This window comes from Streptomyces sp. NPDC004752, assembly GCF_053601275.1.
Genome location: NZ_JBSGBN010000083.1, coordinates 1 through 43,398, shown reverse-complemented (window position 1 = coordinate 43,398; position 43,398 = coordinate 1). Strand labels below are relative to the sequence as shown.

At 71.4% G+C, this 43,398-nt stretch carries 40 protein-coding genes; 19 read left to right on the top strand and 21 right to left on the bottom strand.

The annotated features are described in order from the left end of the window. On the top strand, nt 1–379 hold a 379-nt coding region (locus tag ACWEKM_RS29730), incomplete at its 5' end, for an alpha amylase C-terminal domain-containing protein (RefSeq protein WP_451624341.1). On the opposite strand, the gene ACWEKM_RS29725 is transcribed toward ACWEKM_RS29730, so the two are convergent. The 4 genes from ACWEKM_RS29725 to ACWEKM_RS29710 all read right to left on the bottom strand — a co-directional run bounded on the left by ACWEKM_RS29725 (nt 354) and on the right by ACWEKM_RS29710 (nt 5,004). Then, complete coding sequence (locus tag ACWEKM_RS29725) at nt 354–2,642, bottom strand: HelD family protein (protein WP_451624340.1); 2,289 nt, start codon at nt 2,640–2,642, stop codon at nt 354–356. The genes ACWEKM_RS29730 and ACWEKM_RS29725 overlap by 26 nt on opposite strands. Before the next feature lie 138 nt (nt 2,643–2,780). Further along, nucleotides 2,781–3,113, bottom strand: a complete 333-nt coding sequence (locus ACWEKM_RS29720; protein ID WP_451624339.1) for a thioredoxin family protein — start codon at nt 3,111–3,113, stop codon at nt 2,781–2,783. Beyond that, nucleotides 3,110–3,538 (bottom strand): MerR family transcriptional regulator, encoded by a 429-nt coding sequence (locus tag ACWEKM_RS29715; protein WP_451624338.1) that lies wholly within the window; start codon nt 3,536–3,538, stop codon nt 3,110–3,112. The genes ACWEKM_RS29720 and ACWEKM_RS29715 overlap by 4 nt, the downstream gene beginning before the upstream one ends. A gap of 68 nt (nt 3,539–3,606) precedes the next feature. Beyond that, nucleotides 3,607–5,004 (bottom strand): cation:dicarboxylate symporter family transporter, encoded by a 1,398-nt coding sequence (locus ACWEKM_RS29710; RefSeq protein WP_451624337.1) that lies wholly within the window; start codon nt 5,002–5,004, stop codon nt 3,607–3,609. 171 nt (nt 5,005–5,175) lie between these two features. Here ACWEKM_RS29710 and ACWEKM_RS29705 point away from each other — a divergent pair, with 171 nt between their 5' ends. Both ACWEKM_RS29705 and ACWEKM_RS29700 read left to right on the top strand, forming a co-directional pair. Continuing rightward, nucleotides 5,176–6,855, top strand: a complete 1,680-nt coding sequence (locus tag ACWEKM_RS29705) for a sensor histidine kinase (protein ID WP_451624336.1) — start codon at nt 5,176–5,178, stop codon at nt 6,853–6,855. After that, nucleotides 6,852–7,538: a response regulator gene (locus ACWEKM_RS29700; RefSeq protein WP_451624335.1), complete on the top strand. Its 687-nt coding sequence runs from the start codon at nt 6,852–6,854 to the stop codon at nt 7,536–7,538. The genes ACWEKM_RS29705 and ACWEKM_RS29700 overlap by 4 nt, the downstream gene beginning before the upstream one ends. 9 nt (nt 7,539–7,547) lie before the next feature. Here the strand turns inward: ACWEKM_RS29700 and ACWEKM_RS29695 are convergent, their stop codons facing one another. Then, entirely contained in the window at nt 7,548–8,105 is a 558-nt protein-coding gene (locus tag ACWEKM_RS29695; RefSeq protein ID WP_451624334.1) for a hypothetical protein, read from the bottom strand. A gap of 31 nt (nt 8,106–8,136) precedes the next feature. Here ACWEKM_RS29695 and ACWEKM_RS29690 point away from each other — a divergent pair, with 31 nt between their 5' ends. Next, entirely contained in the window at nt 8,137–9,003 is an 867-nt protein-coding gene (locus tag ACWEKM_RS29690; protein ID WP_451624333.1) for a 5'-methylthioadenosine/S-adenosylhomocysteine nucleosidase, read from the top strand. 118 nt (nt 9,004–9,121) lie between these two features. On the opposite strand, the gene ACWEKM_RS29685 is transcribed toward ACWEKM_RS29690, so the two are convergent. Further along, nucleotides 9,122–10,147: an ATP-dependent 6-phosphofructokinase gene (locus ACWEKM_RS29685; RefSeq protein ID WP_451624332.1), complete on the bottom strand. Its 1,026-nt coding sequence runs from the start codon at nt 10,145–10,147 to the stop codon at nt 9,122–9,124. A gap of 195 nt (nt 10,148–10,342) precedes the next feature. Between ACWEKM_RS29685 and pta the strand changes: the two genes are divergently transcribed. From pta to pyk, 3 genes are all read left to right on the top strand, one after another. Further along, the gene (gene pta, locus ACWEKM_RS29680) at nt 10,343–12,445 is read left to right on the top strand and encodes a phosphate acetyltransferase (RefSeq protein ID WP_451624331.1); all 2,103 of its coding nucleotides are present in this window, start codon (nt 10,343–10,345) and stop codon (nt 12,443–12,445) included. After that, nucleotides 12,442–13,704 (top strand): acetate kinase, encoded by a 1,263-nt coding sequence (locus ACWEKM_RS29675; RefSeq protein ID WP_451624330.1) that lies wholly within the window; start codon nt 12,442–12,444, stop codon nt 13,702–13,704. The genes pta and ACWEKM_RS29675 overlap by 4 nt, the downstream gene beginning before the upstream one ends. Before the next feature lie 97 nt (nt 13,705–13,801). After that, nucleotides 13,802–15,232 carry a pyruvate kinase gene (pyk, locus tag ACWEKM_RS29670; RefSeq protein ID WP_451624329.1) on the top strand — a complete coding sequence of 477 codons (1,431 nt, stop codon included), beginning with the start codon at nt 13,802–13,804 and terminating at the stop codon, nt 15,230–15,232. A gap of 96 nt (nt 15,233–15,328) precedes the next feature. Here the strand turns inward: pyk and ACWEKM_RS29665 are convergent, their stop codons facing one another. The 5 genes from ACWEKM_RS29665 to ACWEKM_RS29645 all read right to left on the bottom strand — a co-directional run bounded on the left by ACWEKM_RS29665 (nt 15,329) and on the right by ACWEKM_RS29645 (nt 20,218). Beyond that, complete coding sequence (locus ACWEKM_RS29665; protein WP_451624328.1) at nt 15,329–15,742, bottom strand: hypothetical protein; 414 nt, start codon at nt 15,740–15,742, stop codon at nt 15,329–15,331. A 144-nt stretch (nt 15,743–15,886) separates the two neighbouring features. Beyond that, nucleotides 15,887–17,293: a hypothetical protein gene (locus ACWEKM_RS29660; RefSeq protein ID WP_451624327.1), complete on the bottom strand. Its 1,407-nt coding sequence runs from the start codon at nt 17,291–17,293 to the stop codon at nt 15,887–15,889. Beyond that, a complete protein-coding gene (locus ACWEKM_RS29655) occupies nt 17,283–17,831 on the bottom strand; it encodes a DUF6114 domain-containing protein (protein ID WP_451624326.1) in 549 nt (182 codons plus the stop codon). Before ACWEKM_RS29655 ends, ACWEKM_RS29660 begins: the two co-directional genes overlap by 11 nt. 118 nt (nt 17,832–17,949) lie before the next feature. Continuing rightward, complete coding sequence (locus tag ACWEKM_RS29650) at nt 17,950–18,582, bottom strand: DUF6230 family protein (RefSeq protein WP_451624325.1); 633 nt, start codon at nt 18,580–18,582, stop codon at nt 17,950–17,952. 658 nt (nt 18,583–19,240) lie between these two features. Beyond that, nucleotides 19,241–20,218 (bottom strand): tetratricopeptide repeat protein, encoded by a 978-nt coding sequence (locus tag ACWEKM_RS29645; RefSeq protein ID WP_451624324.1) that lies wholly within the window; start codon nt 20,216–20,218, stop codon nt 19,241–19,243. Between the two features lie 226 nt (nt 20,219–20,444). Between ACWEKM_RS29645 and ACWEKM_RS29640 the strand changes: the two genes are divergently transcribed. Further along, nucleotides 20,445–21,080, top strand: a complete 636-nt coding sequence (locus ACWEKM_RS29640; protein WP_451624323.1) for a TetR/AcrR family transcriptional regulator — start codon at nt 20,445–20,447, stop codon at nt 21,078–21,080. A 69-nt stretch (nt 21,081–21,149) separates the two neighbouring features. Here ACWEKM_RS29640 and ACWEKM_RS29635 read toward each other — a convergent pair whose 3' ends face one another. The 4 genes from ACWEKM_RS29635 to ACWEKM_RS29620 form a co-directional block, all read right to left on the bottom strand. Next, complete coding sequence (locus ACWEKM_RS29635) at nt 21,150–22,850, bottom strand: acyl-CoA mutase large subunit family protein (protein ID WP_451624322.1); 1,701 nt, start codon at nt 22,848–22,850, stop codon at nt 21,150–21,152. Nucleotides 22,851–22,925: 75 nt separating this feature from the next. Then, complete coding sequence (locus ACWEKM_RS29630; protein WP_451624321.1) at nt 22,926–23,264, bottom strand: DUF3817 domain-containing protein; 339 nt, start codon at nt 23,262–23,264, stop codon at nt 22,926–22,928. Nucleotides 23,265–23,307: 43 nt separating this feature from the next. Beyond that, nucleotides 23,308–23,814, bottom strand: a complete 507-nt coding sequence (locus ACWEKM_RS29625; RefSeq protein WP_451624320.1) for a MarR family winged helix-turn-helix transcriptional regulator — start codon at nt 23,812–23,814, stop codon at nt 23,308–23,310. Nucleotides 23,815–23,824: 10 nt separating this feature from the next. Next, entirely contained in the window at nt 23,825–25,078 is a 1,254-nt protein-coding gene (locus ACWEKM_RS29620; RefSeq protein WP_451624319.1) for an MFS transporter, read from the bottom strand. Nucleotides 25,079–25,266: 188 nt separating this feature from the next. On the opposite strand from ACWEKM_RS29620, the gene ACWEKM_RS29615 reads away from it, so the two are divergent. Next, entirely contained in the window at nt 25,267–26,253 is a 987-nt protein-coding gene (locus ACWEKM_RS29615) for a DUF5937 family protein (RefSeq protein WP_451624318.1), read from the top strand. 225 nt (nt 26,254–26,478) lie between these two features. Here the strand turns inward: ACWEKM_RS29615 and ACWEKM_RS29610 are convergent, their stop codons facing one another. The 4 genes from ACWEKM_RS29610 to ACWEKM_RS29595 all read right to left on the bottom strand — a co-directional run bounded on the left by ACWEKM_RS29610 (nt 26,479) and on the right by ACWEKM_RS29595 (nt 28,675). Then, a complete protein-coding gene (locus tag ACWEKM_RS29610; protein ID WP_451624317.1) occupies nt 26,479–27,114 on the bottom strand; it encodes a TetR/AcrR family transcriptional regulator in 636 nt (211 codons plus the stop codon). Continuing rightward, nucleotides 27,111–27,863 carry a hypothetical protein gene (locus tag ACWEKM_RS29605; RefSeq protein WP_451624316.1) on the bottom strand — a complete coding sequence of 251 codons (753 nt, stop codon included), beginning with the start codon at nt 27,861–27,863 and terminating at the stop codon, nt 27,111–27,113. Before ACWEKM_RS29605 ends, ACWEKM_RS29610 begins: the two co-directional genes overlap by 4 nt. A gap of 177 nt (nt 27,864–28,040) precedes the next feature. Continuing rightward, nucleotides 28,041–28,334, bottom strand: coding sequence for an MTH1187 family thiamine-binding protein (locus ACWEKM_RS29600; RefSeq protein WP_451624315.1), 294 nt, complete (start codon nt 28,332–28,334; stop codon nt 28,041–28,043). Then, nucleotides 28,331–28,675, bottom strand: a complete 345-nt coding sequence (locus tag ACWEKM_RS29595; protein ID WP_451624314.1) for a DUF3817 domain-containing protein — start codon at nt 28,673–28,675, stop codon at nt 28,331–28,333. The genes ACWEKM_RS29600 and ACWEKM_RS29595 overlap by 4 nt, the downstream gene beginning before the upstream one ends. Before the next feature lie 230 nt (nt 28,676–28,905). On the opposite strand from ACWEKM_RS29595, the gene ACWEKM_RS29590 reads away from it, so the two are divergent. The 4 genes from ACWEKM_RS29590 (at nt 28,906) to ACWEKM_RS29575 (ending at nt 31,556) form a co-directional block, all read left to right on the top strand. After that, the gene (locus ACWEKM_RS29590; RefSeq protein ID WP_451624344.1) at nt 28,906–29,538 is read left to right on the top strand and encodes an AIM24 family protein; all 633 of its coding nucleotides are present in this window, start codon (nt 28,906–28,908) and stop codon (nt 29,536–29,538) included. A gap of 1 nt (nt 29,539) precedes the next feature. Further along, nucleotides 29,540–30,190 (top strand): AIM24 family protein, encoded by a 651-nt coding sequence (locus ACWEKM_RS29585; protein WP_451624343.1) that lies wholly within the window; start codon nt 29,540–29,542, stop codon nt 30,188–30,190. Nucleotides 30,191–30,234: 44 nt separating this feature from the next. Next, nucleotides 30,235–30,987, top strand: a complete 753-nt coding sequence (locus ACWEKM_RS29580) for an AIM24 family protein (RefSeq protein ID WP_451624342.1) — start codon at nt 30,235–30,237, stop codon at nt 30,985–30,987. Between the two features lie 92 nt (nt 30,988–31,079). After that, complete coding sequence (locus ACWEKM_RS29575) at nt 31,080–31,556, top strand: MarR family winged helix-turn-helix transcriptional regulator (protein ID WP_451624313.1); 477 nt, start codon at nt 31,080–31,082, stop codon at nt 31,554–31,556. 650 nt (nt 31,557–32,206) lie between these two features. Here the strand turns inward: ACWEKM_RS29575 and meaB are convergent. Further along, nucleotides 32,207–33,163, bottom strand: coding sequence for a methylmalonyl Co-A mutase-associated GTPase MeaB (gene meaB / locus ACWEKM_RS29570; RefSeq protein ID WP_451624312.1), 957 nt, complete (start codon nt 33,161–33,163; stop codon nt 32,207–32,209). Between the two features lie 54 nt (nt 33,164–33,217). Next, nucleotides 33,218–34,420: an acetyl-CoA C-acetyltransferase gene (locus ACWEKM_RS29565; protein WP_451624311.1), complete on the bottom strand. Its 1,203-nt coding sequence runs from the start codon at nt 34,418–34,420 to the stop codon at nt 33,218–33,220. Between the two features lie 159 nt (nt 34,421–34,579). On the opposite strand from ACWEKM_RS29565, the gene mce reads away from it, so the two are divergent. The 6 genes from mce to ACWEKM_RS29535 all read left to right on the top strand — a co-directional run. Then, nucleotides 34,580–35,020, top strand: coding sequence for a methylmalonyl-CoA epimerase (gene mce / locus ACWEKM_RS29560; RefSeq protein WP_451624310.1), 441 nt, complete (start codon nt 34,580–34,582; stop codon nt 35,018–35,020). Nucleotides 35,021–35,233: 213 nt separating this feature from the next. Further along, nucleotides 35,234–39,049, top strand: coding sequence for a polarized growth protein Scy (scy, locus tag ACWEKM_RS29555; protein WP_451624309.1), 3,816 nt, complete (start codon nt 35,234–35,236; stop codon nt 39,047–39,049). 183 nt (nt 39,050–39,232) lie between these two features. Next, on the top strand, nt 39,233–40,168 hold the full coding sequence (locus ACWEKM_RS29550; protein ID WP_451624308.1) for a cellulose-binding protein: 936 nt from the start codon (nt 39,233–39,235) through the stop codon (nt 40,166–40,168). A gap of 93 nt (nt 40,169–40,261) precedes the next feature. Beyond that, nucleotides 40,262–41,221 carry an ATP-binding cassette domain-containing protein gene (locus ACWEKM_RS29545; RefSeq protein ID WP_451624307.1) on the top strand — a complete coding sequence of 320 codons (960 nt, stop codon included), beginning with the start codon at nt 40,262–40,264 and terminating at the stop codon, nt 41,219–41,221. A 3-nt stretch (nt 41,222–41,224) separates the two neighbouring features. Next, nucleotides 41,225–41,995 (top strand): ABC transporter permease, encoded by a 771-nt coding sequence (locus ACWEKM_RS29540; protein WP_451624306.1) that lies wholly within the window; start codon nt 41,225–41,227, stop codon nt 41,993–41,995. A gap of 129 nt (nt 41,996–42,124) precedes the next feature. Then, on the top strand, nt 42,125–43,398 hold a 1,274-nt coding region (locus tag ACWEKM_RS29535; protein WP_451624305.1), incomplete at its 3' end, for an ABC transporter ATP-binding protein.

Genomic DNA, 43,398 nt, shown 5'->3' with positions numbered 1-43,398 from the left:
CCTCAACACCCTCTACCGCACCACCCCCGCCCTCTGGCAACGCGACACCCACCCCACCGGCTTCCGATGGATCACCGCCGACACCGCCGCCGCCGCCGACGACAACGTATTCGCATTCCTGAGACTCGACGCGGACGGGGCACCCCTGCTCTCGGTGTCCCACTTCTCCCCCGTCGTCCGCCACCACTACCGGCTCGACGTACCGGACGACATCCCCGCGTGGCGGGAGGCACTCAACACGGACGCGGTCCGCTACGGCGGTGGCGGCGTGGTGCACCCGCACCCGGTCGAACCGGAGCCGCGGGACCGGTCCGGCCGCCCCGCGAGCATCCGGCTGACCCTGCCCCCGCTGGCTACGGTGTGGCTGCGGCCTGCCTGAGCCCTTCGGGCAGGCCGCCCGTGTACAGCACGCCCAGCCGCTGGGTGGCCCGGGTCAGGGCGACGTACAGGTCGCTGGTGCCGTACCGGCCCGGCTCCACCACCAGCACCGAGTCGAACTCGAGCCCCTTGGCCTGGCGCGGGTCCAGCAGGACGACGGTCCGGGTCAGGTCCGGTTCGCCGCCCGCCGTGACCCCGTCCAGCCGGGCGGCGAGCGCCCGGTGCAGATCGCGCGGCGCGATCACCGCGAGGCGGCCCTCGGCGGGGGTCAGTTCGGCGACCGCCTCGGCCACGGCGCCCGGCAGGTCGTCGGCCGCCTGCCGCACCCAGGGCCGTACCCCGGTCGAGCGGACCGAGCGGGGCGGTTCGAAGCCGGGCCGCTCGGCGCGGACCACGGCCCCGGCCAGGTCCATGATCTCGGCCGGGGTGCGGTAGTTGACGCCGAGGCGCGCATGCTCCCAGCGGTCCTCGACGTACGGCGCGAGGATCTTGGACCAGGAGCCCACACCCGCCGCCTCGGCCGTCTGGGCCGGGTCGCCGACCAAGGTCATCGAACGGGTCGGGCTGCGCCGCATCAGCAGCCGCCAGGCCATCGGCGACAGCTCCTGCGCCTCGTCCACGATGATGTGCCCGAACGCCCAGGTACGGTCGGCCGCGGCCCGCTCGGCGGCGCTGCGGAAGTCGGCCTCCTCGTGCCGCTCGGCGAACCGCTCGGCGTCGATGATGTCGTGCGCGGACAGCACCTCGGAGCCGTCGGGATCGCCGTCCTCCTTGTCCTCGAACTCGTAGGTACGGGACGCGTACGACACATCGAGGACGCCCTGCGCGAAGGCGATCTGCGTCTCCCGTTCCCGCTCGGCCAGCGCCTGTCTGACCCGGTCGTCCTCGCCGAGCAGTTCGGCCGCCTCGTCGAGCAGCGGCACGTCCGCCACGGTCCACGCCCGGGTCACCGGGCGGCGGATGGCGGCGGCGTCCTCGTCGCTGACGTAGCCCTCGGGGTCGGCGAGGAAGTCCGCGAGCAGCCGCTGCGGGGTCAGCCTCGGCCACAACTGGTCGATGGCGGACCACACCTCCGGGTTCTCGGCGAGTTCGTCGCGGATCTGGGTGATGTCGCCGGCGTCGAGCAGATTGGTGCCGTCGAACGGGTCGGTGCCGATGCGCTCGGCGACCATGTCGGTGAGGGTGTTGAGGAGGTGGCCCTCGAAGTGCTCGCGGGCCACGTTGTGCGGCAGCCCGGTGGCCCGGGTGCGCTCGCGGGCCACTTTCACCAGGCCGTCGTCGAGCATCAGGACCTCCCGGTCGTGCTCGATCGCGAGCACCGGGTCGGGCAGCGCCTGCCGGTCGGCCACGACGGCGGCGAGGACATCGGCCAGGTCGGCGCGGCCCTTGACCGCCGCCGCCTCCGGGGTGTCGTGGGCCGTCGCCCGCACCCCGGGGAACAGCTCACCGAGCGTGGCGAGCAGCACCCCGGTCTCGCCGAGGGCGGGCAACACCTCGCCGATGTAGCCGAGGAAGGCGGGGTTCGGGCCGACGATCAGGACGGCCCGCCGGGCCAGCGACTCCCGGTGCTCGTACAGCAGATAGGCGGCCCGGTGCAGCGCGACCGCGGTCTTGCCGGTGCCGGGGCCGCCCTCGACCACCAGCACCCCGCGGTACGGCGCCCGGATGATCTCGTCCTGCTCGGCCTGGATGGTCTGCACGATGTCGCTCATGCGTCCGGTGCGCGCGGAGTCGAGCGCGGCCAGCAGCACGGCGTCCCCGGTCGGGTCCTCGTGGCCGGTGCGGGTGGCGTCGCCGAGGTCGAGGATCTCGTCGTGCAGGGAGGTGACCTTTCGGCCGTCGGTGGAGATGTGCCGGCGCCGGCGCAGGCCCATCGGGGTGTGGCCGGTGGCCAGGTAGAAGGGGCGGGCGACATCGGCGCGCCAGTCGATGAGGACCGGTGTGCGCTCGGCGTCGCCGGTGCGCAGCCCGATGCGGCCGATGTGATGGCCGGTGCCCGAGGTCAGGTCGATGCGGCCGAAGCAGAGCGAGCCGTCCACGGCGTTCAGCGCGGCGAGCAGCCGGGATCGTTCGGCGACCAGGATGTCCCGCTCCAGGCGGGCCTGCATGGGCTTGTCGCCCTGTGCGAGGGCGTGTGTGACGGAGGACTCGGTGTCGCCGCGCAGCGCGTCCACGCGTGCGTACAGTCCGTCGATGAATTCCTGCTCGTGACGCAATTCATCGTCCGGAAATTCCGTGTTTGACAATTCCGCTCCCGCCCGCATAGAATCTGCTCACTGAACTTCTTTGCGACCACATTCTCCTGAAGTCGCGAATCACCGAATATACGCAGAGAAATCCCCCGAGCGCAATTGCTCGGGGGATTTCTTTCGTCGGGCGTCACGGTTCTACACGTCACGGTTCTACAGCACGTCGGACAGCTCCTCCAGGAGCCTGCGCCGGGGCCGCGCCCCGACCATCGCCCGCACCGGCTCACCGTCCCGGAACACCATGAACGTCGGCATCGACAGCACCTTGTACGCGTTGGTGGTCACCGGATTGGTGTCCACGTCCAGTTGCACGACCTTCAGCCGGCCGGCCGTCTCGGCGGCGAGCGCGCCGAGCACCGGCCCCATCTGCCGACACGGCGGACACCAGTCGGCGGTGAACTCCACCAGCACCGGCAGGTCGGATTCGATCACCTCCGCCGTGAAGTCCCCGTCCGTCACCTCGGCCACGCCGACCGTCCTGGTCATCGTCGCTGTCCTCCCAGTTCGCACTCCGGTTCCGGACCACCCGGAACCAGCGCCTCGGCGGCCAGCGCGTCCCTGGCCCGCTCCGCCCGCCCGAGCTGCCCGGCGACCTGCGCCCGCACCGCCCGCAGCTCCCCGATCAGCGCGTCCAGCTCGTCCAGCTTGCGCCGGTAGACCGCGAGCGAGGCGGGGCAGGAGTCGCCCTCGGGGTGCCCGGCCCGCAGACACTCCACGAACGGCCGCGTCTCCTCCAGGCCGAACCCGAAGTCCTGCAACGTCCGGATCTGGGTGAGCAGCCGCAGGTCCCGCTCGTCGTAGACGCGGTGGCCCTGGCCGTCGCGGCGCGCGGGCAGCAGCCCCCGTGCCTCGTAGTACCGCAGTGTCCGCGTGGTGGTCCCGGCCCGTGCGGCCAGCTCGCCGATACGCATGTCCTCGACCGTATGCCTTGACGTCGAGGTCAGGGCAACCTCGTCAGCTCCCTCAAGGGCGTCTTCGCCTACGCCTTGGCCAGCTCCTTCTCGTTGCCGTCGCCGCCCGGCTGCTCCGGCAGCTCGGGCGCCGGCGTCTGCTCGCCCTCGTCCAGCAGGGTCTTCTCGTCGAACGGCAGCTCACCGGCGAGCACCTGCCGGACCCGGTCCATGTCGATCTCCTTCGTCCAGGTGCCGATCAGGACGGTGGCCACGGCGTTGCCCGCGAAGTTCGTCAGGGCGCGGGCCTCGCTCATGAAGCGGTCGATGCCAACGATCAGTCCGACGCCGTCGACCAGCGCGGGCTTGTGCGACTGGAGGCCGCCGGCCAGCGTGGCGAGACCGGCGCCGCTGACCCCGGCGGCGCCCTTGGAGGCCAGCAGCAGGAACAGCAGCAGCGGGATCTGCTCGCCGACCGACATCGGTGTGCCCAGGGCGTCGGCGATGTACAGCGACGCCATGGTCATGTAGATCATGGTGCCGTCGAGGTTGAAGGAGTAGCCGGTCGGGACGGTGATGCCGACCACCGGCTTGCTGACGCCCAGGTGCTCCATCTTCGCGATGAGCCGCGGCAGCGCGGACTCGGAGGAGGAGGTGGACAGGATCAGCAGGAACTCCCGTGCCAGGTACGTGAACAGCGCAAAGACGTTCAGCCCGGCGATGGCCCGCAGCAGCGCGCCGAGCACGATGAAGACGAACAGGAAGCAGGTGACGTAGAAGCCGAGCATCAGCACCGCGAGGCTCTTCAGCGCGTCCAGGCCCGACGAGCCGACCACCGCGGCGATGGCGCCGAAGGCACCGATGGGCGCGGCCCACATCACCATGGCGAGGATCCGGAAGACGAGGCGCTGGATGTGCTCGATGCCGCGCAGCACCGGCCGGCCGACCGGGCCCATCGCCTGCAACGCGAACCCCGCGAGCAGCGCCACCAGCAGCGTCTGGAGCACCTCGCCCTCGGTGAAGGCGGAGACGAACGTGGTCGGAATGATCGACAGCACGAACTCCACCGGCGGCAGTGCGTCGCCGGCCACCTGGTCGTGCCCGGTCTGCTTGATCGTGTCGGTCAGATGCAGCCCGTCACCGGGGTGCAGCACATTGCCGACGACGAGGCCGATGGCGAGCGCGACGAGCGACATCACGAGGAAGTAGCCGAGCGCGATACCACCGACCGCGCCGACCTTGGCCGCCTTGCGGACCGAGCCGATGCCCAGCACGATCGTGCAGAAGATGACCGGCGAGATCATCATCTTGATCAGGTTCACGAAGCCCGTGCCGAGCGGCTTGAGCTCGACCCCGAACTCGGGCCGGATGAGCCCCACGGCGATCCCGAGCGCCACCGCGGCGATCACGGCGATGTACAGATAGTGGGTACGGTCCCGCTTCGCGGCGGGTGCGGCAGGTGCCGTTGGGGATGTGCTGGCGGCCACGGCTGCCCTCCTTGACGTCGTCGTCGGCATCACCGGCGTGCGGCTCACGTCCGGGGGATGGGGGGATGCCGTGACTATCTCCCGGTCTGTGAGGGCGGTCACCCTTGCGTTCATTGAGTTCGCGCGGAACCGGAGACACCCACGGCGGAACCGGAGAGGCACACTGACGGCATGCGTTTCCCCGCCCTGCCCCGGCCCCGCAGCCTGGCCGGCCAGCTGTTCGCCATGCAGGCCGTGCTGATCGCGGTCGTGGTCGCCGGCTATGCGCTGTTCACCTATCTCAGCGACCGGGGCCAGGCCGAGGACGCGGCGGGCCGGCAGGCCACGGCCGTGGCCCGCTCGATAGCGGACGCCCCCTCGGTACGGGAGGCGATCAACGCGGCGGACCCGACGGCCCGGCTCCAGCCGTACGCGCTCCGGGTCCAGCGGGACACCGGCGTCGACTTTGTGACGATCATGAACCCGCGGGGCATCCGCTGGACCCACCCGGACATCACGCAGATCGGCGGAAAGTTCCTGGGGCACATCGGGCCCGCCCTCCAGGGCCGCTCCTTCACCGAGACATACACCGGCACGCTCGGCCCGTCCGTGCGCGCCGTCACCCCCGTGCGGCACGGCGACCGGGTCATCGGCCTGGTGAGCGCCGGCATTCGCGTCGAGGCCATCAGCGAGCGGGTGCAGGACCAGGTCACGGCCATGGCCGGCGTCGCGGCCGGGGCCCTGGCGCTGGGCGGCGTCGGCACGTACGTCATCAACGCCCGGCTGCGCCGGCACACCCACGGCATGAACGCGACCGAGCTGAGCCGCATGCACGACTACCATCAGGCCGCGCTGCACGCGGTGCGCGAGGGGCTGCTGATGCTGGACGGCCAGTTCCGGGTGGCCCTCATCAACGACGGCGGGCGGGAACTGCTCGACGTCGGCCGGGAGGAGGACGTGGTGGGCCGATCGGTGGCCGGTCTCGGGCTGCCCGCGCCGCTCACCGGGGCACTGCTGGCCTCGGAGCCGCGCGTCGACGAGGTGCATCCGACGGTGGACCGGATCCTGGTCGTCAACACCTCGCCGGTGTCCGGCGGTGAGCGCCGCGGCACCGTCGTCACCCTCCGGGACGTCACCCAACTCCAGTCGCTCATGGGAGAGTTGGACTCGGAGCGGGGCTTCACCCAGGCGCTGCGTTCGCAGGCGCACGAGGCGGCGAACCGGCTGCACACGGTGGTCTCCCTGATCGAACTGGGCCGCGCCGACGAGGCGGTGGCGTTCGCGACCGCCGAGCTGGAGCTGGCCCAGGCGCTGACCGACCAGGTGGTGGCCGCGGTCGGCGAGCCGGTGCTGGCGGCCCTGCTGCTCGGCAAGACCGCCCAGGCCAACGAGCGGGGCGTGGAACTGGTGGTGGCGCCGGAGAGCCGGCTGGACGACGGCCTGCTCCCGGAGGGCCTGCCGACGCGCGACCTGGTGACCATCCTCGGCAATCTGATCGACAACGCGGTGGACGCGGCCCAGGGCACCGTGGGGGCCCGGGTGACGGTGACGGCATACGCCGACGAGACGGCGGACACGGGCGCGGAGGGCTGTGCCGAACTGGTGCTGCGGGTCGCGGACTCGGGCAGCGGGGTGGATCCGGCCCATGCCGAGCTGGTGTTCCAGCGGGGATTCACGACCAAGCCGGCCGGGCCCCAGGGCCGCGGGCTCGGCCTCGCGCTGGTGCGGCAGGCGGTCGCCCGGCAGAAGGGCGCGTTGACGGTGGCGGGGGGCCGGGAGGGCGGTGCGGTGTTCGAGGTACGGCTGCCGCTGGACAGGGCGGCCGGGTCGGGCGGCGGGGGCGGGCGGGACGCGGCGCGAGGTGGGATATGACGGCCCGGCAGCCCATCCGGGTCCTCGTCGTGGAGGACGACCCGGTCGCCGCGGACGCGCATGTGCTGTACGTCGGACGGGTGCCGGGGTTCGTCGCCGTGGGCAAGGCGCACACCGGGGCGGCGGCGCGGCGCCTGCTGGACCGCACCCCGGTGGACCTGCTGCTGCTGGATCTGCATCTGCCGGACGTGCACGGTCTGCGGTTCGCCCGTTCGCTGCGTGCGGCCGGCCACCACGCGGATGTGATAGCGGTGACGTCCGCCCGGGATCTGACCGTGGTGCGCGAGGGGGTCTCGCTGGGAGTCGTGCAGTACGTCCTCAAGCCGTTCACGTTCGCGACCCTGCGGGACCGGCTGCTGCGCTACGCCGAGTTCCACGCGGCGGCCGGCGAGGCCAGCGGGCAGGACGAGGTGGACCGGGCGCTCGCGGTGCTGCGGGCGCCGAGTCCGGCGGCGCTGCCGAAGGGCCTGAGCGCGCCCACCCTGGAGCGGGTCACGCTGACCCTGCGCGAGCACACCGACGGCCTCACCGCGACCGGGGTCGCCGAGGCGGTCGGCATCTCCCGCATCACGGCCCGCCGCTATCTGGAACACCTGGTCGACACGGGCCGGGCGGCCCGCCGCCCCCAGTACGGCACGGTGGGCCGCCCGGAGTTGCAGTACCGGTGGGTGACGGGGCAGTGAGGTGAGCGCTCAGCCCGCGTCGGGCGCCGGACGGAACGGCACGGCGTAGAGCACGATGTACAGGCCGAGTCCGGCCACCGCGAGGGCCTCCAGCAGCGACAGGGACACCAGCCCCGCCGACGGCCCGCCCGCCACCCAGTACACGGCGAGCGCGCTCGCCGGCACCACACAGAAGGCCAGCAGGTCCACCACGCACTGCACGACCTTGCGGGACAGCCGCCGGGCGTCCTGCCGATGCGCCGTCTCCCAGCGGAAGACCTCCGTCCGCTCCGTCGCGGCCAGTTCGGCGAGCCGCGGGGCCAGTTCCTCGCGTACATGGGCGCCGATCGCCGAGATCTTCTGGTCGTTGACCAGATAGGTCCAGCCGAGGACCACACAGACCGGGGGCAGGGCGAGCAGCATGGCGGGCCGGTCGGCCTGGGCCGCGGCGGCGACGACCGCGGCCACCACGGTGAGGGTGACGTAGAGCAGGTTGTCGCGGAAGCCGATACGGCTCTTCTGTTCGTCCTTGACGGTCTGGTACTCGGTGAGCAGCAACTGGCCCACAGTGACGTCTCGTTCCGGCACGCGTGTCCCTTCCCCCGGCTACCTTGAGAGTGTGCCGCAGACACCGCCCACCGTTCTCGTCCTGACCGCGCTCGCGCTGGAGTACGCGGCGATGCGCGCCCATGTGCCGGAGCGCCGGGAGCGGGTGCACGCGGGCGGGACCCGGGTGGAGGTGGGGCGGCTGCCCGACAGCTCCTGGCAGATGGCGCTGGCCGAGCTGGGCGAGGGCGCGGGGACCGCCGCCGCGCTCACCGGCCCGCTGATCGACTGGCTGCGTCCGCGGGCGGTGCTGTTCGTCGGCGTCGCGGGCTCGCTCAAGGACGATGTCGCCCTCGGGGACGTGGTGGTGGGCACCAAGGTGTACGGCATCCACGGCGGCAAGCAGACGCCCGAGGGCCTGCTGGTCCGCCCGGATGCCTGGTTCGGCTCCAACACGCTGGTGCAGGCGGCCCGTTCGGCCGTACGGGACCTGCCGGGCGTACGCGCGCACTTCAAGCCGATCGCCACCGGTGACGTGGTGCTGGCCGACGCCGCGTCCGATGTCGCCCGGCATCTGCGCGAGCACTACAACGACGCGGCGGCGATCGAGATGGAGGGGGCGGGCGCGGCCCGCGCGGCCCAACTGAGCGGGCAGGTCGACGCGTTGGTGATCCGCGGCATCAGCGACGGTGCCGACGCGGACAAGCACCGGGCCGACGCCGCCGGTTCCCAGGAGCGGGCCGCGGCGCGGGCCGCGACCGTCGCCGTGGCGGTGCTGCGCAGACACGCGCCGCGCGAGGACGCCCCGTCCGACCCCGAGGAAGGCGCCCGGGGCACATACCGCGGCGACCACATCGACTTCCGGGGCGGCACCTTCCACGGCCCCGTCCTCGGCAAGACAGCCGACCCCGACCGCACCGACAACCGCCACCACCGCTGACAGCGGCACGCCCCCATTCACGTCGACGGTGCCGTTTCGCACCCCGCCGCAGGTGGGGCGACGTCCGTCAAGGGGTGAGCCGGGCGGCCGTTCGCGCCCGGCTGTCGCCCGCCGCCGGTCAGAAGACCGACTCGGTCTCCTCCATCCGGTCCTTCGGCACCGTCTTCAGCTCGGTCACCGCCTCCGCGAGCGGCACCATCACGATGTCGGTGCCGCGCAGCGCGGTCATCCGGCCGAACTCGCCCCGGTGCGCGGCCTCCACCGCGTGCCAGCCGAAGCGGGTGGCGAGCACCCTGTCGTACGCGGTCGGTGTGCCGCCGCGCTGGACGTGGCCGAGGATGACCGGCTTGGCCTCCTTGCCGAGCCGCCGCTCCAGCTCGTACGCGAGGGCCGTGCCGATGCCCTGGAAGCGCTCGTGGCCGTACTGGTCGATCTCGCCCTTGCCGTAGTCCATCGTGCCCTCGGCGGGGTGCGCGCCCTCGGCGACGCAGATGACGGCGAACTTCTTGCCGCGGTCGAACCGCTCCTCGACCATCTTGACCAGGTCGGCCGGGTCGAACGGCCGCTCGGGCAGGCAGATTCCGTGGGCGCCGCCGGCCATGCCGGACTCCAGGGCGATCCAGCCGGCGTGCCGGCCCATCACCTCGACGACCATCACACGCTGGTGGGACTCGGCGGTGGTCTTGAGCCGGTCCATCGCGTCGGTGGCGACGCCGACCGCCGTGTCGAAGCCGAAGGTGCGGTCCGTGGAGGAGATGTCGTTGTCGATCGTCTTCGGGACGCCGACGACCGGCAGGCCCGCGTCGGAGAGCATCCGGGCCGCGGTCAGGGTGCCCTCGCCGCCGATCGGGATCAGCGCGTCGATCCCGAACTCGCCGACCATGTCGGTGGCCCGCTCGCATGCCTCACGCAGCCGGCCGCGCGGCAGCCGCGAGGAGCCGAGGATGGTCCCGCCACGGGACAGGATGCCGCCGACCGCGTCGAGGTCGAGGGTGCGGTAGTGGCTGTCGAGCAGCCCCCGGTAGCCGTCCTCGAAACCGATCACCTCGTCGCCGTAGTTCGTGACCGCCCGGTGCACGATCGACCGGATCACGGCGTTCAGGCCGGGGCAGTCGCCGCCTGCGGTGAGGACTCCGATGCGCATCCTGCTGTGTCTCCTGCTCGCTGTCGACGCCGGTGAGCCAGTCCGATTGTTTCATGTCCCGGTTGTTCTATGTCCCGGAGGCGGACGGGCTCCATCCTGAAGGGTGCCCTATCCGTGAGCGAAGGTATTGTCAAGAGGGTTCCGCTCACCCAGGTGAGCGCTTTTTGTCCATGCGGTCTATGAGGGAGAGCACGCGTGACCCGCAGTGTGTACGTGACCGGGATCGACCGCGGTGACGGCCGGCAGGTCGTGGAGCTGGGCGTCATGGAACTCCTGACCCGGCAGGTCGACCGGGTGGGAGTGTTCCGGCCGCTCGTGCACCACCACCCCGATCCCCTCTTCGAACTGCTGCGGGCGCGCTACCGGCTCTCCCAGGACCCGGCGACCGTGTACGGCATGGACTACCCCGAGGCGTCCACGCTGCAGGCCGAGCGGGGCACCGACGCGTTGGTGTCCGACCTGGTCGACCGCTTCCACCTGGTGGCCCGCGACTACGACGTCGTCCTGGTGCTCGGCACCGATTTCGCCGACACCCAGCTCCCCGACGAGCTGGCCCTCAACGCCCGGCTCGCCAATGAGTTCGGGGCGTCCGTGCTCCCGGTGGTGGGCGGCCGCGGGCAGAGCGCCGAGTCCGTGCTCGCCGAGACCCGCAACGCCTTCCGGGCCTACCAGGGCCTCGGCTGCGACGTGCTGGCGATGGCCGCCAACCGGGTGGCCCGCGACGACCGCGACGTGCTGGCCGAGCGGCTCGCGGACCGGCTGCCGGTGCCCTGTTATGTGCTGCCGGACGATCCGGCGCTGGCGGCGCCGACCGTCGCGCAGATCGGCCAGGCCCTGGGCGCCGAGGTGCTGCTCGGCGACGACTCGGGGCTCGCCCGGGACGCGCTCGACTTCGTCTTCGGCGGCGCCATGCTGCCCAATCTGCTGGCCGCGCTGACCCCGGGCGCTCTCGTGGTGACCCCGGGCGACCGCGCCGACCTGGTAGTCGGCTCGCTCGCCGCGCACAGCGCCGGCACCCCGCCGATAGCCGGCGTACTGCTCACCCTGAACGAGCGCCCCAGCGACGGGGTCCTCACCCTGGCCGCCCGCCTCGCCCCCGGCACCCCGGTGCTGTCCGTGGCCGACAACAGCTTTCCGACCGCCGAGCGGCTGTTCTCCCTGGAGGGCCGACTGAACGCGGCCACCCCACGCAAGGCGGAGACCGCGCTCGGCCTGTTCGAGCGGTACGTCGACACCGGCGGCCTGCTGAGCCGGGTCTCCGCGCCGAGCAGCGACCGCGTCACCCCGATGATGTTCGAGCACAAGCTGCTGGAGCAGGCCCGCGCCGACCGGCGCCGGGTGGTGCTGCCGGAGGGCACCGAGGAGCGGGTGCTGCGCGCCGCCGAGGTGCTGCTGCGCCGGAACGTGTGCGATCTGACCCTGCTCGGGCCGGTCGACCGGATCCGCAAGGCGGCCGCCGACCTCGGCATCGACCTCGGCGCCGCCCAGCTGATCGACCCGGCCGTCTCCGAGCTGCGCGACGCCTTCGCCGAGCGGTACGCGCGGCTGCGCGCCCACAAGGGCGTCACGGTCGAGCTGGCCCACGACGTGGTCGCCGACGTGAACTACTTCGGCACCCTGATGGTCGAGGAGGGCCTGGCGGACGGCATGGTGTCCGGTTCCGTGCACTCCACCGCGGCCACCATCCGGCCCGCGTTCGAGATCATCAAGACCCGGCCCGAGTCCTCGATCGTCTCGTCGGTCTTCTTCATGTGCCTCGCCGACAAGGTGCTGGTCTACGGCGACTGCGCGGTCAACCCGGACCCCGACGCCGAGCAACTCGCCGACATCGCCGTCCAGTCGGCGGCCACCGCGCTGCAGTTCGGCGTGCAGCCGCGGATCGCGATGCTGTCGTACTCCACCGGCACATCCGGTTCGGGCGCCGATGTCGACAAGGTGCGCGAGGCCACGAAGCTGGCCCGCGCGCGGCGGCCCGACCTGAAGATCGAGGGGCCGATCCAGTACGACGCCGCCGTGGAGCCCACCGTCGCCGCGACCAAGCTGCCGGACTCCGAGGTGGCCGGGCAGGCCAGCGTGCTGATCTTCCCCGACCTGAACACCGGCAACAACACCTACAAGGCCGTGCAGCGCTCGGCCGGCGCGATCGCCGTCGGGCCGGTGCTGCAGGGCCTGCGCAAGCCGGTCAACGACCTGTCCCGGGGCGCGCTCGTCCAGGACATCGTCAACACCGTGGCCATCACGGCCGTCCAGGCCCAGCGTCCCGCCCCGACCCCGCACGAGAAGGCGACCGCCCAGTGACCTCCCACCCGTCGCCCGCCACCGCCCCGTCCGGCGATCCGCGCCCGGCCCCGCCCGCCTCCCGGGTCCTCGTCCTCAACTCCGGCTCGTCGTCGCTGAAGTACCAGCTGCTGGACATGCGTGACGGCGGCCGGCTCGCCGTCGGTCTGGTGGAGCGCATCGGCGAGCAGACGTCCCGGCTGAAGCACACCTGTCTGGCCACGGGCGACACCCGTGAGCTGAACGGTCCGATCGCGGATCACGACGCCGCCCTGAAAGGGGTCGCCGGCGAGCTGTCCCGGGACGGCATCGGCCTGGACTCGCCGGAGCTGGCCGCGATCGGGCACCGGGTGGTGCACGGCGGCATGTTCTTCACCGAGCCCACCGTCATCGACGACTCCGTGCTCACCGAGATCGAGCGGCTGATCCCGGTCGCACCGCTGCACAACCCGGCGAACCTGACCGGGATCCGCACGGCCCGGGCGCTGCGTCCGGACCTGCCGCAGGTCGCGGTCTTCGACACCGCGTTCCATACGACGATGCCGGAGTACGCGGCCCGCTACGCGATCGACGCGAAGCTCGCGGACCGCTACCGGGTGCGGCGCTACGGCTTCCACGGCACCTCGCACTCGTATGTCTCCCGGGCGACCGCGCGGCTGCTCGGCAGGGCACCGGAGGAGGTGAACGTCATCGTGCTGCACCTGGGCAACGGGGCGTCGGCGTCGGCGGTCCGCGGCGGCCGGTGCGTGGACACCTCGATGGGGCTGACGCCGCTGGAGGGGCTGGTGATGGGGACCCGCTCGGGCGACCTGGATCCCGCCGTCATCTTCCATTTGCGGCGCGTTGGCGGAATGTCCATGGATGAGATCGACACTCTTCTCAACAAGAGGAGCGGTCTGTTCGGGCTGTGCGGCGACAACGACATGCGGGAGATTCAGCGCAGGATCGACGAGGGCGATGCCGAGGCCCGGCTCGCCTTCGACATTTACGTGCACCGGCTGAAGAAGTACATCGGCGCCTACTACGCGGTGCTCGGCACGGTGGACGCGGTTGCCTTCACGGCCGGGGTCGGCGAGAACGCGGCCCCGGTGCGGGCGGCGGCGGTCGAGGGCCTGGCGGGGCTGGGCCTGGCGGTCGACCCGGGGCTGAACGCCGTGCGGGGCGACGGGGCCCGGCTGATCTCGCCGCCGGACGCGCGGGTGGCCGTGGCCGTGGTTCCGACGGACGAGGAATGGGAGATCGCCGAACAGACCTACGCACTGGTCGGAAAGGGCGTCTGAGGAATTCGACCGGTACTCGCCTGAGCGCGAACACGCCCATGTGTATCGTCCGCCCGACGGAATATTCCGTTGCGAAACAAACCGATAGGATCGCCTCATGCGCCGTTCGAAAATCGTCTGTACCCTCGGCCCCGCGGTCGATTCCCAAGAGATGCTCGTCGCCATGATCGAGGCGGGCATGAACGTGGCCCGGTTCAACTTCAGCCACGGTACCCACGCCGAGCACCAGGCGCGGTACGACCGCGTCCGCGCCGCGGCCAAGGAGACCAACCGCGCGATCGGCGTCCTCGCCGACCTCCAGGGCCCGAAGATCCGTCTGGAGACCTTCGCCGAGGGGCCGGTGGAGCTGGAGCGCGGCGACGAGTTCGTCATCACCACCGAGGACGTCCCCGGCGACAAGAGCGTCTGCGGCACGACGTACAAGGGCCTGCCGAACGACGTCTCGCGCGGCGACCAGATCCTGATCAACGACGGCAATGTCGAGCTGAAGGTCCTGGATGTCGAGGGCCCCCGGGTGCGGACCATCGTCATCGAGGGCGGCGTCGTCTCCGACCACAAGGGCATCAACCTGCCCGGCGCGGCCGTCAACGTGCCCGCGCTCAGCGACAAGGACATCGATGACCTGCGGTTCGCGCTGCGTATGGGCTGCGACCTGGTCGCGCTGTCCTTCGTCCGGGACGCCCGGGACGTGGCCGACGTCCACAAGGTGATGGACGACGAGGGCCGCCGCGTCCCGGTCATCGCCAAGGTGGAGAAGCCGCAGGCGGTCGAGAACATGGAGGACGTCGTGATGGCGTTCGACGGCGTGATGGTCGCCCGCGGCGACCTGGCCGTCGAGTATCCGCTGGAGAAGGTCCCCATGGTGCAGAAGCGCCTGATCGAGCTGTGCCGGCGCAACGCAAAGCCGGTGATCGTGGCGACCCAGATGATGGAGTCGATGATCACCAACTCCCGCCCGACCCGCGCCGAGGCGTCCGACGTGGCCAACGCGATCCTGGACGGCGCCGACGCGGTCATGCTGTCCGCCGAGTCCAGCGTGGGCGCCTACCCGGTCGAGACCGTCAAGACCATGTCGAAGATCGTCCAGGCGGCCGAGCAGGAGCTGCTCGCCAAGGGGCTGCAGCCGCTGGTGCCGGGCAAGAAGCCGCGCACACAGGGCGGTTCGGTCGCCCGGGCCGCCTGCGAGATCGCGGACTTCCTCGGCGGCAAGGGCCTGATCGCCTTCACCAAGTCCGGTGACACCGCCCGCCGTCTGTGCCGCTACCGCGCCGCCCAGCCGATCATCGCCTTCACCACGGACGAGTCCACCCGCAACCAGCTGGCGCTCAGCTGGGGCGTGGAGTCGCACGTCGTGCCGTTCGTGAACAGCACCGACGAGATGGTCGACCTGGTCGACCAGGAGGTCACCAAGCTGGGCCGCTTCGACACGGGCGACACCGTGATCATCACGGCCGGCTCGCCCCCCGGGGTAGCCGGCACCACCAACATGGTCCGCGTCCACCACCTCGGCGGCGGCGAAAAGAACTAACCCCCCGGCAAGCCCGCCCACCGCCCCGCCAAAGGCCCCATACGGCGCCGAGGGTGCCCCCCTGCGACAGGGGGGCACCCTCAGTACGTCACGCCGTCAACCGACGGTGCCCGACTCTGCGGGAAAATCGGGCGGCCAGGGCTTGGAGGTGTCGTACAGCACCTCCCTGTCAGCCATCAGCTTGTACTCCGCCTCGCGCCAGCTGGGGTTGCTGCCGATGACGAAGCTGTCACCGTTGGGTTCCAGCATCCAGGTGTACTCGGCGTCTTCGGCCGTGAGTCCGTGCCGTTCTCTCAGCAAGCCGAACTCCTCCGCGGTGGCCCGGCGAATGTGCAGACCCTCACGGTAAATGGGCTTGAGGAACATCAGCCGGACGTGTCCGATGTAGACCTCGACCTGCGACGTGGTCCGGTCGACCGCAAGCGGCTCACTGGTCAGGAACAGCTGCCGGTGGGAAGGATCGAACTCTACGACTCTGAACAGCCGTCCTTCGCGGACGAACTCTGACATCGCTGATCCTCTCCCTGCCACCGCTCACTCGGCCCAGTCCGGCCTGGTCGGCTGGACACGCGTGGGCACTGTGCCCGGCTCCGCCTGGGCGGAGGACCGGGCCACAGCTCTGTGCGCGGCTCCCGAACGGGCTTGTGGGGGCGGTCAGTCGGTTGTGTACTGGTGCATGCCGGGTATGTGCAGGGTGCCGCCGAACTGGGCGGCCTGGGTCACCTTCACATGAGTGAAGTAGATCAGCGGGATGTTCAGCGGCGGCGGGCTGTCCGGGCTGAACGTCACCGGGATCAGACCGAAGAGGTTCCCGGAGATGCTCTCCGTGTACATCACCGTGTCGCCGTCGCGGATCGTGGACGTCGAGCCGGCCGCCGCCTGCACGTGGTAGGTCTTGCCGATCTGCTTGTCCTTGACGGTCTGGTGCAGGTCACCGATGTCGGTGCCGCCGGAGATGACGTACTTCAGCACCTTCTTGGTGGTCCCGTTGGCGCACTTCACCTCGACCACGCCCTGGTAGTCGGCGTTCTTCAGCAGCAGCGAGCTGGCGCCCAGGTACCAGGGGTCGTCCGCCACCGGCACCTTGTTGTCGACGCCGCTCATGTCGTCGGTGGCGACCGGGCAGTCGTCGGCGGAGGGGGAGGGGGAGACGGAGGCAGGGGCGGAGGTGGAGGCGCTCGCCGACGGGCTGGGCGAGGAGGTGACCGAACCGGTCGGTGTCGGCACGGCGTCGGTGGTGTCCCCGGCCGCCTCGGACGCCGCGCCGGTGGGGTCCTCGACGGTGTCCTCCACCGTCTTTTTGACCTGGTCGGCCGTGTCCTTGACGGTGTCGGCGGCGCCGGTACCAGTGCCGGCGCCCGGGTCCTTCGCGGCCCCGGAGTCCGCCGCGGGCGTCGACGCGGACGCGGACGGCGTGGGGCTCGCGCCCGCAGAGGAGCCGAAGCCCGCGCCGCCGGTGATGATGCCGGTGATCGCGTCGCCGATGGTGTCGAGCAGGTTCCCGCCGGTGGACGCCGACGGGCTGGGCGTGGCGGTCGTACCACCGGAGCCCGAGGTGTCCGAACCGCTCGCCGAGGAAGCGGGCGTGGACGCGGACGGGCCGGACGCGGCCTTGTCGCCGGAACCTGAATCCGGCGAAGAGGTCCTGCCCGACGCGTCCTTGGCGCCGTCGGCGGCGTCGGCCGTAGTCGACGGGGTCGGTGACGGCGAGGTCGGCGACGGCGGGTCCGCGGACTCGCTCGCGCTCGGCGAACCGGAGGGCGACGGCGAGGCCGAGGCGTCCTTCGAGCCGTCCAGGGCCGCGACACAGTCCTTGTACTCGTCGGCCGTCAGGCTCTTCGACGGCGGCGGTGTGTCGTTGTTGTTGTCGGCGAGGGCGAGCGTGGACGTGAACCCCATGCCCATGAGGACCGCCGTCGGCATCGCCACGGAGGCTATCGCCTTGCCCGCCGGCATCTGGAACCTGGTGAACAGCGGCTTCTTGGGTGCCGCATGGCGCGGCCCGGTTCTCGCACGGGACGTGTCCACACGAGTCCCATGGGTCACCTCGTCAGCCGGCACTTTGCCTCCCGTTCGCCCCGTTGCCGGGGCTCGTTCCTGACAGGTCGTTCGACTCGTGCCCCGGGCCCGTCGCACCGCCGGGCGCGGCCTCGGGGGAGTACCCCTCGCCCGTGCCGCCGGACGGCACCGGCTGCGGCGCCGACGGCACCCCGGGCGCCCACGCCACGGCCATCGCCCCGCCGACCAGCGCGAGCAGGAAGCCGATGACGAAGCCGCCGAAGTTGGACACGGGGATGGACACCAGCGCCAGCAGGATCGCGGCGACTCCCGCAAAGGTCCGCACGTGCTGCTGGAACCAGAGGCTGATGCCGAGGACGACGAGCAGCACACCGATGATCAGGGACCCGGCTCCCGCAGTGGTGGCCATCGCGATCGTCAGATGGCCGAGCTGGAGATGCGCGTACGGGAAGTACATGATCGGAAAGCCGGCGAGCAGGACGAACAGGCCGGCCCAGAACGGACGGTTACCCCGCCAGGCGCGGAACTGCAACCTCCGGCGAGTGAACTGACCCGGTACGGCAGGAGTCTCGGCGCTCATGGAAAACAGCTCCCTGGTGCGGCATTGCTGTGGTGGAGATGTGTGCCGCGCGTGAAAGCGCGGCCGGAAGGGGGACGGGCGGGGTCGCCCCTCGGCTCCCCCGCCCGTCATCGAGTGCTTAGTAGCACTCCTCGGCATCCGTCGACAGCGACATTTTCAGGCCGCTGAGTTTGAAGGTCCCGGCGGTGGTCGCCCACGCCGTCTGCTTCACGCCGGTCAGCGTGGCGACGTCCGACTGCTGGGAGAACCCGAAGGGGTTCGTCCTGTCGCCCGGCTGGATTCCCGGACCCTTGTGGGCGTCCTGGGCGGCCACGCCGATGTCGATGTTCTTGAACGTCGCATCGCCTTCGAGTTTTTCTACGTCGATGTAGATGTTGTCGGCCCTGACGGGCTTGTCGCCGCCGCCCGCCCGCAGGATCAGGCTGACCGAACCGAACACCGGGATGCCCGGGGTGACCACGGACTGGCACAGGTTCGTGATCTTCGCTTTGCTGAACGCCGAGACGGCGACGGGGTGAACCGCCTTCTTGCCGTCGAGCGTGTAGCCCTCGTCGATGGCCCCGTACTGCGTGAACCCGGTGCCCACGAGTTTGTCGGCCGTCACCTTGAACGACTGGCCGGAGACGCTGAACGACGCGGCGAGAGCGCCCTGCGCAAGGGCGACAGCTATACAAGCCGTGGCGGCGACGCTGGGCACCATGACCACAGCGAACCGCTTCCATCTGGTCCCGCCACGCACCTGGGACTCCATATTTCCTCCTTCTCGGACGTACATCACCTGGCCCGGACGCGCCCCAGTCAAAGGCTCGGCAGGGCAGGGATGGGAGAAGTGCTACGCCCTCGGGAAGGAACGCCCGCGCTCGGGGACACGAACCGCGCCCGACCTCACCGGCGATCGCCCCCGAGCGACAACCACTGGTCGCGCCTGACACGCATCACGCACGACCTTGCCGGACAGGCTTCGCCGGTCTGGCGAAGACCCCCCTGTCCGAGAGCCGGCCCCACTGCCGCCGGCTCTGCTCGGTGGGGATCCAGATGGTCCCGCGCACCCGATTGGCTGTCGGGGCACAGGAATGGACCGAGCGTCGCCGATCGTGGTGCATTCTCGGCGCCCGCACAAGGGGGTTCGTTACTGGCTAGTAACGGGCGGATAACCGAAGCACGACCCAGCGGTCTCGAAGCGCGACGCTCGGTGGCATCACTGGGCAGAACAAAACCGTTGATCCCCGGGCGCAACCCGACAGACCAACGGCCTTGATTTACTGCAAGTAACAGCGGCCGCGATTACCAAGATTTGGTAAAGTGCGGCCGCCCTGGCGTCACATCGGCAAATCTTTCACCCGGGCATCACATGCCCGTGCGTTTAGCAACAGGTCAGAACGGGGCCCTCACCCCGCTCGGGGTTCCGCTCAGAACAGCGCCCGGGCCAGCGCCCTGCGCGCCCCGACGACCCGTGGGTCATCGGCCCCGACCACCTCGAACAGTTCCAGCAGTCGGCGCCGTACGGCATCCCGGTCGTCACCCGCCGTGCGCCGTACGGTCTCGATGAGCCGCCCGAAGGCGTCCTCGACATGCCCGCCGACCAGATCCAGGTCGGCCGCGGCGATCTGCGCCCCTGCGTCACCCGGCTTCTCGGCGGCCTCCTTGCGCACCTGCTGCGGGTCGGCGTCCTGCACCCGCTGGAGCAACTCGGCCTGGGCGAGGCCGAGTTTGGCCTCGATGTTGCCCGGGTCGTCGCTCAGCACGTTCTGGTAGGCGCGGATCGCCCCGCCCAGGTCGCCCGCGTCCAGCGCCTGCACGGCGGCCTCCAGTAGCGCGTCGTGCGGGCCGGCCGGCGCCGGGGCCTGGGCCGCCACGGCCCCGGCCGGTTCGGCGTCCTGGTCGACGGTCAGACCGGTCAACCCGAAGCGCTCCTCGGCGACCTGGACCAACTGGTCGAGGGTCTGCCGGATCTGCTGCTCCCCGGCGGCCCCCTGGAAGAGGGGCAGTGCCTGCCCCGCGACGACGGCGAAGACGGCCGGGATCCCCTGGACCCCGAACTGCTGCATCAGCATCTGGTTCGCGTCGACATCGATCTTGGCGAGCAGGAAGCGCCCGTTGTACTCGACGGCCAGCCGCTCCAGGACCGGGCTCAACTGTTTGCAGGGCTGACACCACTCGGCCCAGAAGTCGATGACGACCGGTACCTCGGCGGAGCGTTGCAGGACTTCGCGTTCGAAGCCCGCCTCATCGACGTCGATGACGAGATCGGCAGGGGCGACGGCCCCCGTTCCGCCCTGCCGGGCGGCTTCGGCGCGCGCCTGTTCCGCCTTGGCCTTGGCCTCCTGGGCCGCCTTCACCGCGGCGAGGTCGACGACGCCGCTCATGGACATGTTCCGTGGCTGCATGCGTCTATCCTCCCCCGTTCCCGCGCCTGAGTGAAAAGCGAGGTGAAAGTGCACCGGAACCTTGCCCCGCGCACCTGGCCCGACCTCGCGTACGCCACTGCCCGCGCACAGCCCCGCGCAGGCTTTCGCTACGCCTCGTAGCGTAATACCAACCGGGGTCCCGGCGACACCGCATCCCGGTGATCTCCCTCACGGCCGCACGGAATCCGGCGGTTAGGGTCGGGGGATGCAGAGCCACACCCCCGCCCCCCGCTCGGGCCGCCCGCGCAGTGCCGCCGCGGACACCGCGATCCTGGCCGCGACCCGGCAGGCGCTGGTCGAGCTGGGCTGGTCGAAGCTGACGTTGTCGGACGTGGCGACGCGGGCCGGGGTCGCGAAGACGACGCTCTACCGCCGCTGGGCGGGCAAGAACGAACTCGTCGTGGACGCGGTGGCCGAACTCTTCGACGAACTGGAACTGCCCGACCGCGGCAGCCTCGCCGCCGACATCGAGGGCGTGGTCCTCCAGTTCGCGGCGATCCTGGCCCGCCCCGAGGCGCGCAGCGGCCTGATGGCGGTGGTCGCGGAGTCCACCCGGGACGAGGCGCTGCGCGAGCGCATCCGCGGGTCGATCGTCGACCGGCAGAAGCGCCTGGTGCGCCAGGGCCGGACGCTGGCGCAGGGACGCGGCGAGCTGCCTTCGGAGACGGATCCCGCGGCGGCGGCCCGCACGGTCGACCTGATCTTCGACGTGGTCGCGGGTGCGGTGGTCCACCGCACCCTGGTGAGCGCGGAACCCGCCGACCCCGACTGGGTACGCGGCTTCACCCACGTCCTGCTGCACGGCCTGCCGACGACCGAGGCACCCCCGCGTCCCGCCTAACGCTCCAGGTACTCCAGCACTCCAGGTACTCCAGCAGGGAGTGCTCCAGCGGGAAGCGCTTCAGCAGGATCAGAACCCGGCCGGTTCCGTGTACACCCCCCACTCGTCGCGCAGTACGCCGCAGATCTCGCCGAGGGTCGCCTCCGCGCGCACCGCGTCCAGCATCGGCTCGATCATGGTGGCCCCGGACCGCGCGGCGCCGATCATCGCGTCCAGCGCGGAGCGCACCGCCCCCTCGTCCCGCGCGGCCCTGCGGGCGCCGAGCACCCGGACCTGTTCCCGCTCCACCTCGTGGCCGACCCGCAGGATCTCCAGGTCCCCGGTCACCGAGCCGGTGTGGACATTGACGCCCACGACGTTCTTGTCGCCCTTCTCCAGGGACTGCTGGTAGCGGAACGCGGACTCCGCGATCTCCCCGGTGAACCAGCCGTCCTCGATCCCGCGCAGGATCCCGGAGGTGACCGGACCGATCGGATGGCGCCCGTCGGGGTGCGCCCTGCGCCCCCGCTCCTTGATCCGGTCGAAGATCTTCTCCGCGTCCGCCTCGATCCGGTCCGTCAGCTGCTCCACGTACCACGAACCGCCCAGCGGGTCGGCCACGTTGGCGACGCCGGTCTCCTCCATGAGCACCTGCTGGGTGCGCAGCGCGATCTCGGCGGCCTGCTCGCTCGGCAGCGCGAGCGTCTCGTCCAGCGCGTTGGTGTGCAGCGAGTTGGTCCCGCCGAGCACGGCGGCCAGCGCCTCCACGGCCGTGCGCACCACGTTGTTGTACGGCTGCTGGGCGGTCAGCGACACCCCGGCAGTCTGGGTGTGGAACCGCAGCCACTGGGCCTTCTCGCTCTTCGCCCCGTACACATCGCGCAGCCACCTGGCCCAGATCCGGCGCGCCGCGCGGAACTTGGCGATCTCCTCGAAGAAGTCGACGTGCGCGTCGAAGAAGAAGGACAGGCCGGGCGCGAACACATCCACGTCGAGCCCGCGCGACAGCCCCAGCTCCACGTACCCGAACCCGTCGGCCAGCGTGTACGCCAGTTCCTGGGCGGCCGTCGCCCCGGCCTCGCGGATGTGGTAACCGGAGACGGACAGCGGCTTGTAGGCGGGGATGTCGCCCGCGCAGTACTCCATCAGGTCGCCGATCAGCCGCAGATGGGGTTCCGGCTGGAAGAGCCACTCCTTCTGGGCGATGTACTCCTTGAAGATGTCGGTCTGGAGCGTGCCGTTGAGCACGCCCGGGTCGACCCCCTGCCGTTCGGCCGCGACCAGGTACATGCAGAAGACGGGGACGGCGGGGCCGCTGATCGTCATCGACGTCGTGACGTCGCCCAGTGGGATGTCCTTGAACAGGACCTCCATGTCCGCCGCCGAATCGATGGCCACCCCGCAGTGGCCGACCTCGCCCAGCGAGCGCGGGTCGTCGGAGTCGCGCCCCATCAGCGTGGGCATGTCGAAGGCGACCGAGAGCCCGCCGCCGCCCGCGGCGAGGATCATCCGGTACCGCTCGTTGGTCTGTTCGGCGTTCCCGAACCCGGCGAACTGGCGGATCGTCCAGGTACGTCCCCGGTAGCCGGTCGGGTACAGACCGCGAGTGAAGGGGTACTCACCCGGCCAGCCGATCCGCTCGAATCCCTCGTACGTGTCACCGGGTCGCGGCCCGTACACCGGCTCCACGGGATCGCCGGAGAGTGTGGTGAAGTCAGCGTCGCGCTTGCGCGCGGCGTCGTAGCGGGCCTGCCAGCGGCTGCGGCCCTCCTCGATGGCGTCAGCATCCATACCCACAAATTTACTAGGACGTCCTAGTACTTGTCGATGGCGCACCGCCGCACGTCGCTCGCACGGCGGTGTGGCCTACGCCTTGGCGACAGCGGGGGCCTGGTCTGCGACCTTGGCCTCCAGCTCGTGGCTGATCTTCCGTTCGACGAAGAAGGCGGCCGTCGGGATCGTCCCTGCGAGCAGCACCCACAGCTGTCGACCGACCGGCCACTTCGCCTTGGAGCCCAGGTCGAAGGCGACGACGAGGTAGACGACGTAGAGCCAACCGTGGGCGATGGCGACAACGCGGGTGAAGTCCGCGGCGCCGTCGATGCTCAGGAGGTACTTCGCGACCATGCCGAGGCACAGCAGGACCAGCAGCACACCGGTGACGTAGGCCATGACGCGGTAGCGGGTCAGCACGCTAGGTTTCATGGAGACGAGCGTAACGACCCGTTCCGGGGGGCCTTGTCCCGGGTCACTCCTCGAAATCCTGCGCGGCGACCCGTAGCGGCCGCAGCATCGCGAAGATCTCCGCGCACTCCTGCGCGCCGTACACCCCGAGCCCGAAGTCCATGGCCATCAGGTCCCGGGTGGCGGCCTCGACGACCTCCCGGCCCTTGTCGGTGATCACGGCGAGCGTGCCGCGCCCGTCGTTCGGGTTGGGCCGCTTGTCCACCAGGCCCGACCGCACCAGCCGGTCGACGGTGTTCGTCACCGAGGTGGGATGCACCATCAGCCGCTCACCGATCTTCGACATCGGCAGCTCGCCCGCCTTGGAGAAGGTGAGCAGCACCAGCGCCTCATAGCGTGCGAACGTCAGCCCGTACGGCTTCACCACCGCGTCGACCTCGCCGAGCAGGATCTGGTGCGCCCGCATGATCGAGGTGATCGCGGACATCGACGGCACATTCCCCCACCGCTGCTTCCACAGGTCGTCGGCGCGGGCGATGGGATCGAAGGGGAGGCTGAGTGGCTTCGGCACGACCTTGACCTTACCGGCCGGTCATATGCGGGTCAGCCCCGTCCCGGCTTTCGGTCGCCCGGTACGCCGCGGCCAGCGCGCAGCAGCACACCGCCCCCAGCGCACCGGCTCCCGCGACGGTCGCCCGCACCCCGAACGCCTCGGCCGCCACGCCCGCCAGCGCCATGCCCACGCCCTGGACGGTCATCAGCCCCGCGCTCAGTACGGTCATGGCCAGCCCGCGCAGCTCATCGGGCACCGCCCGGACGAACCGCTGGTCGAGGCCGAGCGTGTACCCGGATCCGGCGCCCGCGACCAGCAGGAGCAGCAGCGAGACCACGAGCCCGGGGCGCAGGACGTAGCCGAGGTAGGGCAGCGGCATGAGACAGACCAGCGGCAGCGCGATCCGTTCCCGGGCGGCCGGGCCGAGCCGCGCGCCCGCGTACAGCTCGCCGAGGACCGTGCCGACCGGCAGGGCGCACATCAGCAGGCCGAGTCCGGCGGATCCGACGCCGAGCGCGTCGGCGTACGGGGCGGCCAGCGCCTCCGGGGTGACTGAGAACATCGCGGGCACCCAGAACAGGAGCAGCAGGAGGCGTATCCGCCGGTCGGCGAGGAGCCGCCGGGCGCCGCCGAGGGAGTCACCGAGCGGAGCGCCGGTGTCCCGGGCCCGGGCCGGCCGTCTGCGGGTACCGAGACGCAGCAGCGCGGCCGAGCCCAGAAAGGTGGCCACGGTGATCAGCAGCGCGTGCCGCGGCGACACCACGGCGAGCAGCAGTCCGCCGAGCCCGAACCCGACGAGCAGGGCGCTCTGCGCCACGATCCGCAGCAGCGAGCGGCCGAGTACGAACAGCTCGCCGCCGCCGAGGACATCGGCGAGGGTCGCCATGCGGGTCCCGGAGAACACCGGCGCGACGACGGCGACGCCGCAGCGCAGCGCGAGCAGAGCGCCGATGCCGGTCCCGGGCACCACCATGAGCGCGACGCACCCGGCGCACACCAGGTCGCAGACCACCAGCACCCGGCGGGCCGGGAAGCGGTCGGCGACCCCGGCGAGCAGGGTGCCGCCGAGCACGTACGGCAGGAAGCCGAGCGCGAACGTCAGCGCGCTCAGCAGGGGTGAGCCGGTGAGGTCGTAGACGAGTACGGACAGCGCGATCTCGCTGACGATCACGCCGAGCATGGACAGCGTGTGGGCGGCGAAGACGGCCCGGAACTCGGGCACGGCGAAGACCCGGGCGTACCCGGTGGCCGGCGGTGCCGGCACCTGCTGTTCTGATGTCACGCACGGCAGCGTGCACGCGCGCGTGCTGTGGGCGTAAAGATTCGGTGTGCGCCGAATCCGGTGCGCCTGATCCGCTGCGCCTCATCGGTGCATCTGATCCGGTGCGCCTCATCGGTGCGCCTGATCCGCTGCGCCGCATCCGGTCGGGGCACCCTCGGCCGCACGCCGTCGCGCCCGGGAGGACCGTCATGCCGTCGCTGCTGCACTTCGAGGAGATCGACTTCCTGCGCTGCCGCTTCGCCGTGTCCCCGCTGTGGGAGACGCACCAGGCGGTGCGCACGCTCAAGCTGGCGGACCGGCACGGCTACCACGCGCCCTGGCTGCGCCGTATCCGCACCGGCGCGGCGGGCCTCGACCTGGCCCCGCTGTGGCTGCTGATGCCGCGCCGCGGCCACTCGCCCGACTGGCTCGGCCCGCCCCCGATCGGCCCGGCGGCCACCTTCGAGGAGGAGATCGCGGCCGTACGCGCGGCCGATCCGGCGGCGGCGCGCGAGGACACCGCCCGATCGCTCGCGGAGACCCCGGGAGCGCTGCGGTCGCCGTACGGCCGGGCCTGGCTGGCCGACCCGGAGCGGATGGTCCGCGAACTGGCGGGCCTCCTGGAGGATGCCTGGCAGGTGCTCCTCGCACCGCACTGGCCGCGGCTGCGCACGCTGCTGGAGGCGGACATCGCCTTCCACTCCCGGCGGTTCGCCCAGGTCGGTCTGGGCGGGCTGCTGCCGGAGATCAGCGACCGGTGCAGTTGGCAGGGCGGCACGCTGACCGTGGCGTCGCCCGGTCGGTACGAGCGTCGGCTGGGCGGGCAGGGCCTGGTGCTGATGCCGAGCGTGTTCGTCTGGCCGGACGTGATCAGCTCGTTCGACCCGCCCTGGCAGCCCGCCGTGGTCTACCCGGCCCGCGGCATCGGCGGCCTGTGGTCCGAGCCCACCGGCCCCGCCCCGGACCGGTTGGCGCGGCTGCTGGGCCGGGGCCGCGCGGCCGTGCTCGGCGCGCTCGACGAGCCGGCGACCACGACGGCGCTGGCCCGCCGCCTCGGGCTCGCACCGTCCTCGGTGTCCGCGCATCTGACGGTGCTGCGCGACGCCGGACTGCTGACCACGCGCCGCTACGGCCACGAGGTCCAGTACGAACGGACACCCCTCGGCATCGCCCTCACGTCCGGCGAACCGGAATAAGCCCCGCCGCCCGGGCCGCGATGGCCCGCGCGGCGCAGACGACACCGGACCACCGGCCGACCCCCGGTCACAGGCCCGCACCGGCCTCTGTCCCCCCGCACCTGACCGTGCTCCACGACAGCGAGCTCCTGACCACGCACCACGACAGCCACCAACTGCCCTACGAACACACCCCTCGACACCGCACCCCCGTCCAACGAACCGGAACAGGCCCCGACGCCCGAGTCAACTACGGCCCGTGCGGCGCAGATGGTGGCGGACCGCGTGCTGGGCGACCGGGCCGAGTTCGTCCAGGGCGGCCACCAGGGCGCCGAGCTGTTCCAAGGCGTCCAGGGCCGCCTGGGCGCCCCGCTCGTCCACGCCCTCGTACAGCTCGATTCCGACGAAGGCGGCGGCGATCGCCCGGGCCAGCCCCGCCGGGTCGGTGAACTCGGCGAACGGGGTGGCCGCGAGGACCCGGGTGAGGACCCGCTCGATCTCGGTGATCCACAGGTCCAGGCCGGCCGCCGTGGCCGGGCCGAGGGACGCGTGGGTCTGGGCGCCGGCCAGCAGCTGGCCGAGCAGTGCGACCTGCCCGTCGGCCCGCTCCTGTTCATGGATCTCGCGGCCGACGGCCAGCAGTTCGGTGAGGGAGGTGACAGAGGCGAGGCGGGCCCGGTACCGGGACACCGCTTGTTCGGCGCCGTAGCGGCAGGCGGCGGCGAGGAGTTCGTCCACCGAGCCGAAGTGGTAGAAGACGAGCGCCTGGTTGACCCCGGCCGCCGCCGCGACCGTACGGGCCGATGTCCTTGCGATGCCCTGCTCGGTGAGCGTGCGCAGCGCGCCCTGAAGCAGCTTGGTCTTCGTCGTCTCCGTGGTCATGACGGGTTCGCCAGGGAGCACAGGAGGCGGGGGGCACGCGCGCGTGCGGGTGCGGTACGTCGGCAGCGCCGGGCGGCCGGGGTGCCGGACAGCGGCGCCTTGAACAGCGCGAGGGCCATGGCGACAAGGAGGACCAGCGGGCACAGGTACGCCGCGGCGGGGGCGAGCGAGCCGAAGAGCGGGACGCCGGAGCCGAGGCCGAGGCCGACGCAGCCGACGGTGAGCACGAGGACCCGGACCAGCAGCTCGGCCAGCCAGTTCAGCAGCGCACGCTCCGGGGTGATGCCGCGCTCCAGCCACAGCCGCAGCCGGTCGACGGACCATGCGGTCGCCCAGCGCAGCAGCGGGCGCAGCAGCAGCCGGTCGGCGAGCACGCCGAGGGCGCCGCCGCGGGGGCGGTAGTCGTAGCCGGTGAGAAAGCGGACGCCGTCGCCGTCGGGGACGTAGCGGATGTAGCCGCCGCCCCCTGCGATCGGGGAGAGCGGGTGCGGGCACGCGAAGCGCAGGGCGGAGGTGCGGGTGCCGTCGGGGCGTTCCTTCTCACCGGCCGAGATCCCGGTGCCGCGGACTCTGAGGAAGGGCAGCACGCGGGTGGCGTACCGGAATCGCCATGGCTCGCCCTCCGCGCCCGGGAGGCGGGTGATCTCGGTGAACCGCAGGTCCCAGCGCGGACGCAGGGCGGGGTCCTGCGTCCGCTCCCAGAGCACGTCGAGATCGGCACGCACGCGTGCCTCCACGTACAGCCCCACGGTGCATACCCCCAAGCCGGCCATCGGTGTGAGCGATCGCTCAACAGCCCGGCAGGAAACGTACACCCGTTTGAGCGATCGCTCAAACCCCGAACAGGCGGGCGTACGGCGGGACATGGGAAAACCCCGGCCCTGAAGGAGGCCGGGGTTTCGCGCGGTGGGCGGTCCGCCGGGGGTTTACCCGGCCAGGTGACGTTCGACCGTCTCGACCTTGGAGGTCAGGCCGTCGGTGACACCGGGCCGGATGTCGGCCTTGAGCACCAGGGAGACGCGCGGGGCGCGCTCCTCCACGGCGGCGACGGCGCGCTTCACGACGGCCATGACCTCGTCCCACTCCCCCTCGACGGAGGTGAACATGGCGTCGGTGCGGTGGGGCAGTCCCGACGCGCGCACCACACGGACGGCGTCGGCGACGTACTCCCCCACGTCCTCGCCGACGCCCAGGGGCGTCACGGAGAAGGCGACGATCATGCGTTGACGACCCCTTCCTTGCGGGCACGGGCGGCGATGACCGCGTCCTCGGCCTCCCGGCGCAGCTTGCGCTCGGCGAAGAAGCCGCCGGTGGGCAGGACCGAGAGGACGAAGTAGAGGGCCGCGGTCTTCGGGCCCCACTTGGCGCGGTTCCAGGCATCGGCCCAGAAGATCAGGTACAGGATGAACAGGAGACCGTGGACCGCGCCCATCACGGGTACCGCGTTGAAGTCCGTGGTCCGCTTCAGTACGGAGCAGACGAGCAGGATGAGGAAGGACACGGCCTCCGGGGCGGAGACCAGGCGCAGGCGGCGGAGGGCGGTGGCGGTCTTGATGTCCACGGGTCACCTTCGGTGGGATCGGTGGGAGTGGGTCGGCGATTCGTCTGGCCCCGGTTTGTGAACGCGAGCACAAACTTTCGCCCATTGTGGCAAACCGCAAAAGGCCGCCCGGGAGGACCCCCCGACAGGAACGGGAGGACCCCTGGGCGGGAACGGGGGGAGGCCCCATGCGGGAACGGGAGGACCCCCTCCCCTCGTTCCCGCGGGCCCGCTACCGTCTCGGGGTGGCGATGTTTCGACTTCAAGGCAGCAGGGTGCTCGCCGTCGACGTGACCGGGGACGCCGTGAAGGCGAAGAACGGCTCGATGGTCGCGTACGACGGGCAGATGAGCTTCAAGAAGCTGACCGGTGGCGGTGAGGGGCTGCGCGGCATGGTGACCCGTCGGCTCACCGGTGAGCAGATGACCGTGATGGAGGTGAAGGGGCACGGCACGTGCTGGTTCGCGGACCGCGCCTCGGAAATCAACCTCGTCGATCTCCAGGGGGACAAGCTGTACGTGGAGTCGAGCAATCTGCTCGCGACCGACGCCGGGCTGCGCACCGGGACGACGTTCACCGGGCTGCGCGGCGCCTCTCAGGGCAACGGGCTGTTCACGACCACCGTCGAGGGCCGCGGGCAGGCCGCGATCATGTCGGACGGGCCGGCCGTGGTGCTGCGGGTCAGCCCGCAGTACCCGCTGACCGTCGACCCCGGCGCCTACATCGCCCACCAGGGCCAGGTACGCCAGTCCTTCCAGGCGGGTGTGACCTTCCGCACCTTCCTCGGCGAGGGCGGGGGCGAGGCGTTCCAGATCCGGTTCGAGGGCGACGGGCTGGTGTACGTGCAACCGAGCGAGCGGAACACCATCGCGGGAGATGTGTGAGATGGGGCTGCGGGAGGTCAATTCGAAAATGGTGGAGGCCACCGTGGTCCCCGGCGCGCGGCTGTTCAGCCAGCGCGGTGCCATGCTCGCCTACCGGGGCGATGTCTCCTTCACCCCCAACATCCAGGGCGGGCAGGGTGGCCTGATGTCGATGCTCGGCCGCCGGGTCACCGGTGAGGCCACCCCGCTGATGACCGTCGAGGGCAGCGGCACCGTCTTCTTCGGGCACGGCGGCCACCATGTGCAGGTGATCAACCTCTCCGGCGACACCCTCTACGTGGAGGCGGACCGGCTCCTCGCCTTCGAGGGCACACTCCAGCAGGGGACGATGTTCATGGGCTCGCAGGGCGGGATCATGGGGATGGTGCGCGGACAGGTCACCGGGCAGGGGCTGTTCACCACCACGCTCAAGGGCCACGGGGCCGTCGCCGTGATGGCGCACGGCGGGGTGTTCGAGCTGCCGATCACACCGCAGCGTTCCGTCCATGTCGACCCTCAGGCGTATGTCGCCCACCACGGTGACGTCCGCAACAAGCTGTCCACCGCGCTCGGCTGGCGCGACATGGTGGGTCGCGGTTCCGGCGAGGCGTTCCAGCTGGAGCTGAGCGGGAGCGGCACGGTGTACGTCCAGGCATCGGAGGAGAAGCTGTGAGCAGGTACGCAGGTGCGGGCTCCGGGCCCGTGGTGTACGACCCGATGACGCTGCCCGCCGACGACAACGTCAACAGCTACACCTTCTGCGTGGAGCTGATGAACGGGCAGTGGTTCCTGCAGAAGGGGAAGATGATCGCCTACTACGGGGCGATCGAGTTCAACGGGATCGGGCACGGCCGGCTGGACCGGCTCATCCACACGTCGTTCCATTCGCCTCTGCACGCGAGCGACTGGGTGGTGGCGGAGGGCTCGGGCAAGATGCTCCTCGCCGACCGGGCCTTCGACGTCAACTCGTACGACCTGGACGACGGCAATCTGACCGTTCGCTCGGGCAACCTGCTCGCATTTCAGCCAAGTCTTGCGCTCAAACAGTCCATCGTGCCGGGTTTTCTGACGCTCATCGGAACCGGAAAGTTCGTGGCCGCGTCCAACGGACCGGTGGTATTCATGGAGCCGCCGATCCGGGTGGACCCGCAGGCGCTGGTCGGGTGGGCGGACTGCCCCTCCCCGTGCCATCACTACGACCATGGGTATCTGACCGGCGTCCTGGGCGGTCTACGTGCGATGACGGGGCTCGGCGGGGCCTCCGGGGAGGAGCATCAGTTCGAGTTCGTGGGGGCCGGTACGGTGCTGCTCCAGTCGACCGAGAAGCTGATGGCGGAGCAGGACACGGGGGCCGTTCCGCACGAGCCCGGTGTGCCCGGCGGCGGGGTGTCCGGCCGCCAGGGACCCGGCCAGGACGGACCGCGTCTTCCCGGACAGCTGGGAGACCTCCAACGTCGCTTCGGGCTGTGAGCGGTAGTCTGCGGAGTGTGACGTCGAACGCGTGCACACGGTCACAACCCCCTCATTAGTTCACCTTTCAACTTATTAGGTAGACTTCATTCATGGAGACCGAGACGGCCACACCCTGGCTGACCGATGCGGAGCAGTGCGCCTGGCGCACCCACTTGGAGGTCAACAGGCTGTTGACGTATCAGCTGGAAAAGGATCTGCAGCCGTTCGGCCTGACGATGAACGATTACGAGATCCTGGTGAATCTGTCCGAGTCCGAGGACGTACGAATGCGGATGAGCGACCTCGCGTCCGCCACCCTCCAGTCCAAGAGCCGCCTCTCGCACCAGATCACGCGCATGGAGAACGCCGATCTGGTGCGGCGCGAGAACTGCGAGTCCGACCGCCGGGGGCTGTACGCGGTGCTGACCGAGCACGGCCTGGAGACGGTGCAGAAGGTCGCGCCGCATCATGTGGCGTCCGTGCGCAGGCACTTCATCGATCTGCTCGCGCCGGGGGCCCTGGTGGAGCTGGAGAAGGGCCTGAAGCCGATCGCCGAACATCTGCGGGGCCAGCGCGGCCGCCTCTGATCAACCCCCGGCCACCGGTCGGTGGGCGATGGGTTGCGGCAGCGACAGGAGCCACAAGCCGAGCGACAACGAACCGCCGGGCCGGCCGGTAGCCGACAAGCAGCCCGGCGCACGCAGCGCCGCTCGAACTCCCGTGATTCACGGCGGTGTTCGCCCGGGGCCCCGCCCCGCGGTTCGGCAGCACACCGAGCGCGCTGTCCGCCGAGCGCGCGGCCGGCATCCGGGGCGCCGGGGCCACGCCGTACGAACGGTCCGTCACCAGTGCCACCAGGAGCACCCCCACGGCGCCCAGCGCAAGCCCCCCGCCCCTGACCACCACGCCCGGCGCCGCACAGCCGCCGGTGACGACACGCACCCCCGTCGCCCGGGCGCCGGACGGCAGGGGCGGGGCGCGGGGCGGGGCCGCGGGACGCGGGGCGGGACGCACGACCCCGCGCAGGGCCGCGCAGCGCGTGGCCCCGGCCACGCTCAAGGCTGGCCGTTGCGGCGCGGGACGCAGAACGCGGGACGCAGGACACCGCGAAGGGCGCCGGCCGCCGGACACGGGGCGGGACGCCTCGGCGCGAGGCGAGACGCACGACCCCGCGCAGGGGCGCGCAGCGCGTGGCCCCGGCGGCGCTCGGGACCCGCCGTTGCGGGGCGGTGGAGGGTCAGCTCTGGGTGAGGCCCGCCACCAGTTCGTCCGCGGCGCGGTAGGGGTCCAGCTCGCCGGCGACGATCCGTTCCGCGAGGGCGCTCAGGTGGCGGTCGCCGTGCAGGTCGCCGATGCGTTCACGCAGGGCCGTGACGGCGATCGTCTCCACCTCGTGGGCGGCGCGGGCCAGTCGGCGCTCCGCCAGCACCCCTCGCTCCTCCATCCACGCGCGGTGCTTCTCCAGCGCCTCCACGACCTCCTCGACGCCCTCCGCGCGGGAGGCGACCGTCTTCACGATGGGCGGGCGCCAGTCGCCGGGGCCGCGCGCCTCGCCCAGGCCGAGCATGTGGTTCAGTTCGCGGGCCGTGGCGTCCGCGCCGTCACGGTCGGCCTTGTTGACGACGTACACGTCGCCGATCTCCAGGATGCCCGCCTTGGCCGCCTGGATGCCGTCGCCCATCCCCGGGGCCAGCAGGACGACGGACGTGTCGGCCTGGGAGGCGATCTCCACCTCCGACTGGCCGACGCCGACGGTCTCCACGAGGACCACGTCGCAGCCCGCCGCGTCCAGCACCCGGATCGCCTGCGGGGCGGCCCAGGCGAGTCCGCCCAGGTGCCCGCGGGTGGCCATGGAGCGGATGTAGACGCCGGGATCGGAGGCGTGTTCAGACATCCGCACCCGATCGCCGAGCAGCGCCCCGCCGGAGAAAGGCGAGGAGGGGTCGACGGCCAGGACGCCGACCCGTCGGCCCTGCTTGCGGTACGCCGTCACCAGCGCCGAGGTCGACGTCGACTTGCCGACGCCCGGGGAACCGGTGAGGCCGACGACGTACGCTCCGCCGGTCAGCGGCGCGAGCGCCGCCATCACCTCCCTCAGCTGCGGGGACGCCCCCTCCACCAGGGAGATCAGCCGGGCCACCGCCCGCGGCCGGCCGTCCCTGGCCTCGGCCACCAGAGAGGAGACGTCCTGCATCACTGCTCCGTTCGTCGCTCGACGTACCCGCGGCCATCCGGCGTACGGGGCGGCTCACACCTTCGGTACCCGCACGATCAGCGCGTCACCCTGGCCGCCGCCCCCGCACAGGGCGGCCGCGCCGACCCCGCCGCCGCGCCGCTTCAGCTCCAGCGCCAGATGCAGGACGAGCCGGGCACCGGACATGCCGATCGGGTGGCCCAGGGCAATGGCGCCCCCGTTGACGTTCACCTTTTCGGTGGATACGCCCAGGTCCTTCATTGACTGGACCGCGACGGCGGCGAATGCCTCGTTGATCTCGATCAGATCGAGGTCGGCGACCTCCAGGCCCTCCTTCTTCAGGGCGTGCAGGATCGCGTTCGACGGCTGCGACTGGAGGCTGTTGTCCGGACCCGCGACGTTCCCGTGCGCGCCGATCTCCGCGATCCACTCCAGGCCCAGCTCCTGCGCCTTGGCCTTGCTCATCACGACGACGGCCGCGGCGCCGTCGGAGATCTGCGAGGCGGTACCGGCGGTGATGGTGCCGTCCTTGGTGAACGCCGGGCGCAGCCGGGCCAGCGACTCCACGGTGGTGTCGCCGCGGATGCCCTCGTCCTGGCTGAACAGGACCGGGTCACCCTTGCGCTGCGGGATCTCCACGGGGGTGATCTCGGCCTCGAAGACGCCGTTCTTCCGGGCGGCGGCGGCGCGCTGGTGGGACAGGGCGGCGATCTCGTCCTGCTCCGGCCGGCCGATGCCCAGGCGTGTGTTGTGCCGCTCGGTGGACTCGCCCATGGGGACGTTCTCCCACGGGTCGGTCAGGCCGTCGTACGCCATCGCGTCGAGCAGTTCGACCGCGCCGTACTTGTAGCCCTCGCGGGACTTCGGGAGCAGGTGGGGGGCGTTGGTCATGGACTCCTGGCCGCCCGCCACCACGATGTCGAACTCACCCGCGCGGATCAGCTGGTCGGCGAGGGCGATCGCATCGAGCCCGGACAGACACACCTTGTTGACGGTGAGCGCCGGCACGCTCATCGGGATGCCGGCCTTGACCGCGGCCTGCCGGGCCGGGATCTGCCCCGTCCCGGCCTGGAGCACCTGGCCCATGATCACGTACTGCACCTGGTCGCCGCCGATCCCCGCGCGGTCCAGGGCGGCCTTGATCGCGAAGCCTCCGAGGTCGGCGCCCGAGAACGACTTGAGCGAGCCGAGCAGCCGTCCCATCGGAGTACGGGCACCCGCGACGATCACGGAGGTCGTGCTGTTCGTTGCTGACATGAGGTGCGATCCCCTTCCAGCTGCACAGAAGCTGAGGAATGAACGAGGGTTAACTTCGAATGTTTCGAATGTACTGAGGGGTTGTCGGGACCGTCATCGGCCTTTCGGTGTGATCGCGCGCACGTTGCGTCATCACCTCCGGAGCGCTGCACTGAACCCATGCTGACGCGAATCGACCACATCGGGATCGCCTGCCACGACCTCGACGCGACCGTCGAGTTCTACCGGGCGACCTACGGCTTCGAGGTCTTCCATACCGAGATCAACGAGGAGCAGGGCGTACGCGAGGCCATGCTCAAGATCAACGATACGTCCGACGGCGGCGCTTCGTACCTCCAGCTCCTGGAACCGGTCCGGGAGGACTCCACGGTCGCGAAGTGGCTGGCGCGGAACGGCGAGGGCGTCCACCACATCGCCTTCGGTACGGCGGACGTGGACGGGGACGCCGCCGACATCCGCGACAAGGGCGTACGCGTGCTGTACGACGAGCCCCGGCGGGGCTCCATGGGGTCCCGGATCACCTTCCTGCATCCGAAGGACTGCCATGGCGTTCTCACAGAACTGGTCACTTCGGCGCCTGTTGAGTCACCTGAGCACTGACCGCCGTACATAAGGGCCGGTAGGGTTGGGGGCGGTCGCCCCCGAAGGCCGGGCGGCGGCCGCATGCCGGGGTCCGTGTTTCGGGGGACGAGCATCGGGGCAGCAGCCCGTGCTCCGCCGTTGATCTGACACCATTCCCCGGGGGCCCCGTTCGGCGGACGGACGGTGCTCGTTCGGAGAAACTTGCGACCAGGGGACGGATGGGACCGCGCAGTGCGGGGCTACGAGAGCCAGGAGCGAGAGCCGGCGGCTGACGTCGACCACCTCTCTCGGTTCGAGGCCGAGATGAAGCGGCTGAAGACCGAGCGGGAAAAGGCGATCCAGCACGCCGAGGACCTCGGCTACCAGGTCGAGGTGCTGCGCGCCAAGCTGCACGAGGCGCGGCGCACCATCATGTCCCGCCCGGCGTACGACGGCGGTGACCTCGGGTATCAGGCCGATCAGCTGCTGCGCAACGCCCAGCTGCAGGCCGACCAGCTGCGCCAGGACGCCGAGCGGGAGCTGAGCCAGGCCCGCGCCCAGACCCAGCGCATCCTCCAGGAGCACGCCGAGCAGGCCGCCCGGCTCCAGGCGGAGCTGCACCAGGAGGCGGTCACCCGCCGCCAGCAGCTGGACCAGGAGCTGGCCGAGCGCCGGCAGACCGTCGAATCGCACGTCAATGAGAACGTGGCGTGGGCGGAGCAGCTGCGCGCCCGTTCCGAGTCGCAGGCCCGTCGGCTGCTCGACGACTCCCGCAGCGAGGCCGAGCAGGCCATGGCCGCCGCCCGTGCCGAGGCCGAGCGGCTGACCGCCGAGGCCCGGCAGCGGCTGCGGGCCGAGGCCGAGGCCGGCCGCGCGGAGGCGGAACAGCTGCTGCGGCGGGCCCGCTCCGATGCCGAGCGGCTGCTGAACGCCGCGTCCACGCAGGCCCAGGAGGCCACCGACCACGCCGAGCAGCTGCGCTCCTCCACCGCCTCGGAGTCGGACGCCGCGCGCCGGCAGGCCGGCGAGCTGAGCCGGGCCGCCGAGCAGCGCATGGCGGACGCCGAGACGGCGCTGCGCGAGGCGCGCGGCGAGGCGGAGAAACTGGTCGCCGAGGCGAAGGAGGCCGCAGGCAAGGCCCTGGCCGGCGCGGAGGCCACCAACGAGCAGCGCACGCGCACCGCCAAGGAGCAGGTCGCGCGGCTGGTCAGCGAGGCCACGAAGAACGCCGAGAGCACCCGGTCCGAGGCCGAGCAGATCGTCGCGGACGCCCGCGCGGAGGCCGAGAAGATCGTCGCCGAGGCCGGCGAGAAGGCCCGCACCGTCACCGCCGAGGAGGCGGCCTCCCAGCTGTCGAAGGCGGCGAAGACCGCCGAGGACGTCCTCGACAAGGCGGCCGAGGAGGCCAAGCACACCACCAAGGCGGCGGCCGAGGAGGCCGAGCGGATCCGCACCGAGGCGGAGACCGAGGCGGACCGGCTGCGCGCCGAGGCGCATGACATCGCCGAGCAGCTCAAGGGCGCGGCGAAGGACGACACCAAGGAGTACCGGGCCAAGACGGTCGAGCTGCAGGAGGAGGCGCGCCGACTGCGCGGCGAGGCTGAGCAGCTGCGGTCCGACGCGGTCGCCGAGGGCGAGGGCATCCGCGCCGAGGCCCGGCGCGAGGCGGTCCAGCAGATCGAGGAGGCGGCCAGGTCCGCCGAGGAGCTGCTGGCCAAGGCCAAGGCGGACGCGGACGAGCTGCGCCAGACGGCCACGACGGACAGCGAGAAGGTCCGTACGGAGGCCATCGAGCGGGCGACGACCCTGCGCCGCCAGGCCGAGGAGACCCTGGAGCGGACCCGCAAGGAGGCCGAGCGGCACCGCGCGGAGGCCGCCGAGCGTGCCGAGGCGGTCACGGCCAACGCCGAGCAGGCTGCGCGTGAGCTGCGCGCGGAGACCGAGCGGTCCGTCGAGGCGCGGCGCGAGGAGGCGGCCCGGGAGCTGACCCGGCGGCACACCGAGGCCGAGGAACGGCTCGCCGCCGCCGAGCTGGCGCTGGACGACGCCCGCGAGGAGGCGGCCCGCATCCGTCGCGAGGCCGCCGAGGAGACGGAGCGGCTGCGCACCGAGGCCGCCGCCGACGCCTCCGCGTCCCGCGCGGAGGGCGAGACCGTCGCCGTGCGCCTGCGTTCGGAGGCGGCGGCCGAGGCCGAGCGGCTCAGGACGGAGGCGCAGGACACCGCCGACCGGGTCCGGGCCGAGGCACAGGCCGCCGCCGAGCGGCTGGGCACGGAGGCGTCCGAGACGCTGGCCGCCGCCCAGGAGGAGGCCGCCCGGCGCCGCCGCGAGGCCGAGGAACTCCTCGGCGCCGCCCGCCAGGAGGCCGACCAGGAGCGGGAGCGGGCCCGCGAGCAGAGCGAGGAGCTGCTGGCGTCGGCCCGCAAGCGGGTCGAGGACGCGCAGGCCGAGGCGATCCGGCTGGTCGAGGAGGCCGACCGGCGCGCCACCGAGATGGTGTCCGCGGCCGAGCAGCACGCCCAGCAGGTCCGGGACTCCGTGGCCGGGCTGCACGAGCAGGCGCAGGAGGAGATCGTCGGCCTGCGCTCGGCGGCCGAGCATGCGGCGGAGCGGACCCGGCGGGAGGCCGAGGAGCAGGCGGACCGGGTGCGCGCCGACGCCTACGCCGAGCGGGAGCGGGCCGGCGAGGACGCGAGCCGGCTGCGGCGCGAGGCCCAGGAGGAGTCGGAGGCGGCCCGGACGCTCGCCGAGCGGACGACGACGGAGGCGATCGCCGAGGCGGAGCGGCTGCGTACGGAGGCGTCGGCGCACGCCCAGCGGCTGCGCACCGATGCCTCGGACACCCTCGCCGAGGCCGACCAGGCCGCCACGCGTACGCGTGCGGAGGCCCGCGAGGACGCCAACCGCATCCGGTCCGACGCCGCGACGCAGGCGGACACGCTGATCACCGAGGCGCGCAACGAGGCCGAGCGGCTCCAGGCGGAGACCGTCGCCGAGGCCGACCGGCTGCGCGCCGAGACGGCCGCGGAGGCCGAGCGGGTGCGGGCCGAGTCCGTCGCCAAGGCGGAGAAGCTGATCGCGGACGCGAGCGGGGAAGCGGAACGGCTGCGCGCCGAGGCCGCCGAGACCGTCAACTCCGCGCAGCGGCACGCCGAGCGGATCCGCAGCGAGGCCGAGCGGGTCAGGGCCGAGGCGGAGGCGGAGGCCGAGCGGCGGGTGTCCACCGCGCGCGAGGAGGCCGACCGGACGCTGGACGGGGCCCGCAGTGACGCCAACAAGCGGCGGTCCGAGGCGGCCGAGCAGGTCGACACCCTCATCATGGAGACCACGGCGGAGGCCGACAAGCTGCTCACGGAGGCGCAGCAGCAGGCCCACAAGACCACCGCGGAGGCCGAGGGGCAGGCCGACACGATGGTGGGCGCGGCCCGCCAGGAGGCCGATCGGCTGCTGTCGGAGGCGACGGTCGAGGGCAACTCGCTGGTGGAGAAGGCCCGTACGGACGCGGACGAGCTGCTGATCGGCGCCCGCCGGGACGCCACCGCGGTCCGGGAGCGCGCCGAGGAGCTGCGCGAGCGCCTGACCAACGAGATCGAGGAGCTGCACGAACGGGCCCGCCGCGAGGCCGCCGAGACGATGAAGTCGACCGGCGACCGCTGTGACGCGCTCATCAAGGCTTCGGAGGAGCAGCTCGTCAAGGCGCAGGCGAAGGCCAAGGAGATCGTCTCGGACGCCAACTCCGAGGCGGGTAAGGTCCGTATCGCCGCCGTGAAGAAGGCCGAGGGGCTGCTCAAGGAGGCCGAGCAGAAGAAGGCCACCCTCGTCAGGGAGGCCGAGGCGCTGAAGGCCGAGGCGATCCGCGAGGCCCGGCGCACGGTCGAGGAGGGCAGGCGCGAACTTGAGGTCCTGGTGCGCCGTCGCGAGGACATCAATGCGGAGATCTCCCGTGTCCAGGACGTCCTGGAGGCGTTGGAGTCCTTCGAGGCCCCGTCGTCCGGCAAGGACTCAGGGATCAGGGCGGGCGCGACGATCGGCGCTCCCCGATCGGGTGGCAAGTCGTCAGAAGGCTAGCGGCCCGGGAGCGTTCCGGTATGTTGTGGGCTCTTTGCCCGAGTTCTTGGCAAGCCATCTGGCGGTTAGCCACTCAAAAGGGGTGTCATTCTCCAGTTCAAACACGCATCCGCTCGATGACACACCGCTTCGGCCCCTAGGATTCCCCCTATCACCTCACCGGTCTCTTTCGACAGGAACCCCATGAGCGACACTTCCCCCTACGGCTTCGAGCTTGTGCGGCGTGGGTACGACCGCGCTCAGGTGGACGAACGGATCTCCAAACTCGTCTCCGACCGTGACAGCGCGCTCACCCGCATCACCGCTCTGGAAAAGCGCATCGAGGAGCTTCACCTCGAGACGCAGAACGCCCAGGCACAGGTAAGCGACGCCGAGCCGTCGTACGCAGGTCTCGGCGCGCGGGTCGAGAAGATCCTCCGCCTCGCCGAGGAGGAGGCCAAGGATCTGCGCGAGGAGGCCCGCCGGGCGGCCGAGCAGCACCGCGAGCTGGCCGAGTCGGCGGCCCAGCAAGTGCGCAACGACGCGGAGTCGTTCGCGTCCGAGCGCAAGGCCAAGGCCGAGGACGAGGGCGTCCGGATCGTCGAGAAGGCCAAGAGTGAGGCCTCCCAGCTGCGTGCCGACGCGCAGAAGGACGCGCAGTCCAAGCGCGAGGAGGCGGACGCGCTCTTCGAGGAGACCCGTGCGAAGGCCGCGCAGGCCGCCGCCGACTTCGAGACGAACCTCGCCAAGCGCCGCGAGCAGTCCGAGCGCGACCTGGCCTCGCGTCAGCAGAAGGCCGAAAAGCGCCTTGCCGAGATCGAGCACCGCGCGGAGCAGCTGCGCCTGGAGGCCGAGAAGCTGCGTACGGACGCCGAGCGCCGCGCCCGCCAGACGGTGGAGACGGCCCAGCGTCAGGCCGAGGACATCGTGGCCGACGCCAACGCCAAGGCCGACCGCATCCGCTCGGAATCCGAGCGCGAGCTGGCGGCGCTCACCAACCGCCGCGACAGCATCAACGCCCAGCTGACGAACGTCCGCGAGATGCTCGCCACGCTCACCGGCGCCGCGGTGGCCGCGGCCAGCTCCCCGACCGAGGACGAGCCGATCTCCCGCGGTGTGCCGGCCCAGCAGTCCCGGTAACGCCCGCAACACCCGGCGTACGCCGACGGAATATTGACGAAGCCCTCTGCCGCTCGGGTGGCAGAGGGCTTCGTCCCGTCTTAGCGTGTCCGCATGATTGAGCTGGAGGGGTTGACCAAGCGGTACGGCGACAAGGTCGCGGTGCAAGACCTCAGCTTCGCCGTGCAGCCGGGGATCGTCACGGGCTTCCTCGGGCCCAACGGCGCCGGCAAGTCCACGACGATGCGGATGATTCTCGGCCTCGACCATCCCACCGCGGGCGATGTCCGGATCGACGGCAAGCACTACGACCAGTTGAAGGACCCGTTGACGTACATCGGGGCGCTGCTGGACGCGAAGGCCGTGCACGGTGGCCGGAACGCCTATCACCATCTGCTGTGTCTGGCGCAGAGCAACTCGATCCCCGCCCGCCGGGTGAACGAGGTGCTGGACACCGTGGGGCTCACGGCGGTGGCCCGGAAGAAGGCCAAGGGGTTCTCGCTCGGCATGGGGCAGCGGCTCGGGATCGCGGGTGCGCTGCTCGGCGACCCGCGGATCCTGATGTTCGACGAGCCGGTCAACGGGCTCGACCCCGAGGGCATCCACTGGATCCGGAACCTGATGAAGTCTCTGGCCGCCCAGGGCCGAACCGTGTTCGTCTCCAGCCATCTGATGAGCGAGATGGCGCTGACGGCCGAGCACCTCGTCGTCATCGGCCAGGGGCGGCTGCTCGCCGACACCTCCATGGCCGGTTTCATCCGGGAGAACTCGCGGTCGTACGTCCGTATCCGCACCCCGCAGCGCGAGCGGCTGCTCGACGTGCTGCACGAGGCCGGGATCGCGGTGGTGCAGGCCGGTGGCGGCGCGCTGGAGGTGGAGGGCGGCAAGGCCGAGCGGATCGGCGAGCTGGCCGCCCGGCACGGGGTCGTGCTGCACGAGCTGAGCCCGCAGCAGGCGTCCCTGGAGGAGGCGTTCATGCAACTGACGGCGGAGTCGGTGGAGTACCACGCGCACTCCGACTCCGACGCCACCCCGGTCCCGCGGGACTGGGGTGCCGACTGGAAGGGAGTGTGAGCCATGACGGCCGTCCAGGTCATCCGGTCCGAGTGGACGAAGATCCGGTCCGTGGCGTCGACGGTGTGGACGCTGTCCCTCGCCGTGGTCGTCACGATCGCCCTCGGCATCCTGATCTCCGCCCTGTCGCGGAGCCAGTTCGACGACATGTCCGCCCAGGACCGGCTGTCGTTCGACGCGACCTATGTGAGCTTCGCGGGCATGAGCCTCGGGCAGCTCGCGATGATCGTGTTCGGGGTGCTGGTGGTGTCGAACGAGTACAGCACCGGCATGATCCGCGTGTCACTGGCCGCGGTCCCGCGGCGCGGCACGTTCCTGTTCAGCAAGATCGCGGTGGCCACCGGGCTGGCTCTCGTGGTGGGCCTGGCGACCAGCTTCGCCGCGTTCTTCCTCGGGCAGGCGATGCTCGGCTCCCACCGGACGCAGCTCGGCGACCCCGGTGTACTGCGGGCCGTCGTCGGCGGCGGGCTCTATATGACCCTCATCGCGGTGTTCTCGATGGGCGTCGCCGCGATGCTGCGCTCGCCGATGCTGTCGCTCGGCGTCCTGATGCCGTTCTTCTTCCTGATCTCGAACATCCTCGGCAACGTCCACGCGACGAAGAGGATCGGCCAGTTCCTGCCCGACCAGGCCGGCAGCCGGATCATGCAGGTGGTCCCCCGGGTCGACGACGACACCCCGTACGGGCCCTGGGGCGGCCTCGGCATCATGGTGCTGTGGGCGCTCGCGGCCGTGATCGGCGGTTACGTCCTGCTGAAGCGGCGGGACGCGTAGTGACGGCGGGCCTTTGCCATGTCTTGGGCGGAACCGTCAGCGCCCGGATAAGCTCCTAACCCTTACGGGGTTGTGTGTGCCCCGCTGTTCTGAACTGTTCGAGGCATACCTTCCGATGGGGACCGGAGCATGATCGAGGCTGTCGGCCTGACCAAGCGCTACGGCGACAAGACCGCCGTGCACAACCTTTCCTTCCAGGTGCGGCCCGGAGCCGTCACCGGCTTCCTCGGGCCGAACGGCTCGGGCAAGTCGACGACCATGCGGATGATGCTGGGCCTGGACAATCCCACCGCGGGCTCGGTGACGATCGGCGGCTACCCGTACCGCAAGTTGCCGAACGCCGCCCGCCAGGTCGGCGCGCTGCTCGACGCCAAGGCGGTGCACGGCGGCCGGCACGCCCGCAACCATCTGCTGTGCCTGGCCCAGCTCTCCGGCATCCCGGCCCGGCGGGTGGACGAGGTGCTCGGTGTCGTCGGCCTCCAGGGCGTGGCCCGGAGGCGTTCGAAGGGCTTCTCGCTCGGCATGGGCCAGCGGCTCGGCATCGCGGCCGCGCTGCTCGGCGACCCGCAGGTGCTGCTGTTCGACGAGCCGGTCAACGGGCTCGACCCCGAGGGCATCCTGTGGGTGCGCAACCTGATGAAGGCGCTCGCCGCGGAGGGGCGGACGGTGTTCGTCTCCAGCCACCTCATGAGCGAGATGGCGCTGACCGCCGACCATCTCATCGTCATCGGGCGCGGACAACTGCTCGCCGACATGAGTGTGACGGACTTCATCTCGGCCAACTCCGCCGACTTCGCGCGCGTGCGGACCGCGGACATCGAGCCCGCACTGCGCGAGAAGCTGACCTCCGCGCTCACCGAGGCGGGCGGGCACGTACTGCCGGAGCAGGACGGCGCGCTGCGCGTGACGGGGCTGCCGCTCCCCCGCATCAGCGATCTGGCGCACGAGGCCGATGTACGGCTGTGGGAGCTGTCCCCGCATCAGGCGTCGCTGGAGGAGGCGTATATGCGGATGACTCAGGGCGCCGTGGACTACCGCTCCACCATCGACCAGAAGGCCGGGTTGCAGCAGCCGCTGCCGCCGGGCGCGCAGCCGCCGATGCCGGTGCCGGGCCAGGGCCAGCCGGGCTGGTACGCCCCGCCGCCGCCCGAGCAGGGCTCTCAGGCGTTCGCGATGCCTCCGGGGCAGCAGGCGCCGGGCGGTGCGCCCGCGGGACCCTACGGCGGACAGGGAGCGCCCGCGGGGGCGTTCGGCGCACCGGCCGGTACACCGAACCCGTACGGCGCTCCGGCGGCGCCCGGCGCGGGGCAGCCCAACCCGTACGCCCAGCCGGCCCCGCAGCCGCCCCAGGCGCAGCCCGCCGCGGGCGCACCGCCCCAGCCGGCCGGAGCGCCCGCACAGCC

Bases quoted from the DNA above. Each gene is read 5' to 3' on its own strand.
- ACWEKM_RS29725 (WP_451624340.1), bottom strand. From the start codon at position 2,642: ATGCGGGCGGGAGCGGAATTGTCAAACACGGAATTTCCGGACGATGAA.
- ACWEKM_RS29720 (WP_451624339.1), bottom strand. From the start codon at position 3,113: ATGACCAGGACGGTCGGCGTGGCCGAGGTGACGGACGGGGACTTCACG.
- ACWEKM_RS29715 (WP_451624338.1), bottom strand. From the start codon at position 3,538: ATGCGTATCGGCGAGCTGGCCGCACGGGCCGGGACCACCACGCGGACA.
- ACWEKM_RS29705 (WP_451624336.1), top strand. From the start codon at position 5,176: ATGCGTTTCCCCGCCCTGCCCCGGCCCCGCAGCCTGGCCGGCCAGCTG.
- ACWEKM_RS29700 (WP_451624335.1), top strand. From the start codon at position 6,852: ATGACGGCCCGGCAGCCCATCCGGGTCCTCGTCGTGGAGGACGACCCG.
- ACWEKM_RS29685 (WP_451624332.1), bottom strand. From the start codon at position 10,147: ATGCGCATCGGAGTCCTCACCGCAGGCGGCGACTGCCCCGGCCTGAAC.
- pyk (WP_451624329.1), top strand. From the start codon at position 13,802: ATGCGCCGTTCGAAAATCGTCTGTACCCTCGGCCCCGCGGTCGATTCC.
- ACWEKM_RS29665 (WP_451624328.1), bottom strand. From the start codon at position 15,742: ATGTCAGAGTTCGTCCGCGAAGGACGGCTGTTCAGAGTCGTAGAGTTC.
- ACWEKM_RS29655 (WP_451624326.1), bottom strand. From the start codon at position 17,831: ATGAGCGCCGAGACTCCTGCCGTACCGGGTCAGTTCACTCGCCGGAGG.
- ACWEKM_RS29650 (WP_451624325.1), bottom strand. From the start codon at position 18,582: ATGGAGTCCCAGGTGCGTGGCGGGACCAGATGGAAGCGGTTCGCTGTG.
- ACWEKM_RS29645 (WP_451624324.1), bottom strand. From the start codon at position 20,218: ATGCAGCCACGGAACATGTCCATGAGCGGCGTCGTCGACCTCGCCGCG.
- ACWEKM_RS29640 (WP_451624323.1), top strand. From the start codon at position 20,445: ATGCAGAGCCACACCCCCGCCCCCCGCTCGGGCCGCCCGCGCAGTGCC.
- ACWEKM_RS29635 (WP_451624322.1), bottom strand. From the start codon at position 22,850: ATGGATGCTGACGCCATCGAGGAGGGCCGCAGCCGCTGGCAGGCCCGC.
- ACWEKM_RS29630 (WP_451624321.1), bottom strand. From the start codon at position 23,264: ATGAAACCTAGCGTGCTGACCCGCTACCGCGTCATGGCCTACGTCACC.
- ACWEKM_RS29615 (WP_451624318.1), top strand. From the start codon at position 25,267: ATGCCGTCGCTGCTGCACTTCGAGGAGATCGACTTCCTGCGCTGCCGC.
- ACWEKM_RS29610 (WP_451624317.1), bottom strand. From the start codon at position 27,114: ATGACCACGGAGACGACGAAGACCAAGCTGCTTCAGGGCGCGCTGCGC.
- ACWEKM_RS29600 (WP_451624315.1), bottom strand. From the start codon at position 28,334: ATGATCGTCGCCTTCTCCGTGACGCCCCTGGGCGTCGGCGAGGACGTG.
- ACWEKM_RS29590 (WP_451624344.1), top strand. From the start codon at position 28,906: ATGTTTCGACTTCAAGGCAGCAGGGTGCTCGCCGTCGACGTGACCGGG.
- ACWEKM_RS29585 (WP_451624343.1), top strand. From the start codon at position 29,540: ATGGGGCTGCGGGAGGTCAATTCGAAAATGGTGGAGGCCACCGTGGTC.
- ACWEKM_RS29580 (WP_451624342.1), top strand. From the start codon at position 30,235: ATGACGCTGCCCGCCGACGACAACGTCAACAGCTACACCTTCTGCGTG.
- ACWEKM_RS29575 (WP_451624313.1), top strand. From the start codon at position 31,080: ATGGAGACCGAGACGGCCACACCCTGGCTGACCGATGCGGAGCAGTGC.
- meaB (WP_451624312.1), bottom strand. From the start codon at position 33,163: ATGCAGGACGTCTCCTCTCTGGTGGCCGAGGCCAGGGACGGCCGGCCG.
- ACWEKM_RS29565 (WP_451624311.1), bottom strand. From the start codon at position 34,420: ATGTCAGCAACGAACAGCACGACCTCCGTGATCGTCGCGGGTGCCCGT.
- mce (WP_451624310.1), top strand. From the start codon at position 34,580: ATGCTGACGCGAATCGACCACATCGGGATCGCCTGCCACGACCTCGAC.
- ACWEKM_RS29550 (WP_451624308.1), top strand. From the start codon at position 39,233: ATGAGCGACACTTCCCCCTACGGCTTCGAGCTTGTGCGGCGTGGGTAC.
- ACWEKM_RS29545 (WP_451624307.1), top strand. From the start codon at position 40,262: ATGATTGAGCTGGAGGGGTTGACCAAGCGGTACGGCGACAAGGTCGCG.
- ACWEKM_RS29540 (WP_451624306.1), top strand. From the start codon at position 41,225: ATGACGGCCGTCCAGGTCATCCGGTCCGAGTGGACGAAGATCCGGTCC.